Annotated in this window: 47 protein-coding genes, 1 pseudogene and 1 riboswitch; of the genes and pseudogenes, 6 read left to right on the plus strand and 42 right to left on the minus strand. The window is 71.3% G+C overall.

The window, feature by feature from the left end:
* From ETD86_RS17935 to mraZ, 18 genes and pseudogenes are all read right to left on the minus strand, one after another.
* Positions 1–705, minus strand: a pseudogene (locus tag ETD86_RS17935) (hypothetical protein); the annotation flags it as partial.
* Positions 706–747: 42 nt separating this feature from the next.
* The gene (locus ETD86_RS17940; protein ID WP_138667302.1) at positions 748–1,620 is read right to left on the minus strand and encodes a DivIVA domain-containing protein; all 873 of its coding nucleotides are present in this window, start codon (positions 1,618–1,620) and stop codon (positions 748–750) included.
* A 104-nt stretch (positions 1,621–1,724) separates the two neighbouring features.
* The gene (locus ETD86_RS17945) at positions 1,725–2,012 is read right to left on the minus strand and encodes a YggT family protein (protein ID WP_138667303.1); all 288 of its coding nucleotides are present in this window, start codon (positions 2,010–2,012) and stop codon (positions 1,725–1,727) included.
* 80 nt (positions 2,013–2,092) lie between these two features.
* Complete coding sequence (locus tag ETD86_RS17950) at positions 2,093–2,593, minus strand: cell division protein SepF (protein ID WP_138667304.1); 501 nt, start codon at positions 2,591–2,593, stop codon at positions 2,093–2,095.
* A gap of 140 nt (positions 2,594–2,733) precedes the next feature.
* Positions 2,734–3,462 carry a YggS family pyridoxal phosphate-dependent enzyme gene (locus tag ETD86_RS17955; RefSeq protein ID WP_138667305.1) on the minus strand — a complete coding sequence of 243 codons (729 nt, stop codon included), beginning with the start codon at positions 3,460–3,462 and terminating at the stop codon, positions 2,734–2,736.
* Positions 3,463–3,510: 48 nt separating this feature from the next.
* A complete protein-coding gene (gene ftsZ, locus ETD86_RS17960; protein ID WP_138667306.1) occupies positions 3,511–4,974 on the minus strand; it encodes a cell division protein FtsZ in 1,464 nt (487 codons plus the stop codon).
* Between the two features lie 334 nt (positions 4,975–5,308).
* Positions 5,309–5,974, minus strand: a complete 666-nt coding sequence (locus ETD86_RS17965; RefSeq protein ID WP_138667307.1) for a cell division protein FtsQ/DivIB — start codon at positions 5,972–5,974, stop codon at positions 5,309–5,311.
* 111 nt (positions 5,975–6,085) lie between these two features.
* A complete protein-coding gene (gene murC, locus ETD86_RS17970; protein ID WP_138667308.1) occupies positions 6,086–7,483 on the minus strand; it encodes a UDP-N-acetylmuramate--L-alanine ligase in 1,398 nt (465 codons plus the stop codon).
* Positions 7,480–8,556: an undecaprenyldiphospho-muramoylpentapeptide beta-N-acetylglucosaminyltransferase gene (gene murG, locus ETD86_RS17975; RefSeq protein ID WP_138667309.1), complete on the minus strand. Its 1,077-nt coding sequence runs from the start codon at positions 8,554–8,556 to the stop codon at positions 7,480–7,482. Before murG ends, murC begins: the two co-directional genes overlap by 4 nt.
* 12 nt (positions 8,557–8,568) lie before the next feature.
* Entirely contained in the window at positions 8,569–9,846 is a 1,278-nt protein-coding gene (ftsW, locus tag ETD86_RS17980; protein WP_138667310.1) for a putative lipid II flippase FtsW, read from the minus strand.
* The gene (murD, locus tag ETD86_RS17985) at positions 9,830–11,206 is read right to left on the minus strand and encodes a UDP-N-acetylmuramoyl-L-alanine--D-glutamate ligase (RefSeq protein WP_138667311.1); all 1,377 of its coding nucleotides are present in this window, start codon (positions 11,204–11,206) and stop codon (positions 9,830–9,832) included. The genes ftsW and murD overlap by 17 nt, the downstream gene beginning before the upstream one ends.
* A complete protein-coding gene (gene mraY, locus ETD86_RS17990; protein WP_138667312.1) occupies positions 11,206–12,261 on the minus strand; it encodes a phospho-N-acetylmuramoyl-pentapeptide-transferase in 1,056 nt (351 codons plus the stop codon). The genes murD and mraY overlap by 1 nt, the downstream gene beginning before the upstream one ends.
* On the minus strand, positions 12,258–13,931 hold the full coding sequence (locus tag ETD86_RS17995; protein WP_425465643.1) for a UDP-N-acetylmuramoyl-tripeptide--D-alanyl-D-alanine ligase: 1,674 nt from the start codon (positions 13,929–13,931) through the stop codon (positions 12,258–12,260). Before ETD86_RS17995 ends, mraY begins: the two co-directional genes overlap by 4 nt.
* The gene (locus ETD86_RS18000; RefSeq protein WP_138667313.1) at positions 13,931–15,460 is read right to left on the minus strand and encodes a UDP-N-acetylmuramoyl-L-alanyl-D-glutamate--2,6-diaminopimelate ligase; all 1,530 of its coding nucleotides are present in this window, start codon (positions 15,458–15,460) and stop codon (positions 13,931–13,933) included. Before ETD86_RS18000 ends, ETD86_RS17995 begins: the two co-directional genes overlap by 1 nt.
* A 40-nt stretch (positions 15,461–15,500) precedes the next feature.
* Positions 15,501–17,231: a peptidoglycan D,D-transpeptidase FtsI family protein gene (locus ETD86_RS18005; protein ID WP_484213959.1), complete on the minus strand. Its 1,731-nt coding sequence runs from the start codon at positions 17,229–17,231 to the stop codon at positions 15,501–15,503.
* A gap of 932 nt (positions 17,232–18,163) precedes the next feature.
* Entirely contained in the window at positions 18,164–18,688 is a 525-nt protein-coding gene (locus ETD86_RS18010; RefSeq protein WP_138667314.1) for a hypothetical protein, read from the minus strand.
* Positions 18,678–19,643, minus strand: a complete 966-nt coding sequence (gene rsmH / locus ETD86_RS18015; RefSeq protein ID WP_138667315.1) for a 16S rRNA (cytosine(1402)-N(4))-methyltransferase RsmH — start codon at positions 19,641–19,643, stop codon at positions 18,678–18,680. The genes ETD86_RS18010 and rsmH overlap by 11 nt, the downstream gene beginning before the upstream one ends.
* Before the next feature lie 221 nt (positions 19,644–19,864).
* A complete protein-coding gene (gene mraZ, locus ETD86_RS18020) occupies positions 19,865–20,296 on the minus strand; it encodes a division/cell wall cluster transcriptional repressor MraZ (RefSeq protein WP_138667316.1) in 432 nt (143 codons plus the stop codon).
* A 464-nt stretch (positions 20,297–20,760) separates the two neighbouring features.
* Between mraZ and ETD86_RS18025 the strand changes: the two genes are divergently transcribed.
* The 3 genes from ETD86_RS18025 to ETD86_RS18035 are packed head-to-tail and all read left to right on the plus strand — an operon-like array spanning position 20,761 to position 25,490.
* Entirely contained in the window at positions 20,761–21,738 is a 978-nt protein-coding gene (locus ETD86_RS18025; protein ID WP_138667317.1) for an AAA family ATPase, read from the plus strand.
* A gap of 27 nt (positions 21,739–21,765) precedes the next feature.
* Positions 21,766–23,028, plus strand: coding sequence for a DUF58 domain-containing protein (locus ETD86_RS18030; protein ID WP_138667318.1), 1,263 nt, complete (start codon positions 21,766–21,768; stop codon positions 23,026–23,028).
* Positions 23,025–25,490, plus strand: a complete 2,466-nt coding sequence (locus tag ETD86_RS18035; protein WP_138667319.1) for a transglutaminase TgpA family protein — start codon at positions 23,025–23,027, stop codon at positions 25,488–25,490. The genes ETD86_RS18030 and ETD86_RS18035 overlap by 4 nt, the downstream gene beginning before the upstream one ends.
* A 350-nt stretch (positions 25,491–25,840) precedes the next feature.
* On the opposite strand, the gene ETD86_RS18040 is transcribed toward ETD86_RS18035, so the two are convergent.
* From ETD86_RS18040 to ETD86_RS18075, 8 genes are all read right to left on the minus strand, one after another.
* Positions 25,841–26,248 (minus strand): DUF3040 domain-containing protein, encoded by a 408-nt coding sequence (locus ETD86_RS18040; RefSeq protein WP_138667320.1) that lies wholly within the window; start codon positions 26,246–26,248, stop codon positions 25,841–25,843.
* 228 nt (positions 26,249–26,476) lie between these two features.
* The gene (gene dinB, locus ETD86_RS18045) at positions 26,477–27,718 is read right to left on the minus strand and encodes a DNA polymerase IV (RefSeq protein WP_138667321.1); all 1,242 of its coding nucleotides are present in this window, start codon (positions 27,716–27,718) and stop codon (positions 26,477–26,479) included.
* A gap of 42 nt (positions 27,719–27,760) precedes the next feature.
* Complete coding sequence (locus tag ETD86_RS18050) at positions 27,761–28,480, minus strand: methyltransferase domain-containing protein (RefSeq protein WP_138667322.1); 720 nt, start codon at positions 28,478–28,480, stop codon at positions 27,761–27,763.
* A gap of 297 nt (positions 28,481–28,777) precedes the next feature.
* Positions 28,778–29,116 (minus strand): MmcQ/YjbR family DNA-binding protein, encoded by a 339-nt coding sequence (locus tag ETD86_RS18055; RefSeq protein WP_138667323.1) that lies wholly within the window; start codon positions 29,114–29,116, stop codon positions 28,778–28,780.
* Positions 29,117–29,340: 224 nt separating this feature from the next.
* Entirely contained in the window at positions 29,341–29,751 is a 411-nt protein-coding gene (gene nusB / locus ETD86_RS18060; RefSeq protein WP_138667324.1) for a transcription antitermination factor NusB, read from the minus strand.
* Position 29,752: 1 nt separating this feature from the next.
* On the minus strand, positions 29,753–30,313 hold the full coding sequence (gene efp / locus ETD86_RS18065) for an elongation factor P (RefSeq protein WP_138667325.1): 561 nt from the start codon (positions 30,311–30,313) through the stop codon (positions 29,753–29,755).
* The gene (locus tag ETD86_RS18070; protein WP_281286926.1) at positions 30,274–30,777 is read right to left on the minus strand and encodes a M24 family metallopeptidase; all 504 of its coding nucleotides are present in this window, start codon (positions 30,775–30,777) and stop codon (positions 30,274–30,276) included. Before ETD86_RS18070 ends, efp begins: the two co-directional genes overlap by 40 nt.
* 27 nt (positions 30,778–30,804) lie before the next feature.
* Positions 30,805–32,490, minus strand: coding sequence for a serine/threonine-protein kinase (locus ETD86_RS18075; protein ID WP_138667326.1), 1,686 nt, complete (start codon positions 32,488–32,490; stop codon positions 30,805–30,807).
* Between the two features lie 114 nt (positions 32,491–32,604).
* On the opposite strand from ETD86_RS18075, the gene ETD86_RS18080 reads away from it, so the two are divergent.
* Together ETD86_RS18080 and ETD86_RS18085 are read left to right on the plus strand one after the other, a co-directional pair.
* A complete protein-coding gene (locus ETD86_RS18080; RefSeq protein WP_138667327.1) occupies positions 32,605–33,210 on the plus strand; it encodes a DUF2975 domain-containing protein in 606 nt (201 codons plus the stop codon).
* Positions 33,210–33,419: a helix-turn-helix domain-containing protein gene (locus tag ETD86_RS18085; protein WP_138667328.1), complete on the plus strand. Its 210-nt coding sequence runs from the start codon at positions 33,210–33,212 to the stop codon at positions 33,417–33,419. The genes ETD86_RS18080 and ETD86_RS18085 overlap by 1 nt, the downstream gene beginning before the upstream one ends.
* A gap of 17 nt (positions 33,420–33,436) precedes the next feature.
* On the opposite strand, the gene ETD86_RS18090 is transcribed toward ETD86_RS18085, so the two are convergent.
* Together ETD86_RS18090 and ETD86_RS18095 are read right to left on the minus strand one after the other, a co-directional pair.
* A complete protein-coding gene (locus ETD86_RS18090) occupies positions 33,437–34,720 on the minus strand; it encodes a dicarboxylate/amino acid:cation symporter (protein WP_138667329.1) in 1,284 nt (427 codons plus the stop codon).
* 191 nt (positions 34,721–34,911) lie between these two features.
* Positions 34,912–35,952 (minus strand): LLM class F420-dependent oxidoreductase, encoded by a 1,041-nt coding sequence (locus tag ETD86_RS18095; RefSeq protein WP_138667330.1) that lies wholly within the window; start codon positions 35,950–35,952, stop codon positions 34,912–34,914.
* A gap of 94 nt (positions 35,953–36,046) precedes the next feature.
* Between ETD86_RS18095 and ETD86_RS18100 the strand changes: the two genes are divergently transcribed.
* Positions 36,047–36,934 carry an endonuclease/exonuclease/phosphatase family protein gene (locus tag ETD86_RS18100; RefSeq protein ID WP_246147979.1) on the plus strand — a complete coding sequence of 296 codons (888 nt, stop codon included), beginning with the start codon at positions 36,047–36,049 and terminating at the stop codon, positions 36,932–36,934.
* Here ETD86_RS18100 and ETD86_RS18105 read toward each other — a convergent pair.
* From ETD86_RS18105 to ETD86_RS18170, 14 genes are all read right to left on the minus strand, one after another.
* Positions 36,920–37,486: a nucleotidyltransferase family protein gene (locus ETD86_RS18105; RefSeq protein WP_246147980.1), complete on the minus strand. Its 567-nt coding sequence runs from the start codon at positions 37,484–37,486 to the stop codon at positions 36,920–36,922. The two genes, ETD86_RS18100 and ETD86_RS18105, sit on opposite strands and share 15 nt — an antisense overlap.
* On the minus strand, positions 37,483–38,589 hold the full coding sequence (locus ETD86_RS18110) for an XdhC family protein (RefSeq protein WP_138667331.1): 1,107 nt from the start codon (positions 38,587–38,589) through the stop codon (positions 37,483–37,485). The genes ETD86_RS18105 and ETD86_RS18110 overlap by 4 nt, the downstream gene beginning before the upstream one ends.
* A complete protein-coding gene (locus ETD86_RS18115) occupies positions 38,582–39,658 on the minus strand; it encodes a vWA domain-containing protein (protein WP_246147981.1) in 1,077 nt (358 codons plus the stop codon). Before ETD86_RS18115 ends, ETD86_RS18110 begins: the two co-directional genes overlap by 8 nt.
* A 52-nt stretch (positions 39,659–39,710) precedes the next feature.
* Positions 39,711–40,577, minus strand: coding sequence for an AAA family ATPase (locus ETD86_RS18120; RefSeq protein WP_138667333.1), 867 nt, complete (start codon positions 40,575–40,577; stop codon positions 39,711–39,713).
* Between the two features lie 86 nt (positions 40,578–40,663).
* Positions 40,664–41,113 carry a PH domain-containing protein gene (locus tag ETD86_RS18125; protein WP_138667334.1) on the minus strand — a complete coding sequence of 150 codons (450 nt, stop codon included), beginning with the start codon at positions 41,111–41,113 and terminating at the stop codon, positions 40,664–40,666.
* A gap of 19 nt (positions 41,114–41,132) precedes the next feature.
* Positions 41,133–41,600, minus strand: coding sequence for a 6,7-dimethyl-8-ribityllumazine synthase (ribH, locus tag ETD86_RS18130; protein WP_138667335.1), 468 nt, complete (start codon positions 41,598–41,600; stop codon positions 41,133–41,135).
* Between the two features lie 205 nt (positions 41,601–41,805).
* On the minus strand, positions 41,806–43,023 hold the full coding sequence (locus tag ETD86_RS18135; RefSeq protein ID WP_138667336.1) for a bifunctional 3,4-dihydroxy-2-butanone-4-phosphate synthase/GTP cyclohydrolase II: 1,218 nt from the start codon (positions 43,021–43,023) through the stop codon (positions 41,806–41,808).
* Positions 43,020–43,685: a nicotinamide mononucleotide transporter family protein gene (locus tag ETD86_RS18140; protein ID WP_138667337.1), complete on the minus strand. Its 666-nt coding sequence runs from the start codon at positions 43,683–43,685 to the stop codon at positions 43,020–43,022. The genes ETD86_RS18135 and ETD86_RS18140 overlap by 4 nt, the downstream gene beginning before the upstream one ends.
* Positions 43,682–44,272: a riboflavin synthase gene (locus tag ETD86_RS18145; protein WP_138667338.1), complete on the minus strand. Its 591-nt coding sequence runs from the start codon at positions 44,270–44,272 to the stop codon at positions 43,682–43,684. Before ETD86_RS18145 ends, ETD86_RS18140 begins: the two co-directional genes overlap by 4 nt.
* Positions 44,272–45,465 carry a bifunctional diaminohydroxyphosphoribosylaminopyrimidine deaminase/5-amino-6-(5-phosphoribosylamino)uracil reductase RibD gene (ribD, locus tag ETD86_RS18150; RefSeq protein ID WP_211370123.1) on the minus strand — a complete coding sequence of 398 codons (1,194 nt, stop codon included), beginning with the start codon at positions 45,463–45,465 and terminating at the stop codon, positions 44,272–44,274. Before ribD ends, ETD86_RS18145 begins: the two co-directional genes overlap by 1 nt.
* 104 nt (positions 45,466–45,569) lie before the next feature.
* A riboswitch (FMN riboswitch) is annotated at positions 45,570–45,700 on the minus strand.
* A gap of 77 nt (positions 45,701–45,777) precedes the next feature.
* Positions 45,778–46,539, minus strand: a complete 762-nt coding sequence (locus tag ETD86_RS18155; protein ID WP_246147982.1) for an oxygenase MpaB family protein — start codon at positions 46,537–46,539, stop codon at positions 45,778–45,780.
* A gap of 78 nt (positions 46,540–46,617) precedes the next feature.
* Complete coding sequence (gene rpe, locus ETD86_RS18160; RefSeq protein ID WP_138667340.1) at positions 46,618–47,280, minus strand: ribulose-phosphate 3-epimerase; 663 nt, start codon at positions 47,278–47,280, stop codon at positions 46,618–46,620.
* A 13-nt stretch (positions 47,281–47,293) separates the two neighbouring features.
* Positions 47,294–48,271 (minus strand): phosphatase PAP2 family protein, encoded by a 978-nt coding sequence (locus tag ETD86_RS18165; protein WP_138667341.1) that lies wholly within the window; start codon positions 48,269–48,271, stop codon positions 47,294–47,296.
* A 67-nt stretch (positions 48,272–48,338) separates the two neighbouring features.
* The coding region (locus ETD86_RS18170) for an RsmB/NOP family class I SAM-dependent RNA methyltransferase (protein WP_342779281.1) at positions 48,339–49,752 on the minus strand (1,414 nt) is incomplete at its 5' end.

Below are 49,752 nucleotides of genomic sequence, written 5' to 3' on the forward strand. Positions count from 1 at the left end.
GAACCACCCGGCTGCGCCGTCCTCGTGGGCGGCGGGCTCCGGGCTGGGGGTGGAAGCCGTCGTGTCGGGCTTCGGCGGAGCGACCGGCGGACGCAGGTCGCGAGTCTCCGCGGAGGTCTCGGCCCGGCTCTCCGCGGCGAACGCGGAGGGGGGTGCAGCGGGCTCGGGGTCGGCGGCAGGCGGCAGCTGCCGTCCACCGAGCGCTGCGTCTGGCAGGCACGTCGTGCAGGGCGTGAAGCCCTCCTCACGTGCCTCCTCGTGAGTGAGCTCCTCGTGCTCCCGCCCGGCCAGCTGACGGCAGCCGGCCATGTGGTAACGCTTGCGTCCGGGGATCACCAGCACGAGCGCGTCCGGCGCGAGGCCACCTGCCGGGGGGCGGCGCGGGGCGGCGGCCGGAACGGTCACCGTCCGCTGCGGCGGTTGCGGACGCGTTTGCTGAGGGGGTGGCTGGTGAGCCACGGGACCGGTCTGGTTGTACGGCAAGCCGGGCGGCAGAAGCCCTGCCGGAGGGGTGGCCGGCGGAGCGGCCTGCCCACCACCGGGGAAGAGCTCGTGTCGCCGCAGGAAGGCCCCGATCACCAGGAACAGCGCGGACAGCACGCTGACCACGATGGACCACATGATCAGGAACGGCTTCGCCAGTACGAAGCCCGCGATCAGCAGCACGACCGCCGCGAGCACCAAACCAGCACTGATAAGGATCACAGAGGGCTCTTTCGAGTGACAGGTCCTAGAAAACCTGTAACTTTACCGGCGGTCGTTGTGCGGACCGTCACCGCCGGGGAAGGCGCCCTGCGGAGCCTCGCCGCCGAACGGGTTGGGGCTGCCGGGAAGAGGCTGCTGGCCACCCTGCACGGCGTGCGACATGGCGGGAGCCTGACCCTGCGGACCACCGGACATGACCGGGAACCCGCCGCTGCCCTCGGCCGAGACGTTGAGCTCGGCGAGCTGGTTCTCCAGGTACAGCTTGAGCCTGCTGCGGTATTCGCGCTCGAAGCTGCGCAGCTCCTCGACCTTGCGCTCGAGCTCGTCACGGGTCTGCACCAGCGAGCCCATGGCCTGGCGGTGACGCTCCTGCGCGTCGCGCTCGAGCGTCTCGGCGCGGGCACGGGCGTCGCCGATGACCTGCTCGGCCTGGCGGCGTGCCTTGGTGAGGATCTCGTCGGCCTCGCGGCGGGCGCGGGTGACCGTCTCGTCCGCCTCCCGGCGGGCGTCGGCGATCGCCTGGTCGGCGGTCTGCTGGGCGAGCGCGAGCACGCGGGCCGCGGTGTCCATGTTGTCCTCGGCGGGAGGCATGCTCATGGCCACGGGGACCGGCTGCTGCTGCACCGGCGGCGGCTCGGGGGCCCGCATGGGCTCCGGCTGCGGCGGCGCCATCATCTCCGGCTTGGGCTGCTCCTGAACCGGGGCGGAGGCCATGGGCATGCTCATGCCACCCGGCACCTTCCCGCGCAGGCACTCGGCCAGCTTCGCGCGGAGCTCCTCGTTCTCTTGGATCAGGCGGTCGAGCTCAGCTTCCACCTCGTCGAGGAAGGCGTCGACCTCTTCCTCGTCGTAGCCCGGCCGCAGCCGGGTGGTACTGAACTGCTTGTTCCGCACATCAGCGGGCGTCAGCGGCATTTTTTGGTCTCCTTGGCGCGCTTGGGAGTCTGTCCGGAGGGACGGTAACCCGAATCACTTCAGCGCGGACACGAGTTGGATCACGACCGGCGCCACACAGCCCGTCATCGCAGCGACCCGGCGATCTGGATCAAGATCAGGACCACGATGAACAGGACAGTGAAGCTTAGGTCAAAGGCCACCGTACCCAACCGGAGCGGGGGAATGAAACGGCGGAGGAACTTGAGTGGTGGGTCTGTTGCGGTGTATGTGGCCTCCGCCAGCACCAGAACGACGCCCGAAGGACGCCACTGGCGAGCGAAAGCCTGCACCGTCTCAAAGATCATCCTGCCGATGAGCAGCACCAAATAGAGAGACAGGACAACGACCAAGATCTGACTGACGATCCCCACGGCCCGGCCGCGCCTCCACTTCTGATGAGCCCTTCCGGTCTCGGCGAGACCCGGTTGGGTGCGATAGACATACAGAGACTCTAACTCTGATTGAAGAACCCGCGTTCCGCGATTCGGGCCTTGTCCTCGGCAGTCACCTCGACATTGGCAGGGGACAACAGGAACACCTTGTTGGTAACACGTTCAATGCTGCCGTGTAGGCCAAAGACGAGACCTGCCGCGAAATCGACAAGCCGCTTTGCGTCACTGTCGACCATCTCGGTCAGATTCATGATGACCGGGGTGCCGTCGCGGAAGTGCTCTCCGATGGTGCGAGCCTCGTTGTACGTCCGCGGATGCAGCGTCGTGATCCGGGCCAGATCCGTCGTGCGGCGCTCCAGGATCGTCGTGGCGGGCCTGGGCGCGGGCACCGGGGAGTCGGGCTCCTCGTCGCGCTCCTGGACCGCTACGGCCCGCTCTTCGCCGGTACGCTGCACCTCGTCCTCGTAGGCGTAATCGTCCGGGTAGGTCTCGTACCTCTCGTAGCGGTCGTCCTCCACGAGACCGAGGTAGACCGCCATCTTGCGCATCGCGCCGGCCATCGCTACGTCGTCCTCCTGCTCATGGTCGCCCTCGCTCGGAGCCCGGCGCCGGGCTCCGAGGCGGTAGCCGTACCCCCTTGGAGCTCACCGCCGATCGACCTCTACCTGATCATGGGCCTGGAGACCCACTTGAGGGGACATTACCTGACGAAGGGCTTGCGACGACCGAGCAACGCCGTACCGACCCGCACGTGTGTCGCGCCGTAGGCGATCGCCTCCACCAGATCCTCGCTCATGCCCGCGGAGACCATCGTGGCGCGGTGGTGCTGCTCCTGTACGCGGGTGGCGATGTCGCGCAGCCTGGCGAACGCCTTGGCGGGCTCCTCGCCCAGCGGCGCCACCGCCATGACGCCGCCCAGCCACACGCCCTCGGCGAGCGCCACCTCGTCGGCGAGCTCCAGCACGTCGGCGGGCCGTGCGCCGCCTCTGGCCGGGTCGTCGTCGAGCGCGACCTGCACCAGGCAGCCGACGTTGCGGCCCTGGCGCACCGCCTCCCTGCTGATCGCCTCCACCAGCCTGAGGCGGTCGACGGAGTGGATCACGTCGGCGTACCCGACGACGGAGCGCACCTTGTTGGTCTGGAGCTGGCCCACGAAGTGCCAGGTCAGCGAGAGGTCGGCGAGCTCGGCGGCCTTGGCCGCGGCCTCCTGGTCGCGGTTCTCGCCGATGTCGCGCACGCCCAGCTCGGCCAGGAGGCGCACGTCCGCGGCCGGCCGGGTCTTGGTGACGGCGATCAGCGTGACCTCGCCGCGGTCGCGGCCCACCGCGCGGCAGGCCGCCGCGATGCGCTCGTCGACCTCGGCGAGACCGGCCGCGATCTCGTCCCTTCTCACGTGAGTCTCCTCCCCGGTACGGCTCTCGGCGCACATGAGCGCGCCGCTCCCGTATCCCTGGGGGAGCGGCGTCGGGTTTCCGTGCTACTTGAGGAAGTCAGGAACGTCGAGTTCCTCTTCTTGTTCCTCGAAGATCACGCGCGGACGTTTGGCCGGCTCCGACATGCGGGAGGTGATGGGCGTGGGTGGGTTGGCGGGCTCGGGCGCGGGCCGAGGGATCGAGACGGGGCCGGACGGCCCGTCGGCCGCGGGCTGGTCGTCCGGCTCGGCGGCCGCCTGCACCGGCTCCACGGGGCGCACCGGCTCGGGACGGGGCTCCGGGCGGGGCTCGGGCCTGAACTCGGTCCTGGGCTCCGGGCGAGGCTCGGGGCGGAAGTCCGTACGGGGCTCAGGACGGGGCTCAGGACGCGGCTCCGGCCTGAAGTCAGTGCGAGGCTCGGATCGCACCTCAGCGCGCGGCTCAGGGCGCAGCGCGGGCGGCTCGGACTTCACGCTGGGAGACGAGACGCTCGGGCGTACGGGCGAGGACACGGGCGGGGCGGGAGGCGGCGACGCGGCGGGACGGCTCGCCGGACGCGGCAGTGGCTTCTCGGCCGGCGCGGGCACGTCGTCGAAGCCGGCCGCGATCACCGTCACGCGCACCTCGTCGCCGAGCGCGTCGTCGATGACCGTGCCGAAGATGATGTTGGCGTCGGGCGCGGCGGCCATGGACACGAGCTGGGCCGCCTCGTTGATCTCGAACAGGCCCAGGTCCGAGCCGCCCGCGATGGACAGCAGCACACCGTGCGCGCCGTCGATGCTCGCCTCGAGCAGCGGGCTGGAGACCGCCATCTCGGCGGCCGCCACCGAGCGGTCGTCGCCGCGGGCGTGGCCGATGCCCATGAGCGCCGAGCCGGCACCGGACATGACCGACTTGACGTCGGCGAAGTCCAGGTTGATCAGACCCGGGGTGGTGATGAGGTCGGTGATGCCCTGCACACCGGACAGCAGCACCTGGTCGGCCGCCTTGAACGCGTCGAGCACGCTCACCTGCCGGTCGGAGATCGACAGCAGCCGGTCGTTGGGGATCACGATCAGCGTGTCGACCTCGTCGCGCAGCGTCTCGATGCCCGCCTCGGCCTGCATGGCCCTGCGACGGCCTTCGAAGCTGAACGGCCTGGTCACGACGCCGATGGTGAGCGCGCCGAGCGACCTGGCGATGTTGGCCACGACGGGCGCGCCGCCGGTGCCGGTGCCGCCGCCCTCGCCCGCCGTGACGAAGACCATGTCGGCCCCCTTGAGGACCTCCTCGATCTCCTCGCGGTGGTCCTCGGCCGCCTTGCGCCCGACGTCGGGGTTGGCGCCCGCGCCGAGTCCGCGCGTGAGCTCGCGGCCCACGTCGAGTTTCACATCGGCGTCACTCATCAGCAGCGCCTGGGCGTCGGTGTTGATGGCGATGAACTCGACGCCCTTGAGTCCCTCCTCGATCATCCGGTTGACGGCGTTCACTCCGCCGCCGCCGATGCCGACGACCTTGATGACCGCGAGGTAGTTCTGCGGTGCTGCCACGACGAGGGGCCTTTCCGCTCGTTGACTTGCCATTTCGGTGCGGATCGTCTCCGCTTTTGTCAGTTCGGGTAACTCTCAACCTCAGGTTGAGATTTAGATTTATGTCAACCTGAGGATTGATACGGACAGTAGGAGCCCCCTACCTGGCGGGTCAACTAACCGCGCCGCAAGCACGTCCGGCGTGTCGCGGGCTGTCCGTTTCGCTCCGAAGTCGCGCCTGGTCGGAGCACTCCTCTGCCGAACCTCCGACTTTAGGCTCTCACGCCGCGACCCCCACCTCGCACAGGCTCGGCGATGCCCTTGCCGCGGACTTGCCAGACCCTGACACTCTTGATCACTTCAGGGTCACCACGTCCGGAGAGCTGACGTCGTAAACCGTGGCCTTCTCCCGTTTGAGAAGCGAGGCCAGAATGCGACCCTTTTCCTTCGGACGGTCGGGGCCGCCCCACACGACGGTACGACCGTCGGACAGCTCCAGGGTCACGCCCTCGGCCGTTCCCGCGCGTACCTGCCTGACCTTCGGCGCCACCTCGTCCGGCAGCGCCTGGATGACCTGGAGCGCGGCCATCATGGCCGGGTCGCCCGCGGCGGGGCGGTCGACCTTGAGCTGGGGCAGCAGCGGCGGGAGCGCGGACTTGATCTCGATCACCACACCCTGCTTGTCCACGACGGCGAACTTGCCTCCGGCGGGGATGGCGGCGATGGGCTCGCGCTCGACGACCTCGATCTTGAGCGTGCCCGGCCAGACCCGGTCGACCTTGGCGCCGGCGAGTTGCCTGATGCCCAGGACGCGGCTCTGGACGCCGGCGAGGTCGACCGTGGCCAGCGGGTGCAGGTCCGCCACCCCGGCCTGCTGCTTGATCCGCTCGCTCGGGACTGTGAGATTTCCCACGATCTCGATCGAGCGCACGCCCAACACGGGTGAGAAGAACACCAGCCAGGCGGCCGTCCCCACCACCCCTGCCGTCAGCAACACCAGGAACGCCGTCCGCGCCTTCAATCGCCCTCCCGCCGTATCGGCACCGAACCTACGCCTGAGTACGACATGACGCCGCACGCCACGCCCAACGCTTCTTGAGAGGAGGCGGCGGCGCGTAAATACGGCGAGCCGTCAGGACAGGCGGGTGACGATCTGCGGGCCGAGCTCCGTGACGTCGCCCGCCCCCATCGTGAGCACGATGTCCCCAGGCCGAGCCCGCTCGGCCACCAGCGCGGGGACCGTGGCCCGGTCCGGGGCGTACGCCACCCGCTCAGGTGGCAGCGGCACGCGCGAGGCCACCATCGCCCCGGACACCCCGGGCTCGGGGTCCTCCCGGGCGCCGTAGACGTCGAGCACGATGGCCTCGTCGGCCAGCCCGAGCGCCGCGCCGAACTCGTCGGCGAAGTACCGCGTACGCGAGTACAGGTGCGGCTGGAAGATCGCGATGACCCGCCCGGTGCCGGAGTAGGAGGCGACCACGTCGCGGGCGGCCCGCAGGTCGGCGGCGAGCTCGGTCGGATGGTGGGCGTAGCTGTCGAACACGGCGACCCCGCGCGCCTCGCCCTTGGCCTCGAAGCGCCGCTTGGCCCCTGTGAAGGCCCCCAGCCCCTCTCTGATCTCCTCGAAGGGCAGCCCCAGCTCATCGGCCACGGCGATCACCGCGGTGGCGTTGAGCGCGTTGTGCGCCCCGGGGACCGCCAGCCGCACGGCGCCCCTGCCCGCGATCTCGAACACGGTCCCGAACCCGTCGGGCCGTACGCCGCTCACGAGGTAGTCCTCGCCCTCGAGGCCGTACGTCCTGACCCGCAGCCCCCGCTCCCGCGCCTTGCGGGCCAGCTCGGCCGCGCCGGGGTCGTCGGCGCAGGCGATGAGCAGCGAGCCGACCCGGTCGGCGAACCTGGCGAAGCTGTCGTGCACGGCCCGCGGGTCGCCGTAGTTGTCCAGATGGTCGGCCTCGACGTTGGTCACCACCGCGATGTCGGGGGCGAGCATGAGGAACGACCCGTCGCTCTCGTCGGCCTCGGCCACGAACACCGTGCCCTGCCCGTCGTCGGCGCCGAGCCCGGTGGTGACGAGCTGGCCGCCCACGCAGTAGGACGGGTCGGCGCCGCACTTCTGCAGCGCCACGGTGAGCATCGAGGTCGTGGTGGTCTTGCCGTGGGTGCCCGCGATGGCCACGGCGGTGCGCCCGGCCATGACGGAGGCCAGCGCGGCCGCCCGCGGGATGATCCGCAGCCCCTGCTTGAGCGCCTCGCCGAGCTCCGGGTTGGAGTCGCGGATGGCGGTCGAGACGACCACGGTGTCGACGTCCCTGATGTGGGAGGCGGCGTGGCCGATGTGCACGGTCGCGCCCAGCTCGCGCAGCTCGGTGACCAGCTCGGAACTGCGCGCGTCGCTGCCCGACACCCGCACGCCGCGCTTGAGCAGGATGCGGGCGATCCCGGACATGCCCGCGCCGCCGATGCCGATGAAGTGCACGCGTCCCAGATCTTCGACGCGGACGGAATCGACCAGCTTGACGAGACTCATCGGGCTATCTCCAACACTTTCCTGGCAAGCATGATATCGGCGTCTTTGCGCCCCAGCCGGGAGGCGGCCTCCGACATGGCGGCGACCCGCTCGGGGTCGTGGAGCATGGGCAGCACGTTCTGGATGATCCAATCGGGTGACAGGTCGGCGTCGTCGGCCATCAGGCCGCCGCCGCCCTTGGCGATGCGCTCGGCGTTGATGCGCTGCTCGCCGTTGCCGTGCGGCAGCGGCACGTAAGCGGCCGGCAGGCCCACCGCGGTCAGCTCGGCGCACGTCAGCGCCCCGCTGCGGCACAGCGCGACGTCGGCGGCCGCGTACGCGAGGTCCATGCGGTCGACATAGGGCAGCAGGACGTATTGCGGGTCGCCGGGCGGTGGCTCGTGGTCGACGGTGTTCTTCGGGCCGAGCACGTGCAGCACCTGCACGCCGGCCCGCCGCAGGACCGGCGCGGCCGCCAGCGCCGCCTGGTTGAGCGATCTGGCCCCCTGCGAGCCGCCGAACACCAGCAGCGTGGGCCGGTCGTTCTCCAGCCCGAACCAGGAGCGGGCCTTGTCGCCCATCGACAGCCGGTCCAGATTGACGATCTCGCGGCGCAGCGGGGTGCCGATGAACTCGGCCTTGGGCAGCGCGGAGTTGGGGAAGCCGGTGAACACGTGCTCGGTGAGCCGGGCGCCCAGCCGGTTGGCGAGACCCGGCCGCGGGTTGGCCTCGTGGACGACGATCGGCAGGCCACGCCGCTTGGCGGCCAGGTAAGCTGGAGTTGCGACGTAACCGCCGAAGCCGACCAGGATGTCGGCTTTGACGCGGTCGAGTATGCCGGCCGTGGCGTTGATCGCGCCTGCGAGCCTGCCGGGGACAGTGAGCAGGCTCGGGGTGATCGCCCTTGGAAGCGGCACGGCCGGCACCAACTCCAGCTCGTAACCCCTGGCGGGCACCAGCCGCGTCTCCAAGCCGCGCTCGGTGCCCACGCAGGTGATGCCGATGGTGGGGTCTAGATGGCGCAGCGCGTCCGCAAGGGCGAGCGCGGGCTCGATGTGCCCGGCCGTCCCCCCACCGGCGAGGACCACCCTCATCTCGGTCACTCCCTAACGTGTCACTCGGCCTCTGGTCGTACCTCCCAGGCCAAGCCAGCTTAGGGCCCGGGCGGCGGCTCCGGGGCCACGGGCCGCCAACGCCTCGCGCGCTCCCGGCTCGCGTTTGGCGAACGACAGCAGCATGCCGAGCGCCGCGAGCGTGGGCAGCAACGAGGATCCACCGTACGAGACCAGCGGAAGCGGGATGCCGGTGATCGGCAGCACGCCGAGCACGGCCCCCATGTTGACGGTGGCCTGACCGACGATCCAGGCCACCATGGCGGCGGCCGACAGCCTGATGAAGGGGTCGTTGACCCGCACGGCCACCCGCAACCCGGCATAGCCCATCAGCCCGAACAACGCGACCACCATCAGCGTGCCCATCAGCCCGAGCTCCTCGCCCAGGATGGCGAAGATGAAGTCGCTCTCCCCGTGCGGCAGCCAGCTCCACTTCTGCCGGCTGCTGCCGAGCCCGAGCCCGAACCAGCCGCCCGAGCCCATGGCGATCTGCCCCTGGACGGCCTGGTAGCCGGCGCCCTGCGCGTCCGCCCACGGGTCGAGGAACGCGCCGATGCGCGCCATCCGGTACGGCTCCACCTTGATCATGATGATCGCGGCCAGCACGGCCAGCGACAGGATGCCGCCGAACAGCTTGATCGGCGCCCCCACCACCCACAGCAGCGCCAAGAAGATCATGAACAGCACCAGCGTGGTGCCCAGGTCGCGGCCCAGCATGACCAGGACGGCCAGGATCGCGGTGCCCGGCATGAGCGGGATCAGCATCTGCCGCCACTCGATCCGGCCCTGCCGCGCCCGCCTGGCCAGCAGGTCGGCGCCCCACAGCACGAGCCCCAGCTTGGCGGGCTCCGACGGCTGGATGGTGAGCGGGCCGATGTAGATCCACCGTTGCGCGCCCAGCTCGGACGAGCCGATGAACAGCACCATGACCAGCGCGATGATCGACAGCGCCATCAGCGGGTAGCCGGCCCAGCGGAAGAACTTGACCGGCAGGCGCGAGCAGGCGTACATCACGGGCACGCCGATCGCGGCCGACAACGACTGCTTGATGAACCACGAGAACGGGCTGCCGGTCTTCTGCAGCGCCTCGATGCTGGAGGCCGACAACACCATCATCAACCCGAGCGCGAGCAGCAGCGCGCTGCACATGATGATCAGGTAGTAGGTGGTCAGCGGCTTCTCGAGCAGCTCCTTCAGCGCGGCCAGCTGCTCGCGGAACGGGCTCGCCGGCCGCTGCGCGGCGCCCGGCCGCTCCTCAGCGGTCGTGCTCACGTCGCCGCCTCAGCTCGTGTACGGCACGCGCGAAGGCCTCCCCTCGCGCGGGATAGCCGGCGAACATGTCGAGGGAGGCCGCCGACGGGGAGAGGAGCACGGTGTCACCCGGCGAGGCCAGGCGGGCGGCTTCGGTGACGACTCTGTCCATCGCACCAGTGTCCCGATCAGCGATGTCCACGACGGGGACATTCGGGGCGTGTCGCGCGATGGCTTCAGCGATCCTGGCTCGATCGGCGCCGAGCAGCACCGCGCCGCGCAGTCTGAGGGCGGCCTGGCGTACCAGGTCGTCGACGTCAGCGCCCTTGAGCTGGCCGCCTGCCACCCACACGATCGACGGGTACGACGCGAGCGCCGCGGCGGCGGCGTGCGGGTTGGTGGCCTTGGAGTCGTCGACGTAGTCCACGTCGCCGATCCGGTCGACATGGGACAGGCGGTGCGGGTCCGGTGTGAAGTCCCGCAGGCCCTGACGTACCGCCTCGGACGGGACGCCGAGCGAGCGGGCCAGGGCGGCGGCGGCCAGCGCGTTGGCGACGTTGTGCGGCGCGAACGGCCGTACGTCCTCCAGCGTCGCCAGCTCCTCGGCCGCCTCCACCGGGTCCGCCACGAACGCCCGGTCCACCAGCAGGTCCTCCACGACGCCGATCTCACCGCGCTTGGGCACCCTGAGCGTGAACCCGACGGCCCCCGGGTAGGGCGCGGCCAGCCGGGTCGCCTCGGGGTCGTCGGCGTTGAAGATCACGGTGCCGGCGCGTTCGTAGATGCGGCCCTTGGCGGCGGCGTACGCCTCCATGGAGCCGTGCCAGTCCAGGTGGTCGGGTGCGACGTTCAGGATGGCCGCGGCGTGCGGGGCCAGGGTGCTCGACCAGTGCAGCTGGAAGCTGGACAGCTCGACGGCCAGCACGTCGTACGGCTCGCCGACGGCGCGTACCACGGGGACGCCCACGTTGCCCACGGCCAGGGCCTTGTGGCCGGCGGCGAGCAGGATGGAGGTGAGCATGCGCACGGCGGTGGTCTTGCCGTTGGTGCCGGTCAGCGCCAGCCACGGGGCGGCCTGGGCCGGGCGCAGCCGCCAGGCCAGCTCCACCTCGCCCACGACCTCCACCCCGGCCTCGGTCGCGGCGGCGATCAACTGGTGGTGCGGCGCCCAGCCCGTGGTGACGAGCCGGGTGACGCCCTCGGGCAGCGTCATCTCCCCGAACCGGGTCTCGACGCCGAGCCTGGCCAGCTCGGCCGCGGCGGCGAGCTGCGGCTCCCCGGCCACGGCCTCCACGACCACGACCCGCTCCCCGCGCTCGGCCAGCACCCTGGCCACGGCGGTGCCGGAGACGCCGAGCCCGGCGACGCACGTCACGCTCATCAGGGCATCCACTCGACGTAGAAGAGACCGAGCCCGAGCGCCGCGCAGAGCATCGCGATCAGCCAGAAGCGGACCACGATGGTGGTCTCCGCCCAGCCCTTGAGCTCGAAGTGGTGCTGCAGCGGCGCCATCCTGAACACCCGTTTGCCGGTCATCTTGAAGAACCCGACCTGGATGATCACCGACATCGTGATCATCACGCACAGACCGGCGAGGATGATCAGCAGCAGCTGGGTGCGGGTGGCGATGGCCAGCCCGGCCAGCACTCCGCCCAGGGCCAGCGAGCCGGTGTCACCCATGAAGATCCGGGCGGGCGGGGCGTTCCACCACAGGAACCCGATGAGCGCCCCGAGCACGGCGGCGGCCACCACGGCCAGGTCGAGCGGATCTCGTACCCAGTAGCAGTTGGGGCCGAGCTGGTCGATGCAGTTGTTGCGCAGCTGCCAGTTGCCGATCAGCACGTACGCGCCGAGCACCACGCCGGACGCGCCGCTGGCCAGGCCGTCGAGGCCGTCGGTGAGGTTCACCGCGTTGGAGAACCCGACGATCATGATGAGCACCCAGATGGTGAACCCGGCCAGGCCGATCGACGGGCCGATGTCGCGCAGGAACGACACGCGGGTCTCGGCGGGGGTGATGCCGTAGACGTTCGGCTGGCGTACCACCAGGACGGCGAAGACGGCGCCCACGATGAGCTGGCCGAGCGCCTTGGCCCCACTGCGCAGGCCGAGGCTGCGCTGCTTGTAGATCTTGATGAAGTCGTCGAGGAACCCGACCGCGCCGAGGCCCGTCATGAGGAACAACACCAGCATGCCCGAGACCGTCGGCGGCGTCAGCGTGGCCAGGTGGGAGGCGCCGTACGCGAACAAGGAGGCCAGCACGAACACCGTGCCGCCCATGGTGGGGGTGCCCCGCTTACCGTGGTGGCCGCCCTGCTGCAGCTCCTCACGGATCTCCTGGCCATAGCCGCGCCGCGAGAACAGCCTGATCGCCAGAGGGGTGCCCAGCATCGACAGGACCAGGCCGATCGCGCCGGCGATGACGATGTTGATCACTGAGCGGCACCTCCGAGCACGAGCTCGGCCGTCCGCTCCAGACCCATCGCCCTCGGCCCCTTGATCAGCACCGCGTCACCGGGGCGCAGCCACTGGTTCAGCTCTGCCGCCGCGGCCTCGGCGTCGGGCACGTGCACGATCCGGGGCGGATACGCCGGTCCCCCGCCCCCGGGCGGCCCACCGACGGGCGGCGGACCGCCAACCGCATGCTGCGGTCCCTGCGGCGGCGCGGGCGGCGGGCCCGCGGGCGCCTGCCAGCCCTGCGGCACACCGCCGGCGGGCGCCTGCCAGCCGTGCGGCTGGCCCTCCTGCGGGCCGGGCACCGGCGCGCCCGGCGGCGGCACCGGCGGAGACCCGGCCGGCCCTTGAGGGCCGGAAGCGGGCTGCGCGGCTGGGGGCAGGGCGGCGGGGCCGTGCGGAGCGCCTGGTGCGGGCGCGTGGGCGGCGGCGTGGGCACCTTCCAGGACCGGTTCGGCATCCGGGCCGGCCACGATGAGGCCGGCCAGGCCGGCGCCCCCGGCCAGGCGGCCGAGCTCGGCGTTCAGCGCGGGCCCCTCGTCGCCCAGCTCCCGCAGCGCCGCGATGACGGCGAAGCGCCGCCGCCCCCGCCCCAGCACCTCGAACGCCTCGAAGGCGGCCCGCATGGAGTCCGGGTTGGCGTTGTACGCGTCGTTGACCACTGTCACCCCGTCGGCCCGGTCGGTGACCTCCATCCGCCACCGGCTGGCCGGTGTGGCGGCGGACAGCTCCGCCGCGATGGTGGCGACCGGCAGCCCGAGCTCGTATCCGGCCGCCGCGGCCGCCAGCGCGTTGTCGACCGCGTGCGCCCCGTACAGCTTCAGCGACACGTGCGCGGACCCCGACGGGGTGCGCAGCGTGAAGGAGGCCCGCCCGCGGACGTCCACCACGACCCCCTCGGCCCGGATGGCCGCCTCCTCGCTCCGCCCGAAGTACGTGACCCGCGCGTCGGTCCGCGAGGCCATCTCCCGCACGTACGGGTCGTCGGCGTTGAGCACGGCGACCCCGGTGCGCGGCAGCGCCTCCACCAGCTCGCCCTTGGCCTTGGCGATGGCCTCCTTGCCGCCGAACACGCCGAGGTGCGCGGTGCCGACGTTGAGCACCACGCCGATCTTCGGGGGCGCGATGCGGGTCAGGTCCTTGATGTGGCCGAGGTTGCGCGCGGCCAGCTCCAGCACCATGAACCGGGTGCCGGCGTCGGCGCGCAGCACGGTCAGCGGGTGGCCGAGCTCGTTGTTGAAGCTGCCGACCGGCGCGATGGTGGGCCCGATCCGCGCGGTCAGCCTGGCCAGCAGGTCCTTGGTGCTGGTCTTGCCGGCCGAGCCGGTCACGCCGATCACGGTGGCGTCAGGCAGCGCGGCGACCTGGGCGGCGGCCAGCTCCGCCAGCGCGACGGCGGCGTCGGGCACGATCACCGCGGGCGCGTCGACCGGCCGGGCGGCCAGGACGGCGACGGCTCCGGCCCGGACGGCCTGCGCGGCGTAGTCGTGACCGTCGACCCGCGCGCCCCTGAAGGCGACGAACAACGATCCCGGTTCGACGGCCCGCGAGTCGATCACAACGGGCCCGCGCACCACCGCGCGGGGATCGGCCATGCCCGACAGGGCGCCCGAGGTTATCTCGGCGATCCTGGCCAGAGGCAACGGGATCATTAGTGCTTCCTGCTTTCCTTGCGTGCGTCGATCGCCTCGGCGACCACCTCCCGGTCGTCGAAGGGGATCACCTCGCCTGACATGTATTGACCCTGCTCGTGACCCTTGCCTGCCACGACGATCACGTCGCCGCGGCCGGCGCCGGCGATCGCCAGGCCGATGGCGGCCGCGCGGTCGGGCTCAATGATCACATGAGCGCGGTCGTGCTGCGGAACGCGGAGCGCTCCCTCCATCATCGTCGCGAGGATGGCGAGCGGATCCTCCGAACGGGGATTGTCGCTCGTGAAGATGGCCACATCTGCCAACTGTGCGGAAATCTCACCCATGATGGGCCTTTTGCCCTTGTCGCGGTCTCCGCCGCAGCCGAGCACGATCACGAGCCGGCCCGCGGTGACGGTGCGCAGCGACCGCAGCACCGACTCCACGGCGCCGGGCTTGTGGGAGTAGTCCACGATCGCCTGGAACTCGTCCTCGGCGCCCGTGACCCGCTGCATCCGCCCGGGCACGCCGGTGAGCATGCCGACGCCGTGCACCGCCGTCTGCAGCGGCACCCCCGCCTCGACCAGCGTGACGATGGCCCCGAGCGCGTTGGCGACGTTGAACGGCCCCGGCAGCGCGATCTGCGCGTCGGCCTCGACGCCGCCCGGACCCACCACGCGGAACGCGCTGCCGTCCGCGCCGAGCCTGACCTCCAGCGCCCGCCACGCGGCCTCCGGGTCGCCCTGCGCCGAGAACGTCGTCATCGGCACCTTCGCCAGGTCCAGCAGCTCGCGGCCGTAGCGGTCGTCGATGTTGGTCACGCCGACGCGGCTCAGCTCCGGCTGGAACAGCCGCGCCTTGGTCGCGAAGTAGTCCTCGAAGTCCTTGTGGAAGTCGAGATGGTCCTGGGAGAGGTTGGTGAACAGGGCCACGTCGTAGAAGACGCCGTCGATCCTGCCGAGGGCGAGCGCGTGGCTGGAGACCTCCATGGCGGCCGCGGTGACGCCCTCCTCACGCATCAGCGCGAACAGTCCGTGCAGCGCCGGCGCCTCCGGCGTGGTCAGCGTCGGCTGGTAGCGCAGGTCACCCGCGCGGATCTCGACGCCGCCCACCAGGCCCGTCCGGTGCCCGGCGGCCCTCAGGCCCGCCTCCAGCATGAACGTGGTGGTGGACTTGCCGCTGGTGCCGGTCACGCCGATGACCTGGATGTCGTGGGCCGGCTGCCCGTACACCCAGGAGGAGATCTGCCCGAGCAGCGCGCGCGGATCGGGCACGATCAGCACGGGCAGCCCGGTGGCCACGGCCGCGTCGCGCCCCTCCCGGTCGGTGAGGACGGCCACCGCGCCGCCGGCCATCGCCTCGGCGGCGAAGGCGGCGCCGTGGACGCGGCTGCCGGGCAGCGCGACGTAGAGATCCCCGCGTCTGGCGTCGCGGGAGTCGATGGTGACGCCGGTCAGGGCGGCGTGTGGCGAGCGCGACGTGCCCGAATCGGCATCGAGCATGGTCGCGAGCCCGGTCAGCGGGCGGGGCGGGCTGGTCGTGGGACGCATAGACGACGGGGGACGCACGGCGGCAGCGTACCTTCCCTGGTCACTGTCCCGCGCCCGTACGCACCGGCGGCGCGACGGAGCCTGTGGGAGGAATCTTCTTGCTCTTGATGGCGAACGTCATCACATCCTTGAACACGGGGGCCGCCAGCTGCCCGCCGAAGTGACCGTTCTTCGGGTTCTGCAGCACCGACAACACCACCAGCCTGGGCTTGTCCGCCGGGCTGAACCCGGCGAAGGAGGCAGTGTAGCCGTCGTAGCGGCCGAGCCCGGCGTCGTAGCGGTTGGCCGTGCCCGTCTTGCCCGCCACCCGGTAGCCGGGAATGGCGGCCAGATGGCCGGTTCCCTCCTCGCCCACCGCGCTCTCCAGCATCGTCGTGATCTCCTCGGCCGTCGTCCCGCTCACCACTCTGGTCTGCTTACCAGCAGGAGCGGGGACGAACCTGCCGGAGCTGTCCGTGGTCCCGGCGACGATCTGCGGCTCGATCTTGACGCCGCCGTTGGCGATGGTCTGGTAGACGCTGGCCATCTGCAACGCCGTCACCGACACGCCCTGGCCGTAGGCGACGGTGCAGCTCTGGCTGCCCGACCACTTCTTGTAGTCGGGCAGCAGGCCCGCCTCCGCGCCGGGTACGCCGCCACCCGGCGCGGTGCCGAACCCGAACGTCTTCAGCATCTGGTAAAGGCGCGCGCTGCCGACCTTGCGCGCGGCCATGATCGTGGCCACGTTGCTGGACTGGGCCACGGCCTGGCGGAACGTCATCGACTCCGCCTTGTGCGCGTGGGCGTCGCGCAGCACCTGGTCGGCGCACCTGATCCGGTCGGGCACATGGAACACCGTGTCGGGGGTGACGGCGCGGGCCTCGAGCGCCGCGGCGGCGGTGATCACCTTGTTGGTGCTGCCAGGCTCGAACACGTCGGCGGCGGCCTTGTTGATCTGGCTGGACTCGGGGGCCTTGCGCCAGTTGTTCAGGTCGAGTTCGGGGGCGTTGGCCATGGCGATGATCTGGGCGGTCTGAACGTCCATGACGATCACCGTGCCGCTGTCCGCGCCGGCCTTCCTGACCTGCTCGGCGATCGACTTCTGGGCGGCCCACTGGATGTCGCGATCGATGGTCAGCCGGATGTCCTGGCCGTCCACGGGGGCGGTGCGCTGGCTGCTGGTCATCGGGATGCGCTGGCCGTCGCGGCCGGTCTCGACGCGCTGTTGGCCGTCGCGGCCGGCCAGGAGGGTGTTCCTGCCCCGCTCGATGCCGACCAGGCCGTTGCCCTCGTCCCCGACGAAGCCGATGAGGCTGCCCGCCAGGTCGCCCGCCGGATAGACCCTGCGGTAGGTCTTCTTGGCCGTCAGCGCGGGCACGCCGGCCTGCAGCAGGCGGGTGGCCACGACGGGGTCGACGTCCGAGGCCAGGCGCTGGTAGCGAGTGTCCGTTCTGGCAAGTTTGGCGGCGATGTCCTGCTCGCTCTTGCCCAGTTGCCTGGCCAGGAGCGTGGCGACCTTCCCGCGCACGTCGGCACTGATCTTGGACGGGTCGATCGACAGCTCTCTGGCCTCGACGGTCACGGCCAGGTCGTGGCCGTTGACGTCGGTGATCGAGCCGCGCTTGGCAGGGATGGTCTCAGTGTGCAGGCGCTGATCCACGGCGGCGGCCTCGTACACCTTGGAGTCCAGGCCCTGCATCTGGATCAGCCGGCCGGCGAAGATCGACAGCACGAACGTCATGCCGATCAGGCCGATGTTGATCCGCCGGCGCGGGCTGCCCAGCCGCAGCACCAGCGGCGGCCTGGGCGGGCGCGGCGGTGTGGGGGGCCGCCGGCCCGGGCCCCTGGGTGGCGGCACGTCTCCGCCGCGGCGTGCCGCCACCCGGTCACGGCCCTGCGCCTGCTCGGACCGGGAACCCCCGGTCTGCGTCCGGCGCAGCGGCCCGTCCCCATACCTGTCGCGGCCCCGCGGGTCGTCGCCCCGCCTGTCGCGACCGCGCGGGTCGTCGTCCCGCCTGTCGCGACCGCGCGGGTCGTCCTCCCGCCTTCCGCGCGGCCCGCCGTCCTGCGGAGACCGGCCTCGCAGCTCGTCGTCCTGCCGGGAGCGGCCCCGCGGCCGCTCGTCCCGCCCTTGGACGCGTCCCCGGAGCCGGTCATCCCGCCCCTGTGAGGGACGCCGAGGACGGTCGCCTTCCGCGTCCGCGCGACCTCTGAGACGGTCGGCATCCTCACGCCCCGCAGCGGCCGGCCCTCGGCGGCGGTCGCCTGCGTCGCGGCCCCGCGCGCGGTCGCCCTCGTCCCGCGGACGCCTGCGGACGCTCCCGTCGTCGGCGGCGTCGCCGCGGGAGCGCGCGCCGTCGCCGCGGGGACGGGAGCCGTCGGCCCCGTCCCGCCGGGCGCGATCGGAGCCCGCCGGGCCGGGGCGGTCGGCGCCGGGGCGCCGAGCGCTCCCGGATTCGCCCTCGGCCGGATCCTGCGGGGGACGGCCGCGGAAGGCGTCGTCGTCCCCGAACGGCAGGTCCAGGGGATCGGGCCGCTTGCGTGGCTGGCGCGGTGGATTCTCCGGCGACGCCGGGCGGCCCGCCCCCTCAGAACGGGCAGAGCCCCCTTGGCGCCCTGCCCGTCCCGGGCCGCCCGGCGTACGACGAACGGCGCCAGGCCCTCCTTGAGAGCCGGCGCCGCCAGCGCCGCGGCCGGGACCCTGTCCCCTGCCGCCTGAGTCCCTCACCGCTCCGTGTCCACCTGGCCGACCCGGTCACCGGCGCTGCTCCAGCCGTTGACGTCGTCCCAGTCGGGCTTCTGCCCCTGCTGCTCGGCGAGCTTGGCGATCGCGTCCGGCTGCGTCTTGAGCCGGTATTCCTGCTCGATCTTCTCGTTCTCCTGCCGGGCCACCTGGATCTCCTCGCGCAGCGTCGCGTCGGTGATGGCGTCCTGGGCAAGCATGGTGTTGAGCAGCAGCAGGCTGACCAGGCCGCCGGACATCAGCCCGACGACGAGCAGCACGAACGGCGTGCGCTGGCGGCGCGCGGGACGCCGCCGCGGCGCGGGACGCGCCTCTGCGACAGGGCGCTTCGCGCCGGCGTCGGGACGCGCCCGCTCGTCGACCGGCGCCTTCCCGCCGTTCTCGGGGCGCGTGTCAGGACGGGGCCGCGGCTTGGACTGGTGCGGCGCCCCGTACCGGCGCGTGCCCGTCTTGGGCACCGCGCGACGGACGGGCGCACCCCGGCCGGTCTCCTGCTCAGTCGTCAACACGGATCCTCTCTGCCGCCCGTAGCCGGGCCGAGGCCGCCCGCGGGTTGCGGGCGAGCTCTTCTTCGCTTGGGAGCTCTGCTCCCCTCGTCAGCATGCGGAACCTGGGCTGGTGAGCCTCCAGCGGGACGGGCAGCCCGGGGGGGCTGGTGTCCCTGGTTCGCGCCGTGAGGGCCTGCTTGGTGAGCCGGTCCTCGAGTGAGTGGTACGAGAGCACGACGACTCGCCCACCCAGCACCAACGCGTCGAGTGCCGCCGGGAGCGCCGCCTCCAGGGCGGACAGCTCCGCGTTCACCTCGATGCGCAGCGCCTGAAAAGTCCTCTTGGCGGGGTTACCCCCGGTGCGCCGAGTAGCGGCGGGAATCGCCTCGCGAACGATGTCCGCTAGCCGCTTCGTCGAGGTTATTGCCTCTTTGGCCCGTTCCTTAATGATCAGGCCCGCGACACGCGGAGCGAATCGTTCCTCGCCGTAGTCGCGCAGGATGCGGGTCAGCTCCGCGGCGGAGTAGGTGTTGACCACCGTCTCCGCCGTCAGCTCCTGCGACGTGTCCATCCGCATGTCGAGGGGCGCGTCGTAGGAATAGGCGAACCCACGCTCGGCCTCGTCCAGCTGCGGCGAGGAGACCCCCAGGTCGAACAGCGCTCCGTTGACCGTGGCGTGCCCCGCTCGGGCGAGCACCTCGGCCAGATCGCCGGAGGACGCGTGGACCAGAGTGATCCGTCCCGCGTACGGGCTCAGCCTGCGAGTCGAGAACTCGATCGCGAAAGGGTCGCGGTCGATCCCGATCAGATGCAGCGCCGGGTAGGCGGCGAGCAGGGCCTCCGAGTGGCCGCCGAGGCCGAGGTTGGCGTCGACGACGACCGGCGCCGGGCCGGACAGCGCGGGCCCGAGCAGCTCCAGAACGCGCTCGAGCAGCACCGGAACGTGACCGCCTGTGCCGATGTTGTCGTCCATCTCCAACCCCCCTCTCGCGCCCTTGCTCGCGGATGACGCGGTTATTCGGTCGATCGTGGTCATTCCTGGGTCCCCACCCGGCGCCGTCCGGCCAGGTCCCCATCCGCACCCTCTTCGTGGACGCCTGCCCTCTGACACCGGGGAAGGTGCATCAGTTGGCAGACAGTGGTTGCGGGTGGAGACCTCGCCGAACGACATCACCGACGGATCGACCGTGATCTCTACAGGATCCCTGGCAACACCTCCTCCGACAGGTCGGCGAACGCCTGCTCCTGCGCGCTGAGGTAGGTGTCCCAAGCCCCCGCGTCCCAGATCTCCAGCCGGGTGTTGGCCCCGATGACAACGCAGTCACGCTCCAAGCCGGCGTACTGCCGCAGGCCCTGCGGGATCGTGATGCGTCCTTGTTTGTCTGGCCTCTCGTCGGACGCGCTGGCGAAGAAGACGCGGCTGTAGTCGCGCACCGCCTTGGCGGTGACCGGGGCGGTGCTGAGAGCCTCGGTTATGCGCTGGAACTCCTCCACGGGAAAGACGTAGAGGCATCGCTCCTGGCCTTTGGTGATCACAAGACCCTCCGCCAGCTCCTCACGGTACTTAGCCGGCAGGAACAGCCGTCCCTTGTCGTCCAGACGCGGTTGATGGGTGCCGAGGAACATCGGCCCCACCTCCCGTGCCTCGTGAAGCGCTCAGCGCTGGTGCCCCGGGCTCTCCACTGCGCACCACCATACTCCACTTCTCCCCACCGTCAACTGATTAGGACCGTCTTCATCACCAGTTTCCGTTGCGTTACCGCAGGTCAGCGCGATGAGGCGGGGCGGAGCGCGGCGCGGGCACCGTCAACCCTCATGGGCGTGTCGAGGGTTCAAAAGATCGCGGAAATAGGGGCTGAGACACCTCGCGTTGGTCCCGGTGGAGGAAAGTGGAGCGGATCGAGGGTGCTCTGTCACGGGATTCGCACTGCTACGCGACAAGAACGGGAACATCGCCCGGGTTCCCTGGAATATCCACAAATGTCGCTCGAGAACCCACAGCGTCGTAGGGTCGTAACCACAATGAAAAGGAATGGCATGGCTCCCGCAATGCACCCCGGGGCAGCCGTAGCACTTCTCATGGAGGCCTGGTGGCAGTAACCCATGATGTCCCTCCCCAGCTCGACGAGCTGGTCACCACAGCTCACCGGATTCGGGAAGCCATCGAATCGGTGATCGAGGGCAAGAGTGACGCCGTCCGCCTCACCCTGACCGTCTTGCTCGCCGAGGGGCACCTCCTGATCGAGGACGTCCCCGGAGTGGGCAAGACCATGCTGGCCAAGGCACTGGCTCGTTCCATCGATTGTCCGGTCCGCCGGGTTCAGTTCACCCCCGACCTGCTGCCGAGCGACATCACCGGCGTGAGCGCTTATAACCAGCAGACCCGGGAGTTCGAGTTCAAGCCGGGACCCATCTTCGCGAACATCGTCGTGGGCGACGAGATCAACCGCGCCTCCCCCAAGACCCAGTCCGCGCTGCTGGAGTGCATGGAGGAGCACCAGGTGACCGTGGACGGGGTGACGTACCAGCTCGACGCACCCTTCATGGTGATCGCCACACAGAACCCGATCGAGATGGAAGGCACCTATCCCCTGCCCGAGGCGCAGCGCGACCGCTTCACCGCCCGGGTCGCCATGGGCTACCCGGAGCCGACGGCCGAGCTGGAGATGCTCGACGTGCACGGCGGCACCTCGCCGCTGGACAAGCTGCAGCCGGTGGCCGCCACGTCGGAGGTGCGCGCGCTGATCGAGGCCGTACGCGGCATCTACGTCTCGCAGGCGGTCAAGAGATACGCCATCGACCTGGTGGTGGCCACCCGCCACTCCCCGGACCTGCGGCTGGGCGCCTCACCCCGGTCCACGCTGCAGCTGGTCAGGGCGGCCAGGGCACACGCGGCGCTGGCGGGCCGCGACTACGTCATCCCCGACGACCTGCAGGACCTGGCCGTTCCCGTCCTGGCGCATCGGCTGCTGCCCAGCGTCGAGGCCCAGGGGCAGCGCCGCCTGCCCGAGCAGGTGGTGACCGAACTGATCAGGCGCGTGCCGGTGCCGGAGACGCGAGGCCGTTGATATGCGGCACGGATGGAGCGAGGCGCCGTGAGGGCCGGGCTGCAGGCACTGACCAGCAGGGGCAGGTCGTTCCTCGCCTCCGGGATAGCGGCGCTGCTGATGGCGCTCTTCCTGGGGGAGAACGACCTGTTCAGGATCGGGGTGCTGGTGACGGCGCTGCCGCTGCTGGCCGCGATGGTGGTGGCGCGCACGCGCTACCGGCTCAGCTGCGCCAGGCGCCTCGACCCGCCGCGGTCCGAGGTGGGCGGCGAGGCCACCGTGACCCTGCGCCTGGAGAACGTCACCAGGCTGCCGACCGGTCTGCTGCTCATCGAGGACACCGTCCCGTACGCGCTGGGCGTGCGGCCCAGGTTCGTGCTGGACCGCGTCGAGCCGCGCGGCGTACGGGAGATCGACTACCGGGTGCGCTCGGACCTGCGCGGCCGCTACACGATCGGCCCGCTGTCGATCCGCATCGCCGACCCGTTCGGGCTGGTGGAGCTGACCCGCTCGTTCACGATCAGCGACACGCTCGTGGTGACGCCGCACGTCGCGGCGCTGCCGCACGTACGGCTGTCGGGCGAGTGGACGGGCGGCGGCGACAGCCGTACCAGGAGTGTGGCGGCCGCGGGCGATGACGACGTGGCGCCGCGCGAGTACCGGCAGGGCGACGACCTGCGGCGGGTGCACTGGCGCTCGACGGCCCGCCGCGGCGAGCTGATGGTGCGCCGCGAGGAGCAGCAGTGGCAGAGCCGCGGCGCGCTCCTGCTCGACACCCGCAGGCACGCGCACCGCGGCGAGGGCCCGCGCTCGTCGTTCGAGGTGGCGGTCTCGGCCGCGGCCTCCATCGGCGTGCACCTGGCCCACGAGGGCCTCGGCCTGCGGCTGGTGACCGACCAGGGCGCCGAGCACCTGACGGACCGAGGCCTGAGCTATTCACTGCTCGACACCCTCGCCGTGGTGCGGCACAGCCCCGCCCGCTCGCTGGAGATGGGCGTGTCCGCCCTGCGCCAGGGCGGCGGCGACGGGCTGATCGTGGCCGTGCTCGGCGCGCTGGACGCGGAGGAGGCAAGGGAACTGGCCAGATTGCGGCACAGCGGCATCACCGGGGTCGCGGTCCTGCTCGACGTGGGCACGTGGGACGGCGGCGACGCGGAGACGGCGGAGAACCACCGTGCCGCGCAGACCGTGCTGGCCGGATACGGCTGGCGCATCGTCCAGCTGCCCGCGGGCACCTCGATCGCGTCGGTCTGGCAGGACGCCGCCAACCGCGACAGGTTCGCGCTCAACCCCACGGGAGGTGCGGCATGAGGCTGACGATCGCCTCCGGCGTGGCCGCGTTCGCCGCGGCCCTCCTGCTCTACCCGCTCTTCGATGGCGGGACGTGGTTCTGGGCGGCTCTGGGCGCCGTGCTCGCCGTGGTGGGAGCGGGCCTGGTGAGCAGCCGCCTGTCGCTGCCGGCGTGGGCGGCGGCGCTTCTGGGCGTGGCCGCGACGTGGATCTATCTGACCGCCTCGTTCGCCGCCGAGGAGGCGTGGGCGATATTCGTGCCGACCAGGGGATCGGTGCTGGAGCTCGGCCGGCTGCTCGGCGTCGGGTGGGCCGACATCCAGCGGTTCGCCGCGCCCGTGCCCACGACGGAGGGCATCACGCTGCTGACCGCCGGCGGGGTGGCGCTCATCGCGATCATCGTGGACCTGTTCGCCGCGCGGCTGCGGCGGGCGGCGCTGGCCGGGCTGCCGCTGCTGGCGCTGGCCACGGTCCCGGCGACGATCCTGCCCGACCCGATCAGCTGGCCGGCGTTCATCCTCGCCGCGCTCGGCTTCGTCGGCCTGCTGATCGCCGACGGGCGCGAGCGGGTGGGCCACTGGGGCCGGGCGGTGCTGGTGCGCCGCACGCGCATCGCGGCCGCACCGTCCGCCAGCGGCCGGCGGACCTCCGCCCCCACCCCCGTCTCCGCGGACACCAGCGGCCTGCGGCTGTCCGGCAAGCGCATCGGGTTCGCCGCGATCGCGCTGGCCGTGGCGGTGCCGGCGCTGCTGCCGGCGATGGAGCCGGTGTCGTTCTTCCAGTTCGGCGTGGGCGGCAGCGGTACGGGCGGCCGGGGCAACTCGATCAGCATCCCCAACCCGATCGCCGGCCTGAGGGGTCAGCTGGACCTGCCGGAGCGGCGGACCGTCCTCACCTACACCAACAACGACGACAAGCCGCGTTACCTGCGGATCTACGCGCTGGACACGTTCGACGGCCAGCAGTTCGGCATGACGCAGCCGAAGGGGTCCCCCGAGAACCGGACGGACAACGGCCCGCTGCCGGCGCCGCCCGGGCTCACCGGGAACCCGAAGATCAACGACGTGCGGACCAACATCCAGATCAGCGACGAGATCACGGAGCTGAAGTTCCTGCCGTTGCCGTACCCGCCCAGGGAGGTCCGGGTGACCGGCGACTGGCGCGCCGACGTCAGCTCGCTGATGGTCTTCTCCACCCGCGACGAGGCCGCGGGACTGGACTACGAGGTGGGCACCAGCGAGCCGGAGCCGACCTCCGATCTGCTGGAGACGCTGAGCGGCAACCGGGACGCGGTGGACCGGCGCTACCTGAACCTGCCCGACAACCTGCCACCCGAGATCAAGGAGCTGGCCGACAGGGAGACCGCGGGCGCCACGTCGGATTACGAGGCGGCGGTGAAGCTCCAGGAGTTCTTCACCAAGACCGGCGGCTTCACCTACACCCTGCGCACGCAGGGGCACAGCAACTCGGCGCTGCTGGACTTCCTGGTGCACTCGCGGGCGGGCTACTGCGAGCAGTTCGCCATGTCGATGGCGGTGCTGGCCAGGCTGGTCGGCATCCCGTCGCGGGTGGCGATCGGCTACACCGGCGGCACGAAGATGGGCGACCGGTGGGAGGTCACCACGAACGACTCCCACTCCTGGCCCGAACTGTACTTCGAGGGCGTGGGCTGGCTGCCGTTCGAGCCGACGCCGGCCGGGGCGCTCGGCCAGGGCAGCGCGCGGGTGCCCGCGTACACGCAGCCCGCTCCTCGCCCCACGAACTCATCCGCGGCGCCGACGCCCGGTGCCACCGGCTCGTCGGCCGCCGACGACCCGCGCGACCCGCAGGCCCGGCAGAACCCCCGCGAGCTCGACCGGGAGAGCCAGCTCATCGCCGGCACCCTGCCGCCGGAGGAGTCGACGCCGCTGATCGCCAAGCTCGGCATCGGGGCCGGCGCGCTGCTCCTCATCCTGCTGATCCCCGCGGGCGTACGACTGATCACCAGGAACCGGCGCGTGCGCACGCTGGGCTGGAAGGTGTCGCAGCCGTCGGACGAGCTGACGGCCAGGATCGTGTCGGGCGAGGGCGCCGCGGGCCGGCACCCGTCGGTCGCCGCGGCCTGGGCCGAGCTGGACGACATCCTGTACGACTACGGCATGGCCCGCCAGACCAGCGAGACCCCTCGGGCGCTGGCGCGGCGGCTGACCCAGCAGTACGAGTTCGACGCCGCGTCGGCGGAGGCCGTGTCCGCCATCGCGTCGGCGGTCGAGCGGGTGTTGTTCGCTCGCGACCCCGGCCGGATCGGGCCCATGAGAAAGGACCTGCGGACGGTGCGGCAGGCCTTGGCGGCCACGGTCTCGCGCGGGCGGCGGCTGCGGGCGGTGTTGCTACCTCCGTCCACGTTGCGCGGGCTGTGGGGTGTGGGCGAGCGTCTGCTCGACGGGTTCGACCTGCTGGAGACCATCAAGCTGCGGCGGACGGCGACCCAGAAGGGCTCCTGAGGAGCGCAGAGACGAGAGCGTGCGTCCGTTTCCCTCGGGGACGGCCGCACGCTCCGTCGTCTCCCCGGGACATCCGTGGTGAACCCTGGGGCCGGGCTCGGCGCAGGGGTGCCGGTCCTGACCGTCGGCACCGGCGGCCGTCTCGCCCCGGTCCAGGGACACGAACGCGACGCCTGGGCCCGTCCGGGGACGGCGAGTCTCGGCGTCGCGGGGCGTCGTTAGACCCAGGCACGCCGGCCTGGGTCGTCGCTGTATCCGGGCATGGTGCCCGGGCTCGTCCCGTCGGGGACCCGGCCCGCTGTCCCGTCAGTTGGGGAGTCGCGGCCGGGCCGACCGTCGGAGCGGCCCTTTCAGCGCTCGTCGTGGCGACGGCGCCAGCGCTCTTCCATACGTTCCATGAACGTACCTCGGTTGCCCCGGCGGGCCTGCTTGCCCGGCGGGACGGCCGGGCCGGAGGACGGCGCCGAGTCGCCGAACCCGTTCATGCGTTTCCAACTGGACAGGCCCCACAGACACGCGGCGAGCATGACCACGAAACCGCCGACGCCGAGCGGGATCAGCGCGCTACCACTCGTCACCACGCCGACCATCATGATGACGACGCCGAGAGCAAAGCCGATGGAGGCCCTGATCAGGCGACGCTTGTAATGGCTGCGCGGATCACTGATCCTTACGGTGTTGGCCCACTTCGGGTCCTCGGCGTAGAGGGCCTGCTCGATCTGTTCGAGCAAGCGCTGCTCGTGCTCAGAGAGCGGCACGGCGCCTCCCAAGGACGGCCCCAGGACGGGGAAGACGGCAACGGACGACACGGGGTGTCCGAACCTCGCGGTCGGTTATCCCCAGAATACGAGGCTGTAGACGTAGGCGAAAGCAAACGTCCAACGCAGACCAAACCGGAGGTGACGTCATGGCTCCATTGTGGCCCATCTCGCCCCCCTTCCCCCAAAATCGTGACACCGACGCGCCACAAAGTCCGGACATCAGCGTTATGTCTCTATTTCATCAAGCTTGCCACGTACAAGCGACGCCGGAAGCACCGCATCGGGACCGAATCTTCGGATGGCCTTGTCCATGGCCTGCTCGGCCTCGCGCCAGCCGGTCTCCCGCTCACCCAGACCGAGCTGACGGGTGGCCTCCTCGGCGGGCCGCAGATTTTCCATCCTGACCCCGACCAGGCGCAATCGCACCCGCTCCAGTCCGGCGGCCCGGTAGAGCTCGCAGGCTGTGGCGTAGATCGCCTGGGCCACGTCCGTCGGCTCGCGCAGCGTGCGCGAGCGGGTGATCGTGGTGAAATCGGCTCGGCGTAGCTTCACACTTACAGTTCTTCCCACGTGTCCGCCCTTACGCATCCGGGCGGCCACCCGCTCGGACAGGCGCAGCAGCTCCCGCCTGATCACCTCGGGGTCGTCGACGTCCGCGGCGAACGTCTCCTCGTTACCGATGCTCTTGTCGGGCACATGGGCGGTCACCGGCCGCTCGTCGCGTCCCCAGGCCAGCGCCGCCAGGTGGCCGCCCGCGGCCTGGCCCAGCTCGCGCTGGAGCGTCGCGGGAGGCACTCTGGCCAGATCCCCGACGGTACGGATGCCGAGGCGTACGAGAGACTGCTCGGTGCGCTCACCGACGCCCCACAGGGCCGACACGGGCAGCGGATGGAGGAAGTCCACGACCTGATCGGCGGGCACCACCAGCAGCCCGTCGGGCTTGCACTGCTTGGAGGCGAGCTTTGCGACGAATTTGCTGCTGGCCACGCCCACGGAGCACGTGATGCCGTAACGGTCGAGGACCTGCTCCCTGATCATGGCGGCGACGGCCGCGGGCGGGCCGAGCCGCCGCCTGGCGCCGCCGACGTCGAGGAACGCCTCGTCGGACGCGATCGGCTCGACCAGCGGGGTGATCGTGTGGAAGATCTCCATGACGCCCCTGGAGACCTCGGAGTATTTGCCGTGGCTGGGCGGGATGATCGTGGCCTGCGGGCACACCCGGCGCGCCCTGCTCATCGGCATCGCGGAGTGCACGCCGAAGGCCCTGGCCTCGTAGGTGGCGCTGAGCACGACGCCACGCCCGGCGGGCGAGCCCACGATCACCGGACGGCCGCGCAGCTCCGGGCGCTCGAGCAGCTCGACGCTGGCGAAGAAGGCGTCCATGTCGACGTGCAGGATCGGGCAGCCGCTGTCATCGACCCCGGTCCGTGGAGCGGGGCCGATGCCGGTGATCTGCTTGCGAGACACGCCGCCCATTCTATCCGAACAAGGATTCGATAACGAGGGTCCTCAGGCTCTGTGTCCGAGGACGTGCAGCTGCGTAGCGATGTCCCTGAGCACGGGGTGGGTCGCGGCGGCCTGCTCCAGCGCCACGAGAGCCTCGGCGGCGCCGGGCTCCCCGTCCACGAGCCTGCTCGGCACAAGGTCGGCGAAGACCCGCACCCCGTGAATGGCGCCGACGGCGAACCCGGTCGCGTTCAGCAGCTCGACGAGCGTCTCCGCGGTGAAGCGCCGGGGCGTGGGGTCGCGGTCGCCCCAGCTGCCGCTGGGGTCGTCCAGGACCGCCCGCGCCTCGTCGAAGTGGCCGACCAGCGCCCGGTGGATGGCGCTGGCGACCGGGTTGGCGGCCAGCACGCTGACCGCGCCACCCCTGCGCAGCACACCCGCGACGGCGGTCAGCGCGGTGATCGGGTCCTCGACGTACTCCAGCACGCTGTGGCACAGCACCAGGTCGGCGCTGTCGCGGTCGAGCAGCTCACCCAGGTCGTCGGCGTCGCCCTGCAGAGCGCTGACGCCCACGCCCTTCTCCTTGGCCCGGCGCTCCAGCGCGGCCAGCGAGTCGGGGCTGGGATCGACGACGGTGACGGTGTGACCCAGCGCGGCCAGTGGCACGGCGAACCCGCCGGTGCCACCGCCGGCGTCGACGATGTCGAGCCCCTCGCGGCCCGTGGCCGCCGTCCGCTCGGCCAGCACCGACCGCAGCGCGTCCCAGACGACGGCGGTCCGCACCGCCGGGGTCCTCGTGACGCCTTCAGCACGCAACGTCGGCTCGCCTCCCTCTCCCCCGCGACCGATCCTTCACGGACGGCTCCTTCGTGTCCTCAGCGGACGGGGCCCAGCCTACGCCGTGCGCACGATCCCCGCTCCCCACCGGTGACACCCGGACCTGGCAAGGAAGATCTGGTCTCGCCGGGTTGCCGGCGTTCCTCCGGCACCCCGGCGCACTTCGCCACCGGCCCTTTGGGGAGAAATCGGCACCGGCCCTTCGGGAGAAAGGGGCGAGAGGCGCCGCCCGAGGGAACATGGCTAGCCGTCGTAGCCGGCCGCCAGGCGTTTCGGGGCGCGCAGCCGCCAGGCGTCCGTCAGCAGCTCGCTCATCTCCTCGGCGCCCACCTCGTCGAGCCGCACCAGCACGACGGCATACCCGTCGTAGTGCGGGGTGGTGCCGAACTTGGCAGGCTCGGCCGCGAGCAGCTCGGCCTTCTCCTCCTCGCTCGCCACCGGCAACACCAGCATGTCGCCTTCTTCGCGCATCCTGGCGAACCACTTGCCGCGGACGTAGAAGGCGGGGGTGCCGTACATGGTCTTCTCGCCGGTCTCGGGCAGCGCCAGCGCGATCCGGCGGACGTCGTCTTCGGTCACCATGGATGGATGCTCGCACGAACGGAAAAGGGGCGCGTCGCGGCTGGTGACGCGCCACTTCTCCGTACGGCCGGAGCGCCCGCATCACTCGGCCAGGCTCCGCCGTGACGGCGCCGGACGCCTGACCGCGTGACGGTACACGTCCCTCGCCTGCACAAGCCGTGTGCAGGCCGGCGTGGTTGGAACGTACCCCGAACGCGCGGTCCTGGCCCGCGGAAAAGGGGTGTCTAAAGAGTGAGGCTTGGCTTGAGTTGCTTGAAGCGAGCCAGCAGACCGTTGACGAACTGCGGCGACTCGTCGGTGGAAAGCTCTCCCGCCAGGTGCACCCACTCGCTGATGACCACGCCCTCGGGCACGTCGGGCATCCACAGCAGCTCGTACGTGCCGCCGCGCAGCAGATTGCGGTCGACCGCCGGCATACGGTCGAGCGTCCAGCCCTCGGCGTACGTGGTGATCAGTTCGTCAATCCGCGCGTGGTGCCTGGCGACGCCCTCGACGATGGTGGAGGTGTACTCGTTCACCGGGGGTTCCTGCCGCTCCACGCGCTCGGCGAGGATCTTCAGCGGATCCTCGCTGCGCAACTCGGCCTCGAAGAGGATGTCGAGCGCCCGCCGGCGTGCTTTGCCGCGTGCCGACACCTCAGGCCCGGCCGAGGTATTCGCCGCTGCGGGTGTCGACCTTGACCTTCTCACCGGTGGTGATGAACAGCGGGACCTTGATCTCGGCGCCGGTCTCCAGCGTGGCGGGCTTGGTGCCGCCGGTGGAACGGTCGCCCTGCAGGCCGGGCTCGGTGTTGGAGATGGTCAGCTCGACGGCGGCCGGCAGGTCCACGTAGAGCGCGGAGCCCTCGTTGAAGGCCACCGTGGCCAGAGTGTTCTCCAGCATGTAGTTGGCGGCGGTGCCGACGGTGCCGCTGGGCACGTTGACCATGTCGTAGGTCTCGGTGTCCATGAACACGAAGTCGTCGCCGTCCTTGTACGAATACTGCATCTCGCGCTTGTCGACGTTGGCCACGTCGACCTTGACACCGGCGTTGAAGGTCTTGTCGACGACCTTGCCGGAGAGCACGTTCTTGAGCTTGGTGCGCACGAACGCGCCGCCCTTACCCGGCTTGACGTGCTGGAACTCCACAACGGCCCAGAGCTCACCGCCCTCGAGCTTCAGCACCATGCCGTTCTTGAGGTCGTTGGTCGTCGCCACTCGTTCTTCTCCCGGGTGCGGCCGCTCTTCAGGACGAGCAGCTCCTTGGTCGTCTTCGTGAAAAGTTCCGGCCCGCCATCACGTGTCACGAGGGTGTCCTCGATGCGAACCCCGCCCCCACCCGGAAGGTAGACCCCAGGCTCGACGGTGATCGGAACTCGATCCTCTAGTCTACCGGTCCTTGAAGGGCCCAGGAACGGCTCCTCATGGTTCTCCAGGCCGACGCCGTGGCCGGGACCGTGCCGGAAGCGGCTGCCGTAGCCCGCGTCCTCGGTGACGGTACGGGCGGCCGCGTCCACCTCCCTGGACTCGGCGCCGGGGGCGAGGGCCTGCCGGCCGGCCCTGTCGAGAACGGCCGCGTTCGAACCGGCGAGCCCGTGCGGTAGCGGACGTTGACCGGGGGGTGACGAGCAGCGCGGAGACCTCGTGCGCGGCCGGCTCCCCGGCGCGCCGGGGAGCCGCAGGTCATGGCGTCAATGTACGCGTAGAGGTCATCGATCCTGAATGCGCCAATCATTCATGAACTGCCGCAGCGGTCCCGACGGCTCCATGTCGCCCCTTTGCTGGGCGCGCTGCAGTTCGCGGTACACGTCCGCGATCTGGTCGAGCGTCGCGTCCGCCTTCCCCTCGTCGAACTTCCTGGCCGCCTTCTCGATCCGGTCGCGAACCTTGGCCGCGACCTCCGGGTTGATCCCGTTCAGGCGTTCCTGGGCGGTCACCGCCTCGTCGAGTTCCCGCAGCCACGTGACCCACCCGCCCGGCGGGACCTCGGTCCCCAGGGTGGCCTTGGGGGGCGCCGTCTCGCCGGGCTGACCGATCTCCGGCAGGATCGTGGCCACCACGCCGGACGGGTCCCCGGTCGGGGACTCGGTGACCGGGTCCGACGTCGGCGTGGGCCTCTCGGTGGGCGGTGCGACCGTGGTGGGCGCGGCGCTCGGCGTGCTCACCGCCACGGGGTCGTCCTCGCGCGCCCCGGCCCACATCACCATGCCCACGGTCACCGCCACGATGACCGCCACGGCCACGCCGAGCTGCACGAAGAGCTTCCGGTTGGACGGGGGCGCCGCCTCCAGCTCCCCGGCCTGATAGACGGCGGTGTCACCGGCTCGCGCCTCGCCACCGCCCGGCCCCGCGCCGAACGGGCCGCCCCCTCCGGGTCCTGCCAGCTGGTAGATCTCGGTGGCGCCCTGCACGGGGGCGCCTCCCGGACCCGCGGCGCCCGGGCCGGCACCGTGCGCGGCACCCGCCGCACCTGAACCCGCCACCCCAGGACCAGCCGTCCCAGGACCGGCCGCGCTGGGATTGGCGCGCGGCCGGGCGATGGCGGCCAGCGCTCGCCGGATCGCCTCGCCGCTGGACGGCCGCGCCGCCGGATCCTCGGCGATCATGGCCAGCACCAGCCGATCCAGCTCCGCGGGCACCTCGGCTCTGTACACACTCGGCGGCACGGGCGCGCCATCGGCCGCACCGGCACCGGCAGAGGCCGCAGCCGTCACGCCGCCATCGGCACCGGTCTCGGCGGAAACGTCGCCGGTCGCCCCCTGAGGGCCGGTCGCGTCAGCCGGGCCCCGCCCTTCGGACGGCGGCCGGCCCACCAGGAGCTCGTAACAGACGCACCCGAGCGCGTACACGTCCCCGGCGGCCTGGGCCTTCCCCCCGGCGGCCCGCTCAGGCGCCACGTACCGGCCGTCGAGAACCGACGGGTCCTGATCGCCAAGCCCGAACCCGACGACCTTGAGCACCCCGCTCCCGGCCCGCCGGAAGCTGTCGGGATCGATCTCCCCGTGCGCCACCCCGGCCCGATGCGCGGCGTCGAGCCCGGCCGCCGCCTGCCCGATGAGATCGCACACGTCGACGATCTTCATGGACCCGCCCGCGGCCCGCTCCTCCCCCAGGCTGAGCCCGGTGAGGTGCTCCATCACCAGAAAGGGCGTCCCGTCGTGCTCGCCGATGTCCAGCACCATGGCCACGTTCGGATGGATCACCTTGGCCACGGCCTGGGCGTGCTGCCTGAGCCTTTCCCGCGTGGCGTCCCCCGCCGCCCCGGCGCCGAGCATCTTCACGGCCACGACCCAGTCGGCCCGCGTGTCGTACCCCCGCCACACCTCGCCCATGGGCCCGCTGCCGATGAGCTCGTCAAGCCGGTACCGGCCGGCGACCGGCGTCGCGTCGGACATATCCCCGCCAATTACTCGAACATCAGGATTTCCGACCCACGATAGGGCCCCGCAGCCGTCCTCGCCGCACAACCGTCCTCGACATAACGACTATCGTTATTTACGATTATCGTTATGCCAACACGATGGATCATCAGACTCGACATCCTGCTGAGCATTGGGCTCGCCCTCGGCTGCCTGGGTGCCCTGGCGGGCCTTGTCATGAACGCCGGGATGGCCTTCTTCGGGACGCCCAGCGGGGTGGGCGTCCCGCTGCGCGTGTTCGACGTGCCGGTAGACGGTCTGGCGGCAGGCGGAGCCACGATCGACGCCGTGAGCGCCGAGGTGACGGTCAGGCCGGACGGCGCCGAGCCGCTCCAGGGCCTGCTCCACCTGCTGATGTGGGCGCCCGGCACGGCGACGGGGCTGCTCGCGATGTTCACGCTGGTCCGCGCGCTGCGCAGGGCTCGTTCGGGCGACCGGGCGCTGTTCTCCGCCGCGACGGCACGCGACCTGCGCAGGCTCGGCTGGATCCTGATCGCCGGCGCCCTCGTGTCGGCCGTGATCGGCATGGTCACGGAGGCCATACTCTCCTCCATGCTGCTGGCCGAGAGTCATCCGTTCTATCCGCCGCCGGGCGAGCTGCTGGGGGTCATCGTGGCGGGGTTCGCCGCACTGGGCGTGTCGGAGATCGTACGGCGGGGCGTGGCCCTGCTCGAAGAGGTCGAGGCCACCATCTGATGGATGAGCGCGCCATCAGGGTCCGGCTCGACGAGCTGCTCCAGGAACGGGGCATGACGCTCACCGAGCTGTCGCACCGCGTGGAGATCACCGTGGTCAACCTGTCGATCCTGAAGAACGGCCACGCCAAGGCGATCCGCTTCTCCACGCTGACCCGCCTGTGCGAGGCCCTGGGGTGCCAGCCGGGCGACCTGCTCACCTACGAGTAGGCCGCCCGGCGGCGGGATCAGGCCGTCGCCGGCTCGGGGACGCGCGGCGCGGGCCGGGCGTCGTCGAGCGGCTGCGGCGGCGCGTGGAAGACCGCCGTGTCCAGCCGCCCCTCAGAGCGCGCCACGAGGACGGGCACCACCATCTGCCCGGTGACGTTGGTGGCGGTGCGGATCATGTCCAGGATCGGGTCGATCGCCAGCAGCAGGCCGACGCCCTCCAGCGGCAGCCCCAGCGTGCTGAGCGTCAGGGTCAGCATGACGGTCGCGCCGGTCAGGCCGGCCGTGGCGGCCGAGCCGACGACCGAGACGAATGCGATCAGCAGGTAGTCGCCCACGCCCAGGGGCACGCCGAACACCTGGGCCACGAAGATCGCGGCCAGCGCCGGGTAGACGGAGGCGCAGCCGTCCATCTTGGTGGTGGCGCCGAACGGCACCGCGAACGAGGCGTAGTCCCGGTCCACGCCGTTGCGCTCGATCGTGACCCGCTGCGTCAGCGGCAACGTGCCGATCGACGACCTCGAGACGAACGCCAGCTCGATCGCCGGCCAGGCGTTGCGGAAGAAGCGCACGGGACTGACCTTGCCCCACACCGCCAGCACCGTCGGATAGACGGCCAGCAGCACAATGAGGCAGCCGATGTAGACACCGGCGCTGAACTTGGCCAGCGGCGCCAGCAGGTCCCACCCGTACGTGGACACGGCCTTGCCGATCAGGCCGGCGGTGCCGATGGGGGCCAGCCGGATGACCCACCACAGGGCCTTCTGGACCAGCTCCAGCACGGAGCGGGCGAGCCCCAGGAACGGCTCGGCCTTCTCGCCCACCGCCAGGGCGGCTGCCCCGATCACGCCCCCCAGGAAGACGATCTGGAGGACGTTCACCTCGGTGAAGGCGGTGACGACGTTGGTGGGCAGGATGCCGGTGACGAAGTCCAGCCAGCTGCCCGTCGTGTCGGCGGGCTTGGCCGCGCTGGTGTCGAGGGTGACACCCTGGCCGGGGTTGATGATCAGGCCGAGCCCGATGGCGAGGGCCACCGAGACGGCGGCGGTGACCAGGAACCACACCAGCGTCTTCGACGCGAGCCTGGCCGCGCCGTTGACGTTGCGCAGGTTGGCCACGCTGACCAGCACGGCGGTGAAGACCAGCGGCGGCACGGCGAGCTTGAGCAGCTGGACGAAGATCTGGCCGACCCGGGTGAGGGTCTCGGCCAGCCAGGCCACGTCCCAGATCTTGGCGACGAAGCCGAGCGCGACCCCGGCGGCGAGGCCGGCGAGCAACTGCAGGGAGAAAGAGAATCTCTTCACGGGGAGGAAGCTCCGAAAGGGTGAGAACTGACGATCGCGAAGGCGGCGTCAGCTACAGAGCGATCCGTGCAACCGGCACAGATCGACGTGCAGCCGCTCGACGAGCCACACGATCACCAGGGAGAACCTCACAAGCACCGTCAACACTCGTGAAATTCGGAGCATTCCCCCAACAGGGGTGATTCAGCCCACTACCCGGCAATCTCCTTGATCTTCTCGATCAGTCGCACCCGGTCCTCGTGCGTCCCGCCGAGCGGCGTCACGTTGAGCGTGGTCACCCCCGACTCCTTCAGCGCCTGCACCCGGTCGCGCACGAACCCCTCGGCGCCGATCAGCGACATCTTCTCCAGCAGCTCGGCGGGCACGTGCGCAGCGGCCTCGTCCTTCTTGCCCTGCAGGTAGAGGTCCTGGATCAGCTCGGCCTCCTTCTCGTAGCCGTAGCGCCTGGCCAGGTCGTTGTAGAAGTTCTTGCCCTTGGCGCCCATGCCGCCGATGTACAGGGCCGCCATCGGCCGCCCGAACTCCAGCAGCCCCGCCACGTCGTCACCGATCGCCAGCGCCGCCTGCGCGATCACGTCCAGCTCGCCCAGCTCGGGATCCCGCTTCGCGCTGCCCGCGGCCACCGACGGGCCCCACACCTCGCGGGCCTTCTCCGGCACGTAGAAGATCGGCTCCCAGCCCTCGGCCAGCTCGGCGGCCAGCTCGACGTTCTTGGGGCCGATGGCGGCGACCACGATGGGGATGCGGGAGCGTACCGGATGGTTGATGATCTTCAATGCCTTGCCGAGGCCCGTCCCCTGGTCCGGCGGGAGCGGCACCGTGTAGTTCTTGCCCGCGTGCTCCAGGCGCTCGCGCCGCCACACCTTGCGGCAGATCTCGATGACCTCCCTGGTACGCCCGAGCGGCGCGGTGTACGGCACGCCGTGAAACCCCTCGATCACCTGCGGCCCCGACGCGCCGAGGCCGAGCGTGAAGCGGCCGTCGGAGACGTAGTCCATGCCCGCGGCCGTCATGGCCAGCAGAGTCGGCGTGCGCGAGTAGACCGGCAGAATGCCCGAGGCGATCTCCAGCCGCTCGGTCTTGGCCGCGATGTAGCCCATCTGGCTGACGGCGTCGAAGCTGTAGGCCTCGGCCACGAACACGATGTCCAGTCCGGCCCTCTCGTAGTCGGCCAGCTCGGCGACCGACTCCTTGAAGCCGCCCGAGTAGTTGAGTGCCATACCGATCCGCATGCCGGGCTCCCGATGAAACCGAATGTTGTTCCGTTCAGACCGCAACAGGTTATCGCGTCGGCGTGTCGGGCGCTGAGCGACTAGCCTGGTTCGGGTGCTGAGACGGGTTGTGGTGGTGTTGTCGGTCGTCGTGGCCGCGGCCCTGGCGGGGCACCAGCTGATCCCCGCGCTCGGCGGGTTCACGCCCGTCCTGGAGAGCCTGCTGCCCTGGATCGGGCTGTCCGTGCCGGTGCTGCTCGTGGGCGCCGCACTGGCACGTTCCACGCTGGCCGCCGCGGTGGCGCTGGTGCCGGGCGTGGTGTGGGCGGCGATGTTCGGCTCCACGCTGTTCCGCACGCCGCCGGGCGGCCCCAGCGACCTCGCCGTGGGCACGGTCAACGTAGGGGTGCGCAACAACGCCTCGGGCGAGGCCGTACGCGCGATCGCCAAGGACCTCGACCTGCTGGCCGCCCAGGAGCTGACCAGCGGCGGGCCCGCGGCCAAGCAGCTCAACAAGATGTTCAAGTACCACTACCCGGTCAGCACGGTCGGCCTGTGGAGCCGCTATCCGATCAGCGAGACCAAGCCGCTGGACGTCGGCCTGGGCTGGCCGCGGGCCCTGCGCGCGGTCGTCGCCACGCCGAAGGGCAAGGTCACCGTCTACGTCATGCACCTGGCCTCGGCCCGGCCGGGCTACACCGCCTCGCGCGACACCTCGCTCGCGCACGCGCGCAAGCTCGTCGACGCCGACCCCAGCAAGCGGATCCTGCTGCTCGGCGACCTCAACACCGCCACCACCGACCGGGGCATGCGGGGGCTGACCCCGCCGCTGACCGACGCGCAGAGCGTGGCGGGCGAGGGGTTCGGGTTCACGTGGCCGTCGGAGTTCCCGATCACGCGGCCGGATCACATCCTGTTCAAGGGGATGAAGGCGACCGAGGCGGGCGTGGCCCCGGCGACCGGCAGCGACCACCGGGCGGCCATCGCCTCATTCCGCCTTTAGCAGGCCCAGATCCTGGGGCGTGTCGATGTCGGCGGGATCGCCGTGCTCGTCGCACGGCACCTCGGTGATCAGCTCGGGATGCGCCTTCATGAACGGGCGGGCGCCGACGTCGCCCACGGCCCGCTCGGCCACCTCGGCGAAGTGCTCCCTGGCGATCAGCACCGGGTTCCTGCGCTTCCCCTGATAGGTGGCGACGGCCACGCCGGCGCCCGCGCCGATCAGCGCGCGCACCGCGCCCGGCCGGATCAGCGGCTGGTCCACCAGCGCGATCACGACGGCCTCCGCCTCGTCGGGCAGCGCGGCGAGACCGACGCGCAGGGAGGAGCCCATGCCGGACGCCCAGTCCGGGTTGCGTACGGTGACCGCGCCGCGCACCTGCACGGTGGCCGCGCCCAGGACGACCACGACGGGATGGCAGCCGCCCTCGTCCAGCAGCCGCACACCGCGGTCGACCAGGCGCTCGCCCGCGTACTCGACCAGCGCCTTCGGCATGCCGAGCCGGGCGCCCTGGCCGGCGGCCAGCAGCAGCCCCGCGATCCTGCCGGACCTCATTCCGCCGGTCTCCATGGGGCCTCGTGGTGGATGCGGCCCTCGGTGGTGGACAGCGGCCGGCCTGTGCCGCCCCAGCGCAGCTGGATCAGCTCGGCGGCGATCGACACGGCCGTCTCCTCGGGCGTACGCGCACCGAGGTCGAGCCCGATCGGTGACCTCAGCCTGGCCAGCTCCTCGTCGGTCAGGCCGGACTCGCGCAATCGGTCGAGCCGGTCCTCGTGCGTGCGGCGCGAGCCCATGGCCCCGACGTAGCCGGCGTCGGTGCGCAGCGCCACCTCCAGCAGCGGCACGTCGAACTTGGGGTCGTGGGTGAGCACGCAGATCACCGTGCGCTCGTCCACCGGCACGGACGCCAGGAAGTCGTGCGGCCACTTGACCACGACCTCGTCGGCGTCGGGGAATCGTTTGGGGGTGGCGAAGACCGGCCGGGCGTCGCAGACCGTGACGTGGTAGCCGAGGAACTTGCCCACCCTGGCCACCGCGGCGGCGAAGTCGATGGCGCCGAACACCAGCATGCGCGGCGGCGGCGCGAACGAGTGCACGAACACGGCGAGGTCGTCCAGCCGCCGCTCGCCCTGCCCGCCGTAGTGCCGGATTCCGGTCAGGCCCTGGGCGAGCATGCCGCGGGCGTCGTCGTCCACGGCCTCGTCCAGGCGGTCCAGGCCGAGGGTGCCCGACGCGCGGTCCGGCCAGATGATCCGCCGGGCGCCGACCTGGCCGGGGCCCGAGACCACGGTGGCCACGGCGACGGGGACGTGCGCCTCCACGGACGCCGCGATCTCCCCCAGCTCAGGAAATGTCTCAATCGAGATGGGCTCGACCAAGATGTCGATGATGCCGCCACAGGTGAGCCCGACGGCGAACGCGTCGTCGTCGCTCACGCCGTACCGCTGCAGGATCGGCGCGTCGGCCTCGGAGGCGAGCTCGAACACCGCGCCCTCGACGCACCCGCCGGACACACTGCCGACCACTTCGTCCCCGCGCACCGCCATGGCCGCGCCCGGCGGCCGCGGCGCGCTGCTGAACGTGCTCACCACCGTCGCCAGCCCGAACCTGAGCCCCGACCTCCACCACGGCAGGATGTCCCGCAGCACGTCACGCATGGGCGAGCCTTTCGCTGAGTTCCTCGTACGCGGCCAGGCTATGCCCGGCCACCAGGTCATCGAGGTAGGGGAGGGCGGCCCGCATGCCGCCGGTGAGCGGCTGGTAGTCCTCGTACCCCTTGTGTGGGTTGGCCCAGATCACCCGGTACGCCTGCCTGGCCAGTCTGGCCATCTGCGTGCCCAGCAGTTCCGGATCACCGCGTTCCCACCCGTCCGAAGCGATCACCGCGATCGCCCCTCGCGCGCTGAAACGGGCGAGATACTCCTTGAGTTCCTCTCCCAGCCGGGTTCCGCCGCTCCAGTCCGGGATGACCTTCGACACCTCGTTCAGCGCGGTGCCGGGGTCGCGGTGCCGCAGCTCGGCCGTGATCGGGGTGAGCCTGGTGCCGACCGAGTAGACCCTGGTGGCCCGCGGCTCGCTCCTGACCAGCGCGTGGGCGAAGCGCAGCAACGTCTCGGCGTACGGGGCCATGGAGCCGCTGACGTCCACGAACAGCACCACCGTGCGGGGCCTGGTGGTGTGCCTCTTGTGGCGGAGCCTGGCCACCTCGCCCTTCCTGAGCGCGTCGCGGATGGTGCGGCGCTGGTCCAGGCGGCCCCGGTGGGCACTCTCGAAACGGCGCGAACGCCGCCGCGCCCGGCCGCTGCGCAGCATGGCCAGCATCCGGTGCACCTCGGCCCGCTCGGCCTCGGTCAGCCTGGCCACGTCGCGGTGGCGCAGGATCTCGGCCCGGCTCGCCGTCGCGGGCGCCGCCGTGCCGTCGTCCTGGCCCTCCTCCGCGTCCTCCCGCGTGGCCAGGTGCCTGGTGACGGTGGTGGTCGTGCTCGTCCGGGCCATCGCCGCCCGGTGGCCGCCGAAGTAGGCGGCGAAGCACCGGTCGTACCTGGGCACGTCGTCGGGCGTGGCGCAGAGCGTGAGCCGCCCGGCCCAGTAGACCTCGCCCTGGTCGGTGACGTCGAGGTGGTCGAGCGCCCGCAACATGTTCTGCGTACGGTCGTGATCGGCCCCGACCCCCGCCGCGCGCAGCGTCCTGGCGAACCCCGTCACAGTGGCCACGAGCTCACTCACGGGCTCACTCACTGGCTCACTCACGGGCTCACGCACTGGGCCACCCATGGGGTCACCCATGGGAGAGCAGCCCGTTGCCGAGCACGTGCGCGACGTCCTCCCGGTACTTCAGCGCCGCCCCCAGCGTGGCCGCGGCCAGGCCGGGGTCGAGCTCCTTGGCCCCGAGCGTCAGCAGCGCCTCCGTCCAGTCCAGCGTCTCGGCCACCCCGGGCGGCTTGACCAGCTCGGCCTGCCGCAGCCGCTCGGCCGCCCGCGCGACCTGCATGGCCAGCGTCTCGGTGCAGTCCGGCAGCCGCCGCAGCAGGATGGCGACCTCGCGGTCGAAATTCGGGTGCTCCAGCCAGTGGTAGAGGCAGCGCCGCTTGAGCGCGTCGTGCACCTCCCGCGTCCGGTTGGAGGTCACCACGACCACCGGCGGCGTCTTGGCCCTGACCGTGCCCAGCTCCGGGATCGAGATCGTGAAGTCGGACAGCACCTCCAGCAGGAACGCCTCGAACTCGTCGTCGGCCCGGTCGATCTCGTCCACGAGCAGCACGCTCGGCTGCGTCTCGATGGCCTTGAGCAGCGGCCGCGCGATCAGGAACCGCCGATCGTAGATCTCCCCCTCGAGCCTGCCCACATCCGTGATCCCGGCCGCCTCGGCGGCCTTGAGGTGGAGCAGCTGCCGGGCGAAGTCCCAGTCGTAGAGCGCCTGGGCGGCGTCCAGCCCCTCGTAGCACTGGAGCCTGATGAGCGGCGCGTCGAGCAGCGTCGCGAGTGTCTTGGCGAGCTCGGTCTTCCCGACGCCCGCCTCCCCTTCGAGGAAGAGCGGCCGCCCCATCTTCAACGCCAGGTAGGCGGCCGTGGCCAATCCTTCGTCGGCCAGGTAGGCGTGCCGGTCGAGAAGCTCGATGAGCTTCTCTGGCGACTTGATGTCCATTGCCTTGATTGTCCGCCGCAGCACGCCTTCAGGCTACGTCGCCGCCCGCCTCGGCGATATTCCCCCACCCCTGCGATCGCTCACAGTCACTCCTCGGCCTCCCCGCGCTCCCGGATCAAGGCCTCCAACTCGGCCGTGGCCCGGCGGGCGCGGGGTTTCTCGGAGCCTTGGATGCCCATGGCCCCGATGGTCCGCCCGTCCGAGAAGTCGATCTTCGGCCACGGGTCCCCCACCAGCAGCGTGACCTCCAGGATCTCCGGCCACGTGTACCGATGCGTACGGACGGCGTTCACGATCGTGATGCCCTCCTCGTCGGCCTCCACCCGCACGCGCCCCAGCAAATGCAGCACGAACGCCACCGCGCACCCGAACGCCACGATCGCCACCCGGTCGGCCAGCTTGAACGGCTCCGCGATGAAGACGGCCATGATCACCGCCCCGAGCACGATCAGCACGGCGGACCCGTAGGCGACGATCCTGGGCTTGCGTGGACGCCAGGTGACGGGCAGGGATGGAGGCGGGACGAGCTCTGGCACGAAGGAAACCTACCGCAGCTCAGTGCAGGGTCCGCAGGAGGAGGGCGGTCTCGAGCGCGGCCACGGCGGACTCGTACCCCTTGTCCTCCTTGCTCCCGGGCAGGCCCGACCGGTCCAGGGCCTGGTCGAGCGTGTCGCAGGTGAGCAGGCCGTTGCCGACCGGTATCTCCTCGTCGAGCGAGATCCGGGTCAAGCCCGAGGTCACCGAGTCGCAGACGTAGTCGAAGTGAGCAGTCTCGCCCCGGATGACCGCGCCCAGCGCCACCACCGCGTCGCAGCGGCGGGCCAGCGCCTGGGCGACCACGGGGATCTCCAGCGAGCCCGGCACGCGTACCACGGTGGCTCTGGCGCCGCTGTCGTCGCAGGCCTGCACGGCCCGCGCCACCAGCTGGTCGGTGATCTTGGCGTGCCAGCTGGCCGCCACCACCCCCACCGTCAGCCCTGAGGCGTCGGGCGCCGCGACGCCCGGCCGTCCTTCTCCACTCATCGGACCTCCTTGACGGAAACGTTGTATGCGGCCGCTGCCGCCGGACCTGCCGCCGGGCCGGCGGAAAGTGAAGCCTGTGGAGGCTGTGTGAGTCCGTCGGACGGTTCCCCGCCCCTCGCCATGACCGGGACGGCGACCGCCTGCGAAGCGGGAAGACCCGGCTGGCGAAGGCCGGGATCGCCCTGCTTCGGCTGCGGGGAGGGAGTCAAGAAGCCTCCGAGATGTCGTGGCCGAGGCGGTCGCGCTTGGCCATCAGGTAACGCTCGTTGTAGGGGTTCATGGCCACGGGCATGGGCTCGCGGCCGAGGACCTTGATGCCGTACCCGTCCATGCCCTTGAGCTTGGCCGGGTTGTTGGTGAGCAGCCGCACCGACTTGACCCCGAGGTCGGCGAGGATCTGCCCCGCGTTGGAGAACTCCCGCGCGTCGATCGGCAGCCCCAGCTCCACGTTCGCGTCGACGGTGTCGCTGCCGTTGTCCTGGAGGCTGTACGCCTTGAGCTTGGCCAGCAGGCCGATCCCGCGGCCCTCGTGGCCGCGCAGGTAGACGACCACGCCGCGGCCCTGCTGCGCGATGGCCGACATGGCGTTGTCGAGCTGCACGCCGCAGTCGCAGCGCAGCGAGCCGAACACGTCGCCGGTCAGGCACTCCGAGTGGGCCCTGACCAGGATGTTCTCGCCGTCGGCGACGTCGCCGTAGACGAGCGCGACGTGCTCGCCGCCGTCCAGGGCGCTGGCGTAGCCGTACGCCCGCCACATCCCGTACACGTTCGGCAGCCGCGTCTCGGCGACCCTGGTGACCATGCTCTCGGCCCGCCGCCGGTAGTCGACGAGCTGCTCGATGGAGACCAGCGCCAGCTCGTGCTTGTCGGCGAAGCGGCGCAGCTCCGGCAGCCTGGCCATGGTGCCGTCGTCGTTGACGACCTCGGCCAGCGCGCCCGCCGCCGACAGCCCCGCCAGCCTGGCCAAATCCACGGCCGCCTCGGTGTGCCCGCGCCGGGCCAGCACGCCGCCCTCGTGATAGCGCAGCGGGAAGATGTGCCCGGGGCGGACGAGCTCGTTGGGCTCGGTGGCCGAGTCGGCGAGCGTGCGGATGGTCTTGGCCCGGTCGGCGGCGGAGATGCCGGTGGTGATGCCGTCGCGGGCGTCCACGGTGATCGTGTACGCCGTGCGCATGCGCTCCCTGTTCTGGAACACCATGAGCGGCAGCCCCAGCCGGTCCAGCTCCTTGCCCTCCATGGCCACGCAGATCATCCCGCTGGAGTGCCTGATCGTGAACGTGCACAACTCCGGCGTGGCCTTGGCGGCGGCGAAGATGAGGTCGCCCTCGTTCTCCCGGTTCTCGTCGTCGACCACCACGACCGGCTTGCCGTTGCGGATGTCCTCGATCGCGCGCTCGATGGGGTCGAGCTCGATGTCGCTCATCGCGCCACCGCCTCTGCCACGGCCAGCGGGGACGACCGGTATTCCCGCAGCCATTTCACGAAGCCGACGAGGACCAGGACGAAGAACACGCCGTACACGTACCCGGAGACGACCAGCCCCGAGCTGAACGCCAGCGGCACCCCCACCAGGTCCACGGCCACCCACACGATCCAGAAGTCCACCAGCGCCCGGCCCTGCGCCCAGGTGGCGAGGGCGCTGCCGACGAAGATGTACGCGTCGGCGGCCACCAGGAAGGCGCCCTTCGGCAGCGGCTCGTGCGCGCCCCACGACAGGCCGGTGAAGAAGAACAGCACCCCGACCGCAGCCGTGCCGAGCACCATGAGGCCGATCAGCAGCAACCGCTCCCACGGCTGGGCGGGCCTGATGGGCAGCTGCTTGCCGTCCTGCGTGCCGCGCCGCCACGCCCACCAGCCGTAGATCGCCAGGCCCGCGAACATGGCCTGCTTGAGCGCGTTGCCGGTGATGTGCGCGTTGATGGAGGCGATGAACAGCAGCACCGAGCCGGTGAACTGCACCGGCCACGTCCATATGGACTTGCGCATGGCCAGCAATACCGTGGACAGCGCGGCGATGTTGCCGATCAGGTCCGTCCAGAGCACGTGTGTGCCGAATACCGTGAATCCGGCGTCCGCCCAGTTCACTGTCTGGCCACCAGCCTTTCCACATACTTCGCGATCACGTCGACCTCGATGTTCACCATGTCGCCCACCTGGCGTTCGCCCATGGTGGTGAGCTTCAGCGTGGTCGGGATGAGGCTCACGCCGAAGCTTTCGTCGTCAACCGTCGTGACCGTCAAGCTGATTCCGTCGATCGCGATCGAGCCCTTCTCCGCGACGTACCGGCTCAGCGGCTCCGGCAGGGAGAACCGCAGATCGTCCCAGCTGTCGCCGGGGGCGCGGGACAGCAGCTCCGCGGTGCCGTCCACGTGGCCCTGCACGATGTGGCCGCCGAGGCGCTGGTCGGCGCGTACGGCCCGCTCCAGGTTCACCACCGAGCCCTCGGTGAGGCCGCCCAGGGAGCTGCGGTCCAGCGACTCCCTGATCACGTCGACCGTGAAGACGTCGCCCTCCGTCTTCACGACCGTGAGGCACACACCGTTGACCGCGATCGAGTCGCCGTGCTTGGCGTCGGAGGTGACGATCGGGCCGCGCACCGACAGCAGGGCGCCGCCGCCGGCCCGGTCGATGGCCACGACCTCGCCCTTTTCCTCAATGATTCCGGTGAACATCACTGCTCCCTGCCTGGTTGTGCGATGGGCCGGGCAATTAGCCGTACATCCGGCCCGATGGGGGAAATTTCGTCAAATGTCAGGCGGTGCATCCGGCCGATCGTCTCCACCCCGGCCGCGCCCAGCGCGGCCCGACCGGAGCCGAGCAACGCGGGCGCGAGGTAGGCGATCACGCGGTCGGCCAGGCCCTGCCGGATGAACGCTCCGGCGAGCGTCGGCCCGCCCTCCAGGAACACGCTGACGACCTCGCGCGCGGCCAGCTCGCGGAGGAGGGCGTGCAGGTCCAGACCGCCGCCGTCGTGACGGGGCAGGCGCAGGAGGTCGGCCTTGAGATCGGTGGTGACGTCCTCGGCGATGGCGATGAGCGTGGGCGCGTCGTCGTCGAGCACCCGGGCGCCCGGCGGCGTCCTCGCCTCGGTGTCGATCACGACCCGCAGCGGAGCCCGAACATCCGCCGAGCCGGTGTCCGGGCCGATGTTCAGGCCGGTGTCCGGGCCGGTGTCCGGGCCGGTGTTCAGGCCGGTGTTCAGGCCGGTGTTCAGGCCGGTGTCCACAGCGGGGCGGGCGGTGAGGCGGGGGTCGTCGGACAGGACCGTGCCGATGCCCGCCACGATCGCGTCCGAGCCCGCCCGCCACCGATGCACGTCGGCCCGCGCCTCCGGTGAGGTGATCCACTGGCTGGTCCCGTCCTGGGCGGCCGACCTGCCGTCGAGCGTGGCGGCGAACTTCCAGGTCGCATGGGACCGCCCGAGCCGCGCGTAGGTGAGCCATTCCTCGTTGACCCGCTCGGCCGCACCCGTGAGAACGCCCATCGTCACGGCGACCCCGGTGGCCCGCAGCCGCGCCGCACCGCCCGCCGCCTTCGGGCTGGGGTCGGCGACCGCGACCACGACCCGCGCGATCCCCGCATCGAGCAGGGCGCGGCTGCACGGACCCGTCCGCCCGGTGTGGTCGCAGGGCTCCAGCGTCACGTACGCGGTGCCGCCCCGGGCCCGCTCCCCCGCCTGCGCCAGCGCGACGACCTCGGCGTGCGGACCGCCCGCGTACACGTGGAACCCCTCACCGGCCACCGCCCCGCCGGCGTCGAGCACGACGCAGCCCACGACGGGGTTGGGGCTGGTGGTGCCGTGTCCGCGCCCGGCCAGCTCGACGGCGCGCGCCATGTGCACGACGTCCTGCTCGGGTCTCTCCACCGGGTCTCCTACTCGCCAGTAGCTCCAAGCCACGGCGGGCCCCGGGGGACTCACATGATGCACAAATGCACCACAGAAGGCATCCGGCCGATATGCCGGACACCTCGCGCGCTGCCTCCCATCCGGACTTTAACCGTCGGTCCCGGAATTTCACCGGGTCAACCGGCCGATGGCATCGGCCGGGTCGCGGACTGTCACCGCCGGTTCGGACTTTCACCGACCCCGGAGCACGCTAGCTCTCTTTCGCTATCAGTGTGCCATGTCCGAAACAACGGACGCGACCGCCCCCATCCATTTGACCAAGCGTCCGCTTCAGGCCGCGGTCAGCTTGTGCGCGCGGCGGGCCGCCGGTGAGTAGCGGACCTGGGCAGGGACCAGGCCGAGCCCGGTGTGCAGGGTACGCAGGGTCGCGGTCGCCCACAGGTCGCCGACGGGCGTGGCGGGCAGCCCGTACAGCCTCCTGGCCCAGCGCGGCAGCGTGGCGAAGGCGAGGATCATCAGCGCGGGCACGGCGGGCTTGAGCGGGAGCAGCACGCGCGGGAGCGGCGCGTTGAGCGACAGGCGCAGCGGGTGGGCGGCCTCGGGCACGAAGCGCAGCCCCGGCCGCTGGGCGTCGATGTAGTCGCGTAGCTCGGCCACGGAGCCGGGCACGTCCTCGCCCTTGAGGCCGACGACCTCCGCGGCCCGCCGCCACTCGCGCACGAACGTGTCCGCCTCGGCGTCCGTCAGCCGCACGCCTGCCCGGCGGGCGACGGACAGGTAGGAGTCCACCTCGCCGACGTGCACCCAGCGCAGGGCGTCGGGCTCGTCCAGGTGGAACGTGGTGCCGGTGTCCGGATCGTACGCGGTCAGCCTGGCGTGGATCTTGCGTACCCGGCGGCCGGCGCGTTCGACCTCGGCGCAGGTGCCGTACGTGCGCACGCGGACGAACTCGGTGGTGCGCGCGAACCGCGACCACGCCTCCTGAGGGTCCATGAGCGCGGAGTTCTGCAACACCCCGCGCATCGCCCGGGGGTGCAGCCCCTGCATCAGGAGAGCGCGGATGCCGCCGACCAGGAGGATGGGCTCTCCCATCACACGCCAGGTCACCGAGCTGGGGCCGAAGATCCCATGGTCGCCCATAAGTGGGTAGTTACCCAGCTAGGGGATGTTTCATGTCGATGCGCGAGTGGCGGCGGCGCGGAGCCCGTCCACCGCGGCCACCGGATCGGAGGCGCCGTAGACGGCGCTGCCGGCCACGAACACATCGGCGCCCGCCTCGGCGCACCGCCCGATGGTCTCGGCGTCCACGCCCCCGTCGACCTGCACCCAGATCCGCCCGCCGTGCCGCTGGACGAGCTCTCGAGCCCGGCGGATCTTCGGCAGCACGCCGTCGAGGAACTTCTGCCCGCCGAACCCGGGCTCGACGGTCATCAGCAGCACCATGTCGATCTCGGGGAACAGGGCCTCGTACGGCTCGACCGCGGTGGCCGGGTTGAGCGCGAGGCCGGCCCGCGCGCCGAGCAGGCGGATCTCGCGCAGGGTGCGGATCGGGGCCTTGGCCGCCTCGGCGTGGATGGTCACGCTGCCGGCCCCGGCCTCGGCGTACTGAGGCGCCCACCGGTCCGGGTCGGCGATCATGAGATGGCAGTCGAGCGGCGTCGCGGTCGCCTTGCGCAGCGCCTCGACCACGGGCAGCCCGAGGGTGAGGTTGGGCACGAAGTGGTAGTCCATGACGTCGACGTGCAGCCAGTCGGCATTGGGCACGGCGGCGGCCTCGTCGGCGAGCCTGGCGAAGTCGGCGGCGAGGATGCTGGGCGAGATCTGTACGGCCATGATTTTCCTCAGTCTAGTGAACGGGTTGCGCCTGCCTCGCCCGGGACATCAACCCGAGCCTGATGAACGTCACCGGAGCCCCCAACTGCACCCAGAGCGCCAGCGCCGCGTATCCCGCGTACGTGACCACGTCGGTCTGCGGCAGCAGGTCACGCTGGACGTACCAGATGAGCGCGGCCACGGCCGTGCCGAGCAGCCAGCGGGCGGCGCGCAGGCCGAGCGGGCCACCCGCGTCGAACCAGCCGGCCCTGTGCATGATCGAGGCCCCGGCCAGCGTGCCGAACAGCACGCCCGCCATGGTGACGATCGTGGTCAAGCTCTCGGGCGCGACCTGGCCCGCCGAGCTCCAGCCGGCGGGCAGGGACCAGCCGGCGTACGGCGCGTTGGCGAGCCCTGCGGCGCCGATCAGGGCCCCGGAGAGCACGGCCGAGGCCGCCAGCTGCGCCCACAGCGTCAGCCCGCGCCACCACGCCGTCAGGGGGCGTTCCAGCTTCAGCACGAGCATCAGCACGGCCGCCCCGAGCAGCACCCCGGTCACGACGTCCGTGACGAAGTGCACTCCCAGGTAGACGCGGCTCAGGCAGACCAGCCCCGTGAGCCCGCCCGCCGTCCACCACACCCACGGCCGTGCCACGGTCACGGCCAGCCGGCCCAGGCCGGCGGTGCCGTTCTGGGCATGTCCCGACGGCAGCCCGAAGGCTCCTTCGACGGAGAGCGGGCGCACCCGGGCGTCGATCCAGTACGGCCTGGGCTGGTGCAGGGCCAGCTTGGCGATCGAGTTGACGGCCGCGGAGACCATCACCGTGAGGGCCAGCCGGAGGGCGAGCCTCGGATCGACGCACCAGTAGAGAAGGGGCAGGCACAGCAGGAAGAACGTGTCCGTGCCGAACACGGACACGAGCTCCAGCACCGGCCGCACCCAGTCCGGCCACTGCTGGAGCCAGATGATCGGCTCCAGCTCCGCTCTATGAAGGTCGTCCAGGAAGTCCACGGCATCGATCCGACCACATCTGCCCGCTGGAACGGCGAATCAACCGATTGCCGGATATCGGCGGGTCTCAGGACCGTCTGCGGAGCAGGGCCAGGAACATGGCGTCGGTGCCGTGCCGGTGCGGCCAGAACTGGGCGTACGGGCCGTCGCCCAGGCCGTCCACCTCCGGCAGGTAGTCCCGGGCGTCGAGCTGCTCGACATCGTCTCTGCGCCCGGTCACGTCCCCCACCACGACCCGGGTCTCGGCCAGGTGTGGCGAGCAGGTCACGTACGCCACCACCCCGCCGGGGCGCACCGCGTCCAGCGCCGCGCCGAGCAGCCGCCGCTGCAGCCTGCCGAGCTCGGCGATGCCGGACGGATCGCGTCGCCACCGCGCCTCGGGCCGCCGCCGCAGCGCTCCCAGCCCGGTGCACGGCGCGTCCAGCATGACCCGGTCGAACACGCCCGGCCGCCAGGCGGGCTCCGTCCCGTCCGCCGTCACCACCGACGCGTGCCGGGTGGTCTGCCAGACCAGCCGGGCGCGGTGGTACTGCACGTCGGCGGCCACCAGCCGGGCCCCGCCCGGGAATCCGGAGGGGTCACCGTGGGTGGCGACGGCGTCGAGCAGCCCTGCCTTGCCGCCAGGCCCGGCGCACATGTCGAGCCACAGCTCCTCGCCCTCCCGCTGCACGGGCACGCGCGTCAGGGCGAGCGCCACCAGCTGACTGGCCTCGTCCTGTACGGCGGCACGGGTCCCGGCCACGGCGTCGATCCGCCCGGGGTCGCCTTCGGGCAGGTAGGCGGCGTACGGCGAGTAGCGGCCCGGGATGGCGCCCGCGTCCTCGAGCTCCTTGACCGAGCTGCGCCCCGGCCGCGCGACCAGCGTCACCAGGGGCCGGGCGTTGTCGGCGTCGAGCAGGTCGGTCAGCTCGTCGTCGCCGCCCAGCGCGTCGCGGAAGGCGGAGACGATCCACCGCGGGTGACCGTAGGAGACGGCGAGGTGGCCCACCGGGTCGTCGGCCGCGTCCGGCGCGACGATCGGCAGCCAGTCCTCGAGCGCCCTGGACGCGATCTTGCGCAGGACCGCGTTGGCGAACTTGGCGGCGCCGGGGCCGACGCGCAGGCGTACGAGGTCGACGGTGGTGCCGACGGCCGCGTGCGGCGGGACCCGCATGCGCAGGAGCTGGTGTGCGCCGAGCCGGAGGGCGTCGCGCACGTCGGGGTCGGGCGTGCGGTCGCTGCACATCTCGATGATCGCGTCGTAGGTGCCGAGGCCACGCAGCGTCCCGTACGCCAGCTCGGTGGCCAGCGCGGCGTCGCGGCCCTTGATGCCGCGTTCGCGCAGGAGGCGAGGCAGGAGCAGGTTGGCGTAGGCGTCGCGCTCGTCGACGGCGCGCACGACGTCGAAGGCGGCGTTGCGCGCGGGGTCGCGCGGCGGCCTCCCCGGCCCCCGCGACCGTGCTCCGCCGCCACCGGCCCCACGGCCACCTGCTCCACGGCCT

This window comes from Nonomuraea turkmeniaca, from assembly GCF_005889735.1.
GTDB lineage: Bacteria > Actinomycetota > Actinomycetes > Streptosporangiales > Streptosporangiaceae > Nonomuraea > Nonomuraea turkmeniaca.

Coding starts and splice junctions, on each gene's coding strand:
- ETD86_RS18135 (WP_138667336.1), bottom strand. CDS start 43,023: ATGAGCGACATCGAGCTCGACCCCATCGAGCGCGCGATCGAGGACATC.
- ETD86_RS17995 (WP_425465643.1), bottom strand. CDS start 13,931: ATGATCCCGTTGCCTCTGGCCAGGATCGCCGAGATAACCTCGGGCGCC.
- murC (WP_138667308.1), bottom strand. CDS start 7,483: ATGAGTCTCGTCAAGCTGGTCGATTCCGTCCGCGTCGAAGATCTGGGA.
- ETD86_RS18105 (WP_246147980.1), bottom strand. CDS start 37,486: ATGAGGTCCGGCAGGATCGCGGGGCTGCTGCTGGCCGCCGGCCAGGGC.
- murD (WP_138667311.1), bottom strand. CDS start 11,206: ATGAGCGTGACGTGCGTCGCCGGGCTCGGCGTCTCCGGCACCGCCGTG.
- ETD86_RS18075 (WP_138667326.1), bottom strand. CDS start 32,490: ATGTCCGACGCGACGCCGGTCGCCGGCCGGTACCGGCTTGACGAGCTC.
- ETD86_RS18055 (WP_138667323.1), bottom strand. CDS start 29,116: ATGGTGACCGAAGACGACGTCCGCCGGATCGCGCTGGCGCTGCCCGAG.
- ETD86_RS18095 (WP_138667330.1), bottom strand. CDS start 35,952: ATGCGGATCGGTATGGCACTCAACTACTCGGGCGGCTTCAAGGAGTCG.
- ETD86_RS18000 (WP_138667313.1), bottom strand. CDS start 15,460: ATGCGTCCCACGACCAGCCCGCCCCGCCCGCTGACCGGGCTCGCGACC.
- ETD86_RS17940 (WP_138667302.1), bottom strand. CDS start 1,620: ATGCCGCTGACGCCCGCTGATGTGCGGAACAAGCAGTTCAGTACCACC.
- rsmH (WP_138667315.1), bottom strand. CDS start 19,643: ATGGACGACAACATCGGCACAGGCGGTCACGTTCCGGTGCTGCTCGAG.
- ribH (WP_138667335.1), bottom strand. CDS start 41,600: ATGAGTGGAGAAGGACGGCCGGGCGTCGCGGCGCCCGACGCCTCAGGG.
- ETD86_RS18145 (WP_138667338.1), bottom strand. CDS start 44,272: ATGTTCACCGGAATCATTGAGGAAAAGGGCGAGGTCGTGGCCATCGAC.
- ETD86_RS17950 (WP_138667304.1), bottom strand. CDS start 2,593: ATGGCCGGCGCGATGCGCAAGATGGCGGTCTACCTCGGTCTCGTGGAG.
- ETD86_RS17955 (WP_138667305.1), bottom strand. CDS start 3,462: ATGTGCGCCGAGAGCCGTACCGGGGAGGAGACTCACGTGAGAAGGGAC.
- ETD86_RS18035 (WP_138667319.1), top strand. CDS start 23,025: ATGAGGCTGACGATCGCCTCCGGCGTGGCCGCGTTCGCCGCGGCCCTC.
- ETD86_RS18080 (WP_138667327.1), top strand. CDS start 32,605: ATGCCAACACGATGGATCATCAGACTCGACATCCTGCTGAGCATTGGG.
- mraZ (WP_138667316.1), bottom strand. CDS start 20,296: ATGTTCCTCGGCACCCATCAACCGCGTCTGGACGACAAGGGACGGCTG.
- rpe (WP_138667340.1), bottom strand. CDS start 47,280: ATGGCCGTACAGATCTCGCCCAGCATCCTCGCCGCCGACTTCGCCAGG.
- ETD86_RS18120 (WP_138667333.1), bottom strand. CDS start 40,577: ATGGACATCAAGTCGCCAGAGAAGCTCATCGAGCTTCTCGACCGGCAC.
- ETD86_RS18155 (WP_246147982.1), bottom strand. CDS start 46,539: ATGGGAGAGCCCATCCTCCTGGTCGGCGGCATCCGCGCTCTCCTGATG.
- ETD86_RS18110 (WP_138667331.1), bottom strand. CDS start 38,589: ATGCGTGACGTGCTGCGGGACATCCTGCCGTGGTGGAGGTCGGGGCTC.
- murG (WP_138667309.1), bottom strand. CDS start 8,556: ATGAGGGTGGTCCTCGCCGGTGGGGGGACGGCCGGGCACATCGAGCCC.
- ETD86_RS18085 (WP_138667328.1), top strand. CDS start 33,210: ATGGATGAGCGCGCCATCAGGGTCCGGCTCGACGAGCTGCTCCAGGAA.